Origin of the sequence: Streptomyces sp. NPDC051662 (genome assembly GCF_040681655.1) — a bacterium.
Taxonomy (GTDB): Bacteria; Actinomycetota; Actinomycetes; order Streptomycetales; family Streptomycetaceae; genus Streptomyces.
This window is the reverse complement of sequence record NZ_JBFAZD010000027.1, coordinates 1-57,331: the sequence shown is the minus strand read 5'-3', so window position 1 is coordinate 57,331 and position 57,331 is coordinate 1. Positions and strand designations below refer to the sequence as shown.

Genomic DNA, 57,331 nt, shown 5'->3' with positions numbered 1-57,331 from the left:
CCGCAACGCGAGCGCGCGCTGTCCGGCTGTCTGAGCAGCCACGGCCCCGTTCGTCACTCCCGAAGAAGGACAACTCCATGACGGCCACGCCCGATCTGTCCACTCCCCAACTGGCCTCTCCCGATCTGCTCCGCTCCGTGTTCCGGCAGCACGCGGCGGGTGTCGCGGTCATCACGGCACAGGGGGAGGGGCCGGTCGGATTCACCGCCACCTCCCTCAACTCGGCTGCCGCCGAGCCCCCGTTGATCTCCTTCGGCGTGGGCACCTCCTCCTCCAGCTGGCCGGTCCTCGCCGAGACCGCCCATATCGGTGTGCACATACTCGGCGAGCACCAGAAGGAGCTGGCGGCGACGTTCGCGCGCAGCGGAGCCGACCGGTTCGGGCCGCCCACGTCCTGGCGGACCGGGCCCGAGGGGGTGCCCGTCCTCGACGGCGTACTGGCCTGGCTGGTCTGCCGCGTGATCGCCCGGGTACCCGCCGGGGACCACCGGCTGGTGATCGCCCAGGCCGTCGTCGGCGACCCCGCGGGCGGCGGCCGGCCGCTCCTCTACCACCAGGGGCGGTTCAACGCGCTGCGCGACTGAGGGTTCCCCGCTCCGGCTCTCCCGCCGCGTTGGAAAGGTCACAGTTCCAAGCGCTTGCTCAGTGGGAATACTCTGGGTGTACTGACGAGTAATATTTACTCCGGTGCGCCGGTCTCCCCGACCGGAAACCGCCCGATAAGGCGCCTATGCTGCGTGCAACAAGGCAGCCCAGAAATGACGATGCAGTAGGAGAGCCGGCGTGAGCTTGAGGATCGTTGTCTGTGTGAAGTACGTGCCCGACGCCACCGGCGACCGGCACTTCGCCGATGACCTGACCGTCGACCGGGACGACGTGGACGGTCTGCTGTCGGAGCTCGACGAGTACGCGGTCGAGCAGGCACTGCAGATCGCCGGGGACTTCGACGGAGACGGCGACGCCGAGATCACCGTGCTGACCGTCGGCCCCGAGGACGCCAAGGACGCGCTGCGCAAGGCGCTCTCCATGGGCGCGGACAAGGCCGTCCATGTCGAGGACGACGACCTGCACGGCACGGACGTTCTCGGCACCTCCCTGGTCCTCGCCAAGGCCATCGAGAAGACCGGTTACGACCTGGTCATCTGCGGTATGGCCTCCACCGACGGCACGATGGGCGTGCTGCCCGCGATCCTCGCCGAGCGGCTGGGCGTCCCGCAGGTCACGCTGCTCTCCGAGGTCGCGGTCGAGGACGGACTCGTCAAGGGCCGCCGGGACGGCGACACCGCGTCCGAGCAGCTGGAGGCGTCGCTTCCGGCGGTCGTGTCGGTGACGGACCAGTCGGGCGAGGCGCGTTACCCGTCCTTCAAGGGCATCATGGCCGCGAAGAAGAAGCCGGTGCAGTCCTGGGACCTGGAGGACCTGGAGATCGACGCGGACGAGGTCGGTCTCGAAGGCGCCTGGACCGCGGTCGACTCGGCGGCGGAGCGTCCGGCCCGTACGGCGGGCACGATCGTCAAGGACGAGGGCGAGGGCGGCAAGCAGCTGGCCGCCTTCCTCGCGGGCCAGAAGTTCATCTGAGCCCCACCCGCAGACCGCCCCCTCATCTTTCGCGAGCAGGAGAGAAGAAGTCCCATGGCTGAAGTTCTCGTCTATGTCGACCACGTGGACGGTGCCGTCCGCAAGCCCACCCTGGAGCTGCTGACGCTGGCCCGCCGGCTCGGCGAGCCCGTCGCCGTCGCGCTCGGCCCCGGTGCCGGGAGCACCGCCCCCGCGCTCGCCGAGCACGGCGCCGTGAAGGTGCTCACCGCCGACGCCGCCGAGTTCGCCGACTACCTCGTCGTACCGAAGGTCGACGCGCTCCAGGCCGCCTACGACGCCGTCTCGCCGGCCGCGGTGCTGCTCCCGTCCTCCGCCGAGGCAAAGGAGATCGCCGCCAGGCTCGCGGTCCGTATCGGCTCCGGGATCATCACCGACGCCATCGACCTGGAGGCCGGTGACCAGGGGCCGGTGGCGTCGCAGTCGGTGTTCGCCGCCGCGTTCACCACCAGGACCCGTGTCTCCAAGGGCACCCCGGTCATCACCGTGAAGCCCAACTCGGCCCCGGTCGAGGCCGCTCCGGCCGCGGGCGCCGTCGAGGCCCTGGCCGTGTCCTTCTCCGAGAAGGCCACCGGCACGAAGGTCGTCTCCCGTACCCCGCGCGAGTCGACGGGGCGCCCGGAGCTGACCGAGGCCGCGATCGTGGTCTCCGGCGGTCGTGGTGTCAACGGAGCCGAGAACTTCGCGATCATCGAGGCGCTCGCCGACTCCCTCGGCGCTGCCGTCGGCGCCTCCCGCGCCGCCGTCGACGCCGGCTGGTACCCGCACTCCAGCCAGGTCGGCCAGACCGGCAAGTCCGTCTCGCCGCAGCTGTACATCGCCTCCGGCATCTCGGGCGCCATCCAGCACCGCGCCGGTATGCAGACGTCCAAGACGATCGTGGCGATCAACAAGGACGCCGAGGCGCCGATCTTCGACCTCGTCGACTACGGCGTCGTCGGCGACCTCTTCGAGGTCGTCCCCCAGCTCACCGACGAGGTCAAGATCCGCAAGGGCTGACCCGCCGATGCCCTATGGACCCGGGGCCGCGTGGTGATCCTCACCGCGTGGCCCCGCGTCGTTGACGTGGCACGAGCCTGCCGATTAACTTCTTTCAACGAATTGTTGATTCCGCAGAGCGGAAAATTGGAGGGCCGGCAATGGGGCAGCAGGAGAAGGTGGCCACGAGTCTCCCGGACGCGGTCGGCGCGGCCGTCGGTGCCTCCCTCGCGCCGGTCGACGCGGAGCTGGCCCGCCGCTACCCCGGCGACCCCGGCACCCGCCGGCCCGTCCACACCGTCTACGTACCCGGTGACGCCTTCGCCGCCGGCACCGTCCGCTCCTGGGGCGACCAGGCGCTCGCCGCCCTCGACGAACACGCCCCGGACGCCGCCTCGCTGGCGCGCGTACTCGGTCTCTCCGATGAGCTGGCCGGACCGGTGTACGAGCGCGTACGGGACAAGCTGAGCCGCGAGCCCGTCGAAGACCTGCGCATCGACTTCGAGGACGGCTACGGCCCCCGCCCGGGCCACGAGGAGGACGAGGACGCCGCCCGCGCCGCCCGGCTGGTCCACGAGGCGTACCGGAACGGCACCGCCGCCCCGTACATGGGCATCCGGATGAAGTGCCTCGAAGCCGCCGTACGCGACCGGGCGATCAGGACCCTCGACATCTTCCTGAGCGGACTGATGGAGGCGGGCGGCCTCCCGGAGGGGCTGGTCCTGACGCTTCCCAAGGTCACCTACGCCGAGCAGGTCGCCGCGATGGCGCGGCTGGCCGGGGAGTTCGAGAAGGCGCGCGGCCTGGAGCCGGGCCGGATCGGGTTCGAGATCCAGATCGAGACCAGCCAGTCGATCCTCGCCGCGGACGGCACCGCCACCGTGGCCCGGATGATCGACGCGGCCGGTGGCCGGGCCACCGGGCTGCACTACGGCACCTTCGACTACAGCGCCTGCGTCGGGGTCAGCGCCGCGTACCAGTCCAGCGACCACCCGGCCGCCGACTACGCCAAGGCCGTGATGCAGGTCGCCGCCGCGGGCACCGGCGTACGGGTCTGCGACGGCTCCACCAATGTCCTGCCGGTCGGGCCCACCGCACAGGTCCACGAGGCGTGGCGGCTGCACTACGGCCTCACGAGGCGTGCGCTCGCCCGCGCCTACTACCAGGGCTGGGACATGCACCCGGGCCAGCTGCCGACCCGCTACGCCGCCGTGTACGCCTTCTACCGCGAGGGCCTGGAGCCGGCCGCGGCCCGGCTCGCCGCCTATGCCGCCAGGGCGGGCGGCGATGTGATGGACGAGCCCGCCACCGCCAAGGCGCTCAGCGGTTATCTGCTGGGTGGACTCGACTGCGGCGCCCTCGACAGCGACGAGGTCACCGGGCTCACCGGCCTGACCCGCGCGGATCTGGAGAGCTTCGCGATCCCGCGTCGCGCGGACCTGACGGTGACGGCTCCGTAGCGGAGCCGCCGTCGCCCCCGCGCCGCTACCCCTGGGGCGGCGGTGGGATCTCTCCCGACCCGCGGGCGATCAGCCGGGTCGGCAGCACCACCTGGGACGGGGCGTCGACCGCCCCGTCGAGCCGGTGGAAGAGCCGTTCGGCCGCCGTACGGCCCAGGGTCGCCGCGTCCTGCGCGATGACCGTGACGCCCGGGTCCAGCAGATCGGCCAGTTCGATGTCGTCGAAACCGACCAGGGCGACCGGCCGGTCGTGCGCGGCCAGTACCCGTACCACCGTCACCGTCACGCGGTTGTTGCCCGTGAAGATCGCGGTGACCGGCTCCGGCCCCGCGAGCATCGCGACGACGGCGTCACGCACCCGGTTCGGCGCGGTCGTGCCGAGCGAGACCCAGTCGTCGTGCGGGGCGAGCCCCGCGTCCGCCATCGCCGTGCGATAGCCGCGCAGCCGTTCGCTCGCCGTGTGGATCCGGGGCTGGTCGCCGATGAAGCCGATCCTGCGATGACCGTGCGCGATCAGATGGGCGACCCCGGAGCGGGCGCCGCCGAAGCTGTCGGACAGTACGGCGTCCGCGTCGATCCGGCCGGCCGGGCGGTCCACGAAGACCGTCGCCACCCCGGCCTTGATCTCCGGCTCCAGATAGCGGTGGTCGTGCCCGGCGGGGATCACGATCAGCCCGTCCACCCGGCGTGCGCAGAGGGCGAGCACCAACTCCTGCTCGCGGTCCGGGTCCTCCGCGCTCGATCCATTGATCAGCAGCGCGCCGTGGGCGCGGGCGACCTCCTCCACGGCGCGGTTCAGCGGCCCGTAGAAGGGATCGGCGAGATCCTCCAGCACCAGCCCGATGCTCGCGGTCCTGCCCTTGCGCAGCACGCGCGCCGAGTCGTTGCGGCGGAAGCCGAGCGCGTCGATGGACTCCTGGACCCGGCGCTCGGTGTCGGGTGTGACACCCGGCTCCCCATTGACCACCCGGGAGACCGTCTTGAGCCCTACTCCGGCACGTGCGGCCACATCCTTCATCGTGGGCCTGTTGCCGTAACGGGGCTCGGGGCGGCGGGTGTTGTCGGCCACAGTGCGCTGTCCTGTCGTCGTTGCGTCGTTGCGTCGGTGTTTCGGTGTTCATTCGCCGGTCGCTTTGCCGTGGGTTTGCCTGCCACGGTTGTGGCGTCGAGCATAGGCCCTGGACAACGTTGTCAGGGGAATGGAGACTGTTCATCGAAGCCACTGTTCCGTCCATCCCCGGTATACGCGGGGACACCTCATCGCCGGGAGATCCCACACCGATGCATACCGACCCCGTTGCCTCACTCGACATCGGCGGCACCAAGATCGCCGGCGCGTTGGTGGACGGCAACGGCAGGATCCTCGTACGGGCACAACGTCCCACACCCGCGCGGGAGGACGGCGAGACGGTGATGCGCGCTGTCGAGGCGGTCCTCGCCGAGGTGTCCGCGTCCCCGCTCTGGGGGTCGGCCACGGCGATAGGTATCGGCAGCGCGGGCCCCGTGGACGCCTCGGCCGGCACGGTCAGCCCGGTCAACGTCGCGGGCTGGCGCGGGTTTCCGCTGGTGGAGCGGGTACGGGCCGCCACGGGCGGGCTGCCGGTGACGCTCGTCGGCGACGGTGTCGCCATCACCGCCGCGGAACACTGGCAGGGCGCCGCGCGCGGCTATGACAACGCGCTGTGCATGGTGGTCTCCACGGGGGTCGGCGGTGGGCTCGTGCTGAACGGGAAGCTCCACCCGGGGCCCTCCGGCAACGCCGGTCACATCGGCCACATCTGTGTGGACCTGGACGGTGATCTCTGCCCGTGCGGCGCCCGCGGCTGTGTGGAACGTATCGCCAGCGGCCCCAATATCGCCCGCAGAGCGCTGGAGGGCGGCTGGCGGCCGGGACCCGACGGTGACACCTCCGCGGCTGCCGTGGCCGCAGCGGCGCGGGCCGGGCATCCGGTCGCCATCGCCTCGTTCGAGCGGGCCGCCCAAGCGCTGGCCGCCGGGATCGCCGCGACCGCCACACTGGTCGAGATCCGTATCGCGGTCATCGGCGGCGGAGTGGCGAACGCGGGCGAGGTGCTCTTCGCACCGCTGCGCCGCTCGCTCCAGGACTACGCCTCGCTCTCCTTCGTCCAGGGCATCAAGATCGCCCCGGCGTTGACCGGGCGGGACGCGGGCCTCGTCGGCGCGGCGGCGGCCGCGGCGGCGCTCGGCGGACGGGACGGCACGACGGCGGCGGCGGTCGGCGGCTGAGCGCCGGGCCCGCACCGGGGGGCGGTACGGGAAGCGTCTCAGCGGGTCGTCTGGCAGGCCATGCGTTTGCTGCCCCGGAACCTCACACACAACTCGGTGTCCCTGCCCGACTCCTCGGTCGGCCACCTGTATGTCAGCGCCTTGCCGGAACGGGTGGCCGTCGCCGTATCGATGAGCTCTCCGTTCCGGAACAGCGACACGGCGCGGGAGGTCACCTCCCGCGGCGGGTTGGTCCAGATCCCGGTGACCGCGTTCCGACCGCCCTGCCCCTCCAGCCTGATACAGATCTGCGGTCCCGAGAAGTGGTGCGTACAGGCGCTGCTGTCGGCCGCCGCGGGGGTGGCGGTCAGTGAGACGGCCAGGCCCGCGAGCGCGAGTATCAGCGCGGACCGCCGGGTGGTCGGGCGCGGGGCGGGCGGGCGCGGGGCGGGCGCGGTCGGTGCCGCGGTCATGTCGGCTCTCCGGGGCGTACGGCTCACTTGGCGCCGCAGGAGCCCGAGTCGGTCGCCTGGTGGGGCACGACGACGAGGAAGACGTCCGAGTCGAGATCCATCACGACCTCGGCCGGTGTGCCCTCGTCCCGCCGCGCCCGCGCGAATTCCTCCGCGGGCCAACTGCCCCGCGGCCCTCCCGCGGGAAATTGTTCCAGCACCGTCCGACGCATTGGTTACCCCCTAGCCTATGAAGCTTTCAACGATGTTCCCCGGGGTTGTGTTACGGCCCGGCGGGGACATCGGTTCGTACAGAAGACGCCCGAGTGGCATCAGGACGACCTCGATCCGGACACAGCTCGGACACGACCGGTCGGCCCGTGCGGGCTCCCCGGTCTGCCCGGGGGTTTCCGGGGCAGGGTGTTGCGGGCAGTCCACTGAGGGCTACGGAAGAGGGGGAACCGTGATCGTCTGGATCAACGGTGCGTTCGGAGCGGGCAAGTCCAGCACCGCACGCGAACTGATCGACCTGATCCCGAACTGCACTCTGTACGAACCCGAGCTGATCGGCGGGCGGCTCGGGGAGCTGCTGCCGCAGAAGAGGCTCGCCGAGGTGACCGATTTCCAGGACCTGCCGATCTGGCGGCGTCTGGTGGTCGACACCGCGGCGGCCCTGCTGGCGGAGGTGGGCGGGGCGCTCGTGGTGCCGATGACCCTGCTGCGCCAGGAGTACAGGGATGAGATCTTCGGCGGGCTCGCCTCGCGCCGTATCCCCGTACGGCATGTGTTGTTGACAACAGATGAAACGATCCTGCGGGGACGGATCGCGGCACGTGAGGCGCGTGAGAACGACCCGGGCGGGACGGGCGGGACCGGCGTGGCCGAGCGTGGGCGGCGCCGGGGCGACGCGTACATCGAGCCGTACCGCGCGGCGTTGGGCTGGCTCACCGGCGACGCCCTCGTGATCGACAACACCGGCCTCACGGCGCGCGAGACCGCCGTCTGTCTCGCGGAGGCCGTAAGGAACGGCACGGCGGGCGTCCGCGAGATCGTGCAGACACCCGAGCCGACCGCCGAGACCGTCGCGGCGGGCGTCCTGCTCTTCGACGAGCAGGACCGCGTCCTCCTCGTCGATCCCACGTACAAGCCCGGCTGGGAGTTCCCCGGCGGGGTGGTGGAGGCCGGTGAGGCACCCGCCCGCGCCGGGATACGTGAGGTCGCGGAGGAGATAGGCATAGAACTCACCGATGTGCCCGGTCTGCTGGTCGTCGACTGGGAACCGCCGAGGCCGCCGGGGTACGGCGGACTGCGGCTGCTCTTCGACGGCGGCCGGCTCCCCGCCCATCTCGTCGGCCAACTGCTTCTGCCGGGGCCCGAGCTGAGGGGCTGGCGCTTCGTCGGCGAGGAGGAGGCGGAGCGGCTGCTGCCGCCCGCCCGCTACGCGCGGCTGCGCTGGGCCCTGCGGGCCAGGGAGCGCCGGACGGTACTCAACCTGGAGGACGGGATCCCCGTGGGCTGATGGGCCCGGCGGGATCCCCGTGGGCCGACCGCACTCCCACGGGCCTCAGGTCCGTGGGAGTGCGGGGCGCTCAGGTCCGGCAAGCCCGCCCCAGCTCCGCACGGCCCCTGCCGACCCGCTCACGCCCCGTCAGGCCCCCTTGGAACGGGCGTAGTTGACCAGGAACAGGGCCTCGGAGACCGACAGGCGCTCCAACTCCTCCGGGGAGACGCTCTCGTTCACCGCGTGGATCTGCGCCTCCGGCTCGCTCAGCCCGATCAGCAGGATCTCCGCCCGCGGATACAGCTCGGCCAGGGTGTTGCAGAGCGGGATGGAGCCGCCCATTCCCGCCGCCTGCATCTCCTGGCCCGGATACGCCACACGCATCGCGTCGGCCATCGCCGTGTACGCGGGGCTGGAGGTGTCCGCGCGGAACGGCTGGCCCTGGCCGATCTGTTCCACCGTGACGCGCGCGCCCCACGGAGTGTGCTTCTCGATGTGCGAGACGAGCAGTTCGGTCGCCTCGGCGGCGTCCTGGCCCGGCGGCACCCGCAGACTGACCGTCGCCCGCGCGCTCGCCTGGATCGACGGGGTGGCGCCCACCACGGGTGGGCAGTCGATGCCCAGTACGGTCACGGCCGGGCGGGCCCAGATCCGGTCGGAGACCGTGCCCTCGCCGATCAGTCCGACGCCGTCGAGCACCTTGGCGTCCTTGCGGAAGTCGGCCTCGTCGTAGGCCAGTCCGTCCCAGACGGCGTCCGAGGCCAGCCCGTCCACGGTGGTGGAGCCGTCCTCGGCGCGCAGCGAGTCGAGCACCTTGATGAGGGCGGCGAGCGCGTCGGGCGCCGCTCCGCCGAACTGGCCCGAGTGCAGGTTGCCTTCGAGCGTGGCGACCGAGACCCGGACCATGGTCATGCCGCGCAGCGTGGCGGTGACCGTCGGCAGGCCCAGCCGGAAGTTCCCGGTGTCGCCGACGACGACGGCGTCCGCGGTCAGCAGCTCCGGGTGGGCTTCCGCGTACCGTTCGAGACCGCCGGTGCCCTGCTCCTCCGAACCCTCCACGATCACCTTGACGTTCACCGGCACCCCGCCGTTCGCCTTGAGGGCGCGCAGGGCGAGCAGATGCATCAGGAAGCCGCCCTTGCAGTCGGCCGCCCCGCGTCCGTACCAGCGCCCATCGCGCTCGGTCAGCTCGAAGGGCGGCGTCACCCAGGCGTCCTCGTCCAGCGGCGGCTGCACGTCGTAGTGGGCGTAGAGCAGCACCGTGGGCGCGCCCTCGGGGCCCGCCAGCAGGCCGTAGACGGACTGGGTTCCGTCGGGGGTGTCGAGGACCGCGACCTCCTGGAACCCCTCGGCGCGCAGCGCGTCGGCGACCCAGCCCGCGGCGGCCTCGCACTCGCTCCTGGGGGACACCGCGGGATCCGCCACCGACCGGAAGGACACCAGCTCCGCGAGCTCCGTACGGGCACGGGGCATCAGCGACGCTACGGTCTCGGCGATCGGATTCGCGGTCATGGGCACGCTCCTGGTGGGTACGACGTTGTCTCTGTCGGGTGTACGTCGAAAGTCACTGCCGATCCTCCCACAGCGGGTTCACCGAGCCAGCGCCGTAGGATGCCGTTCGACAGCAGGGGCCACCGGTCGGATCAGGAGCAGAAGCACATCGTGAGCAGCGAGAACGCAGACGCCGGAAGCGAGCACGACGAGCCGGTGTGGGATGTCGTCGTGGTCGGCGCAGGGCCGGCGGGAGCCTCCGCGGCATACGCGGCGGCGGTCGCGGGCCGTCAGGTGCTGCTGGTGGAGAAAGCCGAGTTGCCCCGCTACAAGACCTGCGGGGGCGGGATCATCGGGCCCTCGCGCGACTCACTGCCCCCGGGCTTCGAGTTGCCGTTCCGGGACCGGGTGCACGCGGTGACCTTCTCCCTGAACGGCAAGCTCGCCCGTACCCGCCGCTCCAAGCGCATGCTCTTCGGGCTCATCAACCGCCCGGAGTTCGACGCGAGTCTGGTGGAGCACGCGCAGAAGGCCGGTGCGGTACTCCGTACCGGCGTGACCGTCTCGCGCGTCGAGCAGCACGGCCCCGCCGTGCCCGACCGCCGTACGGTCGCGGTCGTCCTGGCGGACGGTGAGACGGTGCTGGCGAGGGCCGTGGTGGGCGCGGACGGCAGCGCCAGCCGGATAGGCGCGCATGTCGGAGTGAAGCTGGACCAGGTGGACCTGGGCCTTGAGGCCGAGATTCCGGTTCCGCCGACCGTCGCGGAGGACTGGGCGGGCCGGGTGCTCATCGACTGGGGCCCGCTGCCCGGGAGTTACGGGTGGGTGTTCCCGAAGGGGGACACGCTCACCGTGGGGGTGATCTCGGCACGCGGCGAGGGCGCCGCCACCAAACGCTATCTGGAGGACTTCATCGCCCGGCTCGGGCTCGCCGGCTTCGAGCCCTCCCTCTCGTCCGGGCATCTGACCCGGTGCCGCAGCGAGGACTCACCGCTGTCGCGCGGGCGGGTGCTGGTGTGCGGGGACGCGGCGGGCCTCCTCGAACCGTGGACCAGGGAAGGAATCTCCTTCGCCCTGCGCTCCGGGCGGCTCGCGGGGGAGTGGGCGGTACGGATCTCCGAGTCGCACGACGCCGTGGACGCTCGCCGGCAGGCGCTGAACTACGCGTTCGCCATCAAGGCCGGGCTCGGTGTGGAGATGGGCGTAGGCCGGCGGATGCTGGCCATCTTCGAGCGCAGGCCGGGACTGCTGCACGCGGCGATCACGGGGCTGCGCCCCGCGTGGAACATGTTCGCGGACATCACCCGCGGCTCGACCACGCTGGCCGGTGCCGTACGGACCCATCCGCTGGCCCGCCGCGCGCTGGATCTGCTGGACCGCAGGCAGCCGAGCGAAACCGGGACGTCGGACGGTGGGACGCCGGAGCCCGGTGTGGCCGGGGTGACGGGTGTCCCGGAGGCGGGTGCCCGGGAGTGAGCGACGGGCGCTGATCGGGCCCGCCGGGGTTCCCGTACTCCCCAGGGAGTACATGTGGTCACCTCGCCCGGCTGACGCCCGTACGCGCCCGCCGGTCTAGCGTGACCGGTATGGAAGAGCAGTACAGCCGCCCGCGCCGGGGACGTGACCGGTGGCGGGAAGGGGGCCGGGCCGGGGGGTGGGGCGGCGGTCGGACCGGCCGCCCCCACTGTCGGCGCGGCGGTCCTCCCTGGGCGCGCGGCGGTGACCGTTGGTCCTACGCCGGTGCGTCCTGGGCACAGGACGGTCCACCGGTCCGGTTCCGCGGGGCCCGCCGCCCGCGCCGGTTGCCCTGGCGGTCCTCCCTGTTGCTGGCCGTCTTCGTACTGGCGGGTACCGCCTTCGCCGCGAACGGCCAGCCTGATCGACAGCCCCTGGACGGCTACGCGCGGCTGCTGCTGCTCGCCGGTCCCGCGCTGCTGCTGTTCCGTCGCGAACACCCCGTCATCACCGTCTTCGGGGTCTCGGCGACCGCGCTCGTGTACTTCGCCGCCGGCTATCCGTACGGACCCGTCTTCCTCACGGTTGCCCTCGCCTGCTCCGCCGCGATCGTCGCGGGCCACCGGCGGGCGGCCTGGTGGGCGGTCGGCACGCTCTGGGTGGGGCATCTGCTGATCGCGCACTGGCTCTACCGCTGGCTGCCCCCGGCACACGACCGGCCCGCGCCCTGGGAGCAGGAACTCGTCATCGCGGCCTTCGTGGTCGCCCTCTGCGCCGCCTCCGAACTCGTCCGGGTACGCCATGAGCAGTGGGCCAGGGAGGGCGCCGAGCGCGCGGCGGCCAAGAAGCGCCGGGAGAACGAGGAGCGGCTGCGGATAGCCCGTGAGCTGCACGACGTACTCGCCCACTCCATCTCGGTCATCAACGTCCAGGCGGGTGTGGGGCTCGCCCTGCTCGACTCCGATCCCGAGCAGGCACGCACCGCCCTGACCACCATCAAGGCGGCGAGCAAGGAGGCACTCGGCGAGGTACGACAGGTCCTCGACACCCTCAGAACGCCCGGTGACGCCCGGTGACGCCCCGCGCGCCCCCGCCCCGGGTCTCGACCGGCTGCCCGAGCTGGTCGACCAGGCCGCGAGCGCCGGACTGACCGTCGATGTCCGGCACGACGGGGAGCGGGCGGCGCTGCCACCGGGCACGGATCTGGCCGCCTTCCGGATCGTCCAGGAGGCGCTGACGAATGTGGTGCGCCACTCCGGGTCCCGTACGGCGGAGATCGGCCTCGGCTACGCGCCGGGGCTGCTGGAGCTGCGTATCGACGACGCGGGTCCGGCCACCGGCGGCGACGCGGGGGGCGGCGGCAACGGTCTTGTCGGCATGCGCGAGCGGGCCGCCGCGCTCGGTGGCACGATCGAGGCCGGCCCGCGTCCGGACGGCGGGTTCCGCGTACGGGCCACGCTCCCGCTGAACCCCGAGAACTGAACACCCAGGGCTCGCCCGGGGCCCGAACGCCAAGGAGACACCGTGATCCGTGTACTGCTCGCCGATGACCAGTCGCTGGTACGGGCGGGCTTTCGCGCGCTGCTCGCCGCCCAGCCGGACATCGAGGTAGCGGGCGAGGCCGCGGACGGCGAGGAGGCGCTGCTCCGGGTGCGTGAACTGAGCCCCGATGTCGTGCTGATGGACATCAGGATGCCGCTGCTCGACGGTCTCGCCGCCACCCGGCGGATCACCGAGGACCCACGGCTCGACCAGGTGAGGGTGGTCATGCTCACCACCTTCGAACTCGACGAGTACGTCTTCGAGGCGATCCGCTCGGGCGCCTCGGGATTTCTTGTCAAGGACACAGAACCGGAGGAGCTGCTGCGCGCGGTCAGGGCGGTGGTGGGCGGCGACGCGCTGCTGTCCCCGGGGGTCACCCGCCGGCTCATCGCGGAGTTCGCGTCCCGCTCCAAGACGCCGACGGGCCTCGCGGAACTGGGCGCGCTCACCGAGCGTGAGCGGGAGGTGATGGCGCTGGTCGGGATCGGTCTCTCCAACGAGGAGATCGCCCGCCGGCTGGTCGTCAGCCCGCTCACGGCCAAGACGCATGTCAGCAGGACGATGGTGAAGCTGGGCGCCCGCGACCGGGCCCAACTGGTCGTCCTCGCCTATGAGTCGGGGCTGGTACGGCCGGGCTGGCTCGGCTGATCGGTCCGCTTCTCCGGCTGCTGTCCCGGGAGTTGTGCCGGTGCGCCCTGTCCGGACCGCGGGAAGCGCCACAGGACCTGAACGACACGTCCCACGAACGCGAGACCCGCGGCCACGGCGGCGACCTGCCCGAACGCGTCGGGCAGGTCGAAGTACCACGCGGGTGCCGCGATGACGCCGTACACGAGCGCCGCCGCCAACGCGCCCGTCAGCACGGCGAAGCCGATCTCGACCGTGATGGCGTCCCGTTCGGCGTTGCCCCGCGTGGTTCCCGCGATCCGTGTCCCCATGGCCCGAGTCTGACCTCGCCCGGGGCCCGGGGCAAGACGCCACCCCATGGCCGGCCGGTGTCAGGCGCGGTGGGGGTGCGCCGGACCCGCCGTGTGCCGCAGCAGCCGTACGAACGCCCCGATGGCCGCCGCCTGGATCAGCACCGAGAGCACCAGCGCGGGATAGAGGAATCCGGCGGACTCCGCGACCGCGTCGCCCACCAGCCCGCCGCCGATGAAGAACGCGAAGATGGTCGGCGCGGCGAGGAAGAACAGCCACACGCCGGCGAACGAGGCGTCCTCGTGGTGTACGAAGAGGGTGTCGACGGCGACGAACACCGTCGCCGCGGCGACCAGGCCCAGATAGACCTGCGACGCGCGATTGCCGAAGGTCAGCCGCGCGAGTCCGGTGAGCCGTCCTGAGTTCATTGCTCTTTCTCCCCTGAAGTGGTTGCTCCCTCCAGGGTGATTCAGTCCGAACGGATGTGCCTGAGTACGGCTACTCATCCGCCGGACGCGCCAACTCGGGCCGGTGCGCGGAGTCCGCGGGGCGCAGGGAGTCCGCCGGTCGTGCGGAGCCCGGTTCCGCCGACGCGTTCCGCGCCGAGTAGCCGATGAGCGCGGCGGCGCCCGCCAGCAGGGCCACCGTGGTCAGGGCGAGCGGCAGCGTGAACCAGTCGGCGAGGAAGCCGATCGCGGGCGGGCCGAGCAGCATTCCGCCGTATCCGAGAGTGGAGGCGGCGGCGACCCCGCCGGGTCCCGCCAGCGCCCCCGCGCGGCCGATGGCCACGGGGAAGATATTGGCGAGGCCGAGCCCGGCCACGGCGAAGCCGGCCAGGGCCAGCCAGGCGGTGGGCGCGAGCGCGCCGACCAGCATGCCGAGCGCGGCCGTGACGCCTCCCGTGACCAGGGCGCGGGTCTGGCCGAGCCGCTCCAGCAGGGCCGTACCGGAGAGCCGTCCCACCGTCATGGCGAGGGCGAAGAGCGAGTAACCGGCCGCCGCCAGACCGGGGGCCGCGTCCAGGTCCTGGGTCAGATGGAGCGCGCTCCAGTCGGCCATCGCGCCCTCGCCGTACGCCGTGCACAGGGCGATCACGCCGAAGAGAAGGACCAGGCGTCGGGTGCGGCTGTCGAGCCGCCGCGGCGGGGACGCCGTCCCCGCCGGCTCCGGGCGCTCCCGCTCCCCGCGCTCCGGGACGGGTGCCGGGTGCCGCAGCAGCGAGGGGCCGGTGACGGCGGTGACGAGCAGACCGACCCCGGTCAGGAGGGACAGATGGACGGCGGGGGAGAGGCCACCCGCGACCAGCCCGCCCAGCCCCGCCCCGATCATGCCGCCGAGACTGAACGCGGCGTGGAAGCTGGAGATGACCGGGCGCCGCAGGGCGGCCACGAGATCGACGGCCGCGCTGTTCATCGCGACGTTCAGTCCGCCGTACGCGGCGCCGAACACCAGCAGCACCAGACCGAGGGTCAGGGCCGAGTGCGTCTGTGGTGGCAGCACGATGCTGAACGAGAGCAGTACGGCGCACACCACCGTCACCGGATGGCTGCCGAAGCGCCGGCAGAGCCGGCCGGTGAACACCATCGTCACCACGGCGCCCGCGGAGACACCGAGCAGCGCGAGCCCGAGAGCGCTCGCCGAGGCTCCCGTCTGCTGCTTGATGGCGGGGATACGGACCACCCAGCCGGCGAACATGAAACCGTCGAGGGCGAAGAACACGGTCAGCGCGATACGGAGGCGGGACAGCGAGGACCGGGAGCCGGGTTCTCCGGCGCGTCCTCCCAGAAGGGCCGTCGCTACTTTGTTTAGGTGCGGCACAAAGTGAGCATAGGGGCCGTGGCACGTCCTCACAAGCCGTCGGCATCGCACGACGGGCCGTCGGCATCGGTCGCGGATCATGGGAGACTCGCCCCCATGAACGGCAAGGGGACGACCGCCCGGACAAGGCTGGAGAGAGGCCGCGGCGCACTCGGTCCTGCACTGGAACTGGTGCACACCGGTCGTGCGCCCACCCGCGCGGTGCTGACCGCGGAGCTGGGGGTCACCCGGGCCACCGCGGGCGCGGTCGCCGCGGAGCTGGAGGCCCTCGGTCTGATCCGGGTCGACTCACGTCCCGGCGCCGGCGCCGGTTCCCAGGGCAGGCCCTCGCACCGGCTGTCCGTCGACGACACGGGGCCCGTCGCGCTCGCCGCGCAGGTCCACGCGGACGGCTTCCGGGCCGCGTTGGTCGGGCTCGGCGGCCGGATCGTCGCCACCGCTCCCGTGCGCGGTACGGTCACCGCGGATCCGGCGCAGATCCTCGGGGAGGTCGTCGAGGCCGGGGCGGGGCTGCTGCGCACCACCGGGCTGCGCTGTGTCGGCGCGGGACTCGCCGTACCGTCGGCCGTCGCCGAGCCGGAGGGCACGGCGCTCAACCCGCTGCACCTCGCCTGGCCCGCCGGGGCGCCGGTACGGGAGATCTTCGCCGAGCGGGTACGCGCGGCGGGCATCGAGGGCCCCGCGTTCACCGGCAATGACGTCAACCTCGCGGCGCTCGCCGAACACCGGCACGGCGCGGGACGCGGCGCCCAGCATCTGCTCTGTGTCGCGACCGGACACCGGGGGGTCGGTGGTGCGCTGGTGCTCGACGGCCGGCTGCACACCGGCAGCGCGGGTCTCGCCCTGGAGGTCGGCCATCTCACGGTCAACCCCGAGGGCCGGCCCTGCTACTGCGGCAGCAAAGGATGTCTCGACGTCGAGGCCGACCCGCTTGCCTTCCTCACCGCGGCCGGCCGCGCCCCCGGCCCCGAGGTCTCGCTGCTCCAGCAGGCCCGTGATCTGCTCCGTACGGACAGCGCGGACCCCGCCGTACGCGGAGCCACCGAGGAGCTGATCGACCGGCTGGGCCTCGGGCTCGCCGGGCTGGTCAATATCCTCAACCCCGACCGCATCATCCTCGGCGGACTCCACCGGGAACTGCTCGACGCGGACCCGGAACGGCTGCGCGCCGTCGTCGCGGACCGGAGCCTGTGGGGCCGCAGTGGCGGCGTACCCATCCTGCCCTGCACCCTCGACCACAACAGCCTGGTGGGCGCGGCCGAGGTGGCGTGGCAGCCGGTACTGGACGATCCGCTCGGCGCGCTGGCCCCGTGAGGGCCCGACGGCACACGGCCCGGCCCCCGGCGACTCGCGCCCCGGCGCCCGGCGTCACACGGGCCTTGTCCTGGTGCTGGGACCAGGCGCGCCGAAGCTCAGCGCGCGCGCCGGATTCGCGACGAGGATCCGCTCCACCATCCGTTCGCCCAGGGTGACTTCGAGCCTCGGACGCAGTCGGCGCAGCAGATACGGCATCCCCGGGGTCTCCGGCACCGTGGTGTCCCCGCCCAGCAACAGCCGGTCGCCGAATCCGGCGACAGCGAGTGCGGCCAACTGCTCGGGCAGCCGCCAGTCCGTGGCGTGATGCGCGCGTGACGGTCCGTCAAAAGCGAGATAGGCGCCGGACTCGGCGGCCATGCGCTGGGTGACCTGATCCGGCGATCTGCCCAGATGGCCCAGGATCACCCGCTCGGGCCGTACCTCCAACTCCCCGCACAGCAGGTCGAGTACGTCCAGCGCGCCGGTCCCCAACTCCAGATGGACCGCGATCGGCGCGCCCGTACGGTGATGGGCCCGCGCTGCGGCCGTCATCGTGCGACGGGCGTGCGGATCGACCCCGTGGAACGTCCCGGCCACCTTGATCAACCCGGCCCTGACCTCTGTCCCCCCGATCCCCTCCGTCAGTTCGGTGACAAAGAGTTCGGCCGGATCCTCGCCCGCCGACCGCAGGGTCTCCCGGTCGTAGTGCACGGCCTGATGGAGCCCGGTGGCGGCGACCACATGCACGCCCGTCGCGCGGGACAGCACGGCCAGCTCCGCCGGCCCGCGGCCCATTCCGTACGGCGTCCACTGCACCACGGCCCGGCCGCCGAGCGCCCGGAACTCACGCAGCCGGCCGGCCGCCGCGTCCGGATCGGCCAGCTCCTGGCCGGGCAACAGGGGGCTGCGCAGGAAGAGATGGTCGTGCGCGTCACAGATCCCCAGCTCGGCGGGGTCGACCTCCCCGAGGACCGTACGGACGGTGCGGACGGCATGGACGGGCCGGACCCCGGGGAGCGTCCGGGCCGGGCTCACCGCTGGTCCCCGCCGCTCAACTCGGCGCGGTGCGGCTGGGACAGACGCAGCACCCGATAGTGGTCCCCGACCGCCCGCGGGGTGTCATGCGCCCAGAGCGTGAACTGCGACAGCTCCCAGTGGCGCGGATCGAGGGCCAGCGTCGCACACACCACCCCGTCGAGCCCCGCGAGCCGTTCGGTCTCCCGTACCGCCTCCTCGGCGAGGGCGGGCAGCGCCGTCCCCTCCGGGACCGGCTGCCGACGACGTACCGCGGTCCGTGGAACGCTCGCGCGGGCCGGGCCCTCCGCGTGGACGAGCCCTGACCAGTGCTGGACCTCGGGCCGGCCGAAGTCACGGACGATGCCCGCGAACCCCGGCCCGAGGAGGAAGGAGTTCATGCCCGCGTGCGTGGTCCAGACATAGAACGGCGCGTACTGGTTCACGGGTGAGTCCTCACCGCGCACCCGGATCAGATACGCCTTCAGCCCGAGCCCGGGAAACTCGTCCAGGAGCGGCCCCTTCTCCGCCACGCGCTCGCGGATGATGTCCATGTCGTAGTCGGCGGGAAGGGTGATCTCGTACTGCATGACATGCATCGGGTGCTCCCGATCCTGGCGGTGTCCACGGGAAGAGGCGCCCTGTACGGTCGCGGCGATCGCCGACGCGATTTCCCCGGGGTCGAGCCCAGCGGCGAACTCGCCGCGTTCCAGGCCCTCCTGAACGATTCCGGCCGGCCGGCCGCGCATGCGCCCCGCACGACGACCACCTGACGGGTCCGGGCCGCTCGCCGGGGCCGGGGTCGCGGCCGGGCCGCGGGGAGAGCGCCGTAGGCCGTTCGGGTGGTCCAGGGATCCGCGCCGGTCAGCTGATCACGGCCGACCTGGCACAGGCGTGCCCGTACTCCCTGGTCGTGGCGCCGAACTCGGCCCCGGGAAAGGGGCCGTCCGTCGTCGCGCCGTACACCGGGCGCAGGGGTAGGTCGCGTGCGGCCGGCGGTGCGGGGAGGGTGAACCAGATGCTCTTCCCCGTGTCCCCCCGGGCACGTACGCCCCAGCTCTCGCTCACCGCCGCTATCAGGGCGAGACCGCGACCGCCGGTGTCGAACAGACTCGCGTCGCGGACCGTGGGGAGCCGTGGATCGTGATCGCTGACCGAGACCATGAGCCGTTCGAGCAGCAGCTCGACATCGACAGTGCACCGTTTGTCCGGCTGTGCGTGCCGGTGGACATTGGTCAGCAGCTCGGTGACACCGAGCGCCGCGTAGTCGATCAAGGGATCGAGATGCCAATAGCGCAATTGCGCCGAAATTATTCTGCGGACCTGTCCGATCCGCGACGGCAGGGCTTGGAGCTCCACCGTGCAGTGCCTGCTGGGCTGGCTGATCACGGCCACGACTCCCCGAAATGAGGTCCCGAAGAAGACGAAGATCGGATCCAGCAACTGGCGCGCTGCTGATCCCGCCCGGCGGGGGCTGGATCGTAGCGTCACCGCCGGTTAACCCTGAGTGATGTGAGATCAGAGTGAACCCAGGGGCTGAGCTTCGCAACTCGGGCAGACCGGACCTCCGTTCGCGGCGGGTTTCCGGTGGATACCGGAATAATTCCGGACAGATTTCAAGCCGGTCGGGACAGCTTCGGCGCGGACTCAGGTTTTGCCGTGGCTCGCCCTGCTGACGGTGTCCATGAAGCGCCCGGCGAGCGCTGTCGCGTCGGGCCTGCGACCGCGCTGGCCCATGGTCAGCCGGTAGCGGATCCCGTTCACGGTGGCGACCGCGCTGCCGCTGCCCGCGAACCACGGCTTGGCCGTGCTCACGGCCCGCAGGGGCGCACTGTCGATCACCCGGCCGTAGCTGGTCAGCAAGGCCAGTCTGCCGTCCTGGATCAGGACCTGACCGGCCCTGGTGAGTGAGCGGGGCCATCGCTCGATCCGTACCCCGCGCGCGCTGAACTCCGGCTCAGCCATGGCTCTTCAGCCCCCTCCGTACCCGTTCCCCGTGCCAGGTCCCCTCAAGTCCCCTCAAGGCAGTGTGCACAAGTATGCGGGCGGGCACCAGAGCGCGTTTCCGGCGGGGGCCAGAAGTGATCGCTATGGCTGCCCAAAGTCAATGTTTGCGCAGGTGGTGGCGGTACCTTTAAGAGGGCGGGGGCCGGTTCGACGGATGAGGAACGGTGCGTATGGCTGGACGGGACGGAACCGGCACGGACGGGACGACGGCGCCCACGGACGGCCGGGCGACGGCGACCGTCGACGTGGACCGTAGCGATCCCGCCTACCGGGCATGGCTCAAAGAAGCCGTACGGAAAGTCCAGGCCGACGCCAATCGCTCCGCCGATACGCATCTGTTGCTCTTCCCGCTGCCCGAGCGGTGGGGAATCGATCTGTATCTGAAGGACGAGTCGACCCATCCGACCGGCAGCCTCAAGCACCGGCTCGCCCGCTCGCTCTTCCTCTACGGGCTGTGCAACGGGTGGATCAGGCCGGGCGCACCGGTGATCGAGGCGTCCAGCGGCTCGACGGCCGTGTCCGAGGCGTACTTCGCGAAGCTGATCGGGGTGCCGTTCATCGCCGTGATGCCGCGTACCACCAGTGCGGAGAAGTGCCGGCTCATCGAATTCCACGGCGGGCGCTGTCACTTTGTCGACGACTCCCGGAAGCTGTACGAGGAGTCGGCCGAGCTGGCGGCCAGGACCGGTGGCCACTACATGGATCAGTTCACCTACGCGGAGCGCGCCACCGACTGGCGTGGCAACAACAACATCGCCGAATCGATCTACCAGCAGCTGAGGCTGGAGCGCTATCCGGTGCCCACGTGGATCGTCGCCACGGCCGGCACCGGCGGCACCTCGGCGACCATCGCGCGCTACGTCCGCTATATGCAGTTCGACACCCTCATCTGTGTCCCCGACCCGGAGAACTCCTGCTTCTTCGACGGCTGGACCCGGCACGACGCCCAGGCGTGCAGCGAGCGCGGCTCCCGGATCGAGGGCATCGGTCGGCCCCGGATGGAACCGAGCTTCGTGCCCGGCGCCATCGACCGGATGATGAAGGTGCCCGACGCGGCGAGCGTCGCCGCCGTGCGCGCCCTGGAGCGGGCCATCGGACGCAAGGCGGGCGGCTCCACCGGCACCGGGCTGTGGAGCGCGCTGAAGATCGTGGCCGAGATGGTCGCGGAGGGGCGCCAGGGCAGTGTGGTCACCCTGCTCTGCGATCCGGGCGACCGTTATCTCGACAAGTACTACTCGGACGCCTGGCTGGCCGGACAGGGCCTGGACATCGGGCCGTACACGGAGACGCTCGACCGCTTCCTGGAGAGCGGCGTCTGGCCGGACTGACGCGCCGATGGACTCGACGGGCCGATGGACCGATGGACTGACGGGCCGATGGCCGATGGGCCGCCTGCGAGCTCCGGCCCCCGCCGTCCCGCATCCGGTTCTCTCAGCCGACCGCCCGGAGACTGCCCCCGCCGGTGAGCCGCGCCGACAGCCGCACGGAACCCTCCCGGGGCGCCGGTACCGCCAGCGTCGTCGCCGCCGTGTTCGCCCGTACGCTGCCGGTGGCCTCGATCCGCGCGATGTCGCGGCTGCCCGCCGCGAGCAGGAACCACTTCCCGGAGGGCGACTGCCAGCGCGTCCCCGCCAGGATGTGCGGTCCGAACCTGCCGCAGGACGCGGTGTTCTCGGCCTCGGCCACCACCGTTCCCGGTGTCGAGGGCACGGCCGCGGGCCGCTGGAACTGCACCAGGATCCGGCCCGGGCCGCGCCAGGTGTCCGCCCGGGTGCAGACCCAGGTGGACCGGCCGCCGGACTCCGGGAGCGACTGCTCGGCGAACGCCCAGTTGTTGACGTCCCGTACACCGGAACCGCGCAGGGTCCGCAGCGAGCACGCGGTACGTGCCCAGCTGAGCAGCGCCGGTTCGCCGGTCGCCTCCCTCGGACCGCGGGCGGGCGCGCCGCCGCCGGGCGGCGGGGTGTAGGTGAGATGCGCCGGGGCGGGTTCGCCCAGGTCCGTGACGAGGAACGAGTGCCGCTCCACGATCCTCTCCGACGAGCGCAGCTCCATCACCGGCCAGGCCACGCAGTCACCGCCGGACGCCGGAGCCGGTACGGCGGCGGTCACGCCGTCGGCGGCGACACCGAGGCGCCGGGCGGGGGCGTCGGGTGCCAGCAGATCCCGGGTGGCCGACCCGGCGATCCATGGGGCGAGCAGATAGCGGACCCCGTCCGGGGTACGGCTGACCGTGAGCGCGGCGGCGGTCGTCATATCCGCCTGGTCGGCGCGGGCGAAGTCCAGGGACGGCGCGTTCCCGCCCGGCGCGGGCACCTCTCGCCTCTCCGAGTCCGCCAGAGGTACTGACCCCGGCAGCGGCATCCGCTCCGGCAACGGCACCCGCTTCGACACCGGCTCCGCGTACCGCACGATCCGCTGTCCGTCATGGAGCAGGACCACCGCCGCCCCGTCCAGCTCGCCCGCGTACAGCAGACGCGGCGGCTGCGTGGGCGGCGCCGTACCGGTGCCCGGAGTGGCCGAAACCCGTACGACGGGCCCCGGGCCGCCCCAAACGCGCAGCGCGCGCCTCAGCAGCGCGCTGTCGTCCGTACGGCCGCCCCTGGCGGGCCAGACGGAGAAGTCGATCCGGGAGGTGTCGGTCCACGCCGCCTCCGGCGCGCGTTCCAGCAGCGCCGGATCGAGAGCGCGGGCGAGCGCCGCCGTACCGGTCGGACCGTAGAGGGCTTCGTCCTCGCGGGCTCCGGCGACAGGCTGCTCCGGGGAGCCGTCCTCGGGCAGGGACACCGCGAGCACCGTCCCGGCCAGCGCGATCGCCACGGCCGCCGCGGCGATCCTGGACCGCTGCCTGCGCCGCAGCAGATCGGTCGGCCGGGTCTGCACCGTACAGGGGTCGAACTCCGCGGTGCCGAGCAGCTTTCCGGCGCGGCCGTCCCGATGGGCGGCGAGCCGTTCCGCCGTACGCAGGGCCCCGGCCGGGTCCGCCACCCCCGCGTCCTCCAGCAGCGCGCGGACCGCCTGTTCGGACAGGCCCTCCAGTACACGCAGGGCGAGCGCGGCGCGCGCGGGCGCGTTCACCGTGGCCAGGGCCTGGTCCAGGGCGAGTTCGTCGGTGCCCCCGGCCCGGGGGAAGAGCCGCAGCCCCACGACGAGCGGCAGGCCGGTCCGCGGCCGGCCGGCCCGCACCCGCCACCAGGGGGACGGCTGCTCATGGGTGAGCGCGGCACGCAGCACCTGACCCCGTAGCCACGCGAAGGCGGAGCCGCTCGGCATACGCTGACCGGGCACCCGCGCCCGCGAGTCGCTCTTGCGCGCGCCCGGCAGCACATGCTGGACGGTGGCGTGCGCGGTGAGAACGCGTCGATGACGGCCCAGTGCGGGAGGGAGGGTGAGATAGGCCAGCCGGACCAGCCGCGGGTAGTGCTCGACGAGGGCGGCCTCGGCGTCATCGACGCCTGGACGCGGGCCCGTTGTGGCGTGGTCGGTCCGCTGTCGGTGGGTCGGCATGGGGACGGTGCCCTTCCGCATGTGCTGACGCGTCGTCGCTCGGCGCTGCTCAACAGGCCAAACGAGCGAGGGAGGCGAAGGATGCGAAGGTCATCGCAGGAGTGATCATGTCCGGCCCGCACAGCGGCAGTTGACGCCCCTTCGGACGCCACCGCGTGGACAACGTGGACAAACCCCTCAGCCCCGCAGCAGCCGGTCGACGACGCGGCCGAACACCGCCCGTCCGGCCCGCGCGGTCAACGGGGTGAGCGCCCCGGGCAGCAGACCGATCCGCAGCTCCTCCTCCCAACGCACCCGCGTCGCGCCGCCCGCCTCCCGTACATGGATCTCCGCCCAGCCCGTGACGGTTAGGGCGTGTTGCGAAAGTCCCGCCTGCCCGGCGACGCCCGGCACGCACGCTCGCCGCGTTGTCGGATCACCCCAGTACGTCCAGTACTGGGGAGACCCTCCGCCTTGCGATCGCACGCACCGGACGCCGCCGGGCCCGCCCTCCGGGCGGACGGCGCTACTTTCGCAACACGCCCTAGGCCGCGCTTCTCCAGCCGGCAGTGGCCGGGGACGCCCGGGGCGGGCGGCTGCCAGCGGACGACCTCCATCGGGTCGTCGAAGCCGGCGCGACCGAGTCCGGTGCGGGCGACGAAGACGGTTCCGACGTGGGTGGGCTCCGGGGTCAGCACGGCGATCCTCGTCAGCGGCACCTGGCCCGCGTGGGCCGGCCAGTCGGTGAGCCGCCGCCAGACCTCGTCGGCGGACAGCGGTGAGGTGCGGTCGATACGGAAGGCGCTCACCCGGCGATCGTAGGCCGCCCGCCACAGACCGCACGCCCCGCCCGCACGGGCCGCCCCGACCCGCCGGAACCGGGCGCGTGCGCGTTCAGTCGTCCCGCGCCACGGACCGTTCCGCGGACTCGTCCTCCGGCGGCTCTCCCGGCGCCTCCGACTCGCCCGCCACCACCAGCCCGGGCAGATACTCGGCGATCTCCTCACGGGCCTCGGCCGACAGCCCCGAGTCCGTCACCAGCGTGTCGACCTGCTCCAGCGACGCGAAGGAACTCAGCCCCACGGTGCCCCACTTGGTGTGGTCGGCGACCACCACCACCCGGCGCGCGGACCGTACGAAATGCCGGTTGGTCTCCGCCTCCCCGAGGTTCGGGGTGGACAGCCCGGCCTCGGCGGAGATGCCGTGCACGCCGAGGAAGAGCACATCGAAGTGGAGCGAGCGGATCGCCTGGTCCGCCACCGGACCGACCAGCGAGTCCGACGGCGTACGGACCCCTCCGGTGAGCACCACCATGGCCGCCCCGGGCCGCTGGCCGCCCGCGCCCCCGGCGGCCCGCTGGCCCGTGTGGAACACATCGGCGACCCGCGTCGAGTTGGTCACCACGGTCAGCTCCGGAACGTCCAGCAGATGGTGGGCCAGGGCGTATGTGGTCGTACCGCCGGACAGCGCGATGGCGCTGCCGGGCACCGCCATGGCCGCCGCCGCACGCGCGATGTCCTCCTTGGCGGTCAGCTCCAGCGCCGACTTCGCCTCGAAGCCCGGTTCGTGCGTACTGGCCTCGACCACCGGCACCGCGCCGCCGTGCACCTTCTCGATGACCCCCAGGCGCGACAGCGCGTCCAGATCCCGGCGCACGGTCATGTCGGAGACGCTGAGCCTGCGTGTCAGCTCATTGACCCGGACCCCGCCGCGCCTGCGCACCTCGTCCAGGATCAGGGCACGGCGCTGCTCCGCGAGAAGATTCTGGTTGTCGCTCACCGCAGTGCCGGTCCCTCCGCGTCGTGTTCGATCGTCAGAAGCCTCATACTCCCACGCGGTTCCGGCGCCCGCCGCAGTGGTTGACGGGGTTGGTGGGAGGGGAGGTTCAGGGAGGGCCGGGGACGGCCCCGCCGTCGAGCCGAGACTTTCCGAGAGCGAGCCATCGAAGTGTCCCCAGAATCAGCGAATCCGGAGCCGCGGAGTGGCGGAGCCGCGCTCGAACTTCTGGTCCACGGCGTCGGCGGCGCCACCCCGCAGAAGATGCTCGACGATCCGCGTACGGTCAGGATCACCGGAGACGAGACGGCCGCCGTGTACCGGCGCGCGGACGACGTGGACGCCGAGCTTCACCCCGAGCGCTATGAAGGCCGGCCGGTCCCCGAGGCGTACTGCTGGTCCAATCTCACCTCGGGCAACGGCTCACGGGCCCTGTGGCTGCTGCTGCTCCCGTTCATGGTGATCAACCTCGCGCACTGGATGCGGCCGGCCACGAAGGGCCTGGGCAGGTCGCAGCGGCTGTACGGCGTGCTCGTACGGCTGGTCGCCCTCACCCTCACCGTGCTGCTGACCGCCGCTGCCTGCGAGGTCGCGCTCGATCTGACGGCGTGGCAGTGCGCCGGATCGGCGCGGTGTGTCGCGGACCGCTCCTGGCTCGGCTTCCTGTCGCCTGAGCGGCAGGGCTGGTGGTCGCAGCCGGGGCGCCGGCTGGCCCTCGCCGCCGTGGTGCCCACGGCGCTGGTGGTGCTGTTGTGGTACCTCTCCAACCGTACGTGGAGCGCGTACGAGGCCCAGCGCCCGCCCATCCACGAACCCACCGGCGAACGCGCCGAGGAGCCCTCCGCCGCCCCGCACAAGGCTCCGGGCACCGAAGGGGCCCCGACGGCCGACGAAGGCGGGGCAGCGAGCGACGACCCGGTGACGGTACGGCCCGCCCTCGGCCGCCCCGGCTTCTGGTACGGACGCCGGCTCGTCGCCCGCCTCCGCGCCGCCCACACCGCCGCCGGCTTCCTCACCGTCGCCGCCGCGCTCACGGCCGCCGCCACCGACCACGACCGAGGCGCCGACAGCGGTCCGCTCGGTCCGCTCGGGCTTGTGCTCCAGGTAACGCTGGCCGGGTGCGCGGCCGTTGTGCTCTGGGTGGTGTGCAGCCGGGGCCGCAGCGAACGCAAGCGCGACGGCTCCCTCGACCGGCTGCTGATCAGCGCCCTGCCCGCCACCGCGCTCGGCGTGCTCGCCCTGGCCGTCGTCCACGCCGCCTGGTCCAGGCCCGGCTGGGTCTCCACCGGCGGACTCCCCGGCAATCTGTCCTTCCTGGTGCTCGCCCTGGCACAGATCGCCCTGATCGTCGTGCTCGTCGTCACGGCTCATGTCCTGCACCGCCGCGCGCCGCATCGACGGATCGCGATGCGCGGCCTCGGCGGACCCGCCGTCGCGATACTCGCCTGCTCCCTGGGCGGGGTGATGACCGGCGGTGTCGCCCAGCGCGTCGCCGACTGGTTCGACGGGGACGCCACCCCTGGCACGGGCGAAGGCGCGATCGTGGGCCCGCCGGTGCTGCTGAGCTGGCAGGCCTCGGTCATTCCCGTACTGCTCGTACTGCTGCTGATCCCTGTCGCCGTCCTCGGTATCCGTACGGTACGGGCCGCCCGCCGGCTGGCCCCGCTGGTGGAACGGGAGTACGCGAAGGAGACGGCGGACCCTCTCCGTACCCACCAGGTGGCGGGCACCCGCGCCAGGGCCGAGCTCACCGACTACGCTCCCCGGCTCATCGCGACCATCTCCGGGGCCTCCCTGCTGCTCGGCGCGGGCGCCGTCGCCGGGTCCTGGCTGAGCGGACAGGTGCCGGGGGAGGCCGCGAAGGGCACCGACTCCTTCGTCGAGTCCGTGGCCGACACCGCGCAGTCGATCGGCTCCTGGCTGGTCGGCCTGGGCTTCCTGCTCTTCGTCACCTGGGGCCGCCGCGCCTACCGGGACGCCTCCGCCCGGCGCACCATCGGCATCCTCTGGGACGTCGGCACGTTCTGGCCGCGCGCGGCCCACCCCTTCGCGCCGCCCTGCTACGCCGAACGCGCGGTCCCCGACCTCACCTGGCGGATCCTCTCCTGGACCGGTCGCACCGGCGGCCGGCTCGTCCTCTCCGGCCACTCCCAGGGCAGTGTGCTGGCCGCCTCGGCGGTCTGGCAGCTGCGCTCCGCCACCCGCCACCGGGTCGCGCTGCTGACGTACGGCTCACCGCTGGAGCGGCTGTACGGCCGCTGGTTCCCCGCGTACTTCGGCGCGGAGCAGCTGGCGCAGCTGAGCACGGAGGTGCACTGCTGGCGCAATCTGTGGCGGTCCACCGACCCGATCGGCGGCCCGGTCCGCGTCCCCGAGGACGGCGACCGCCCGGAAGTGGACCGGGGGCCGCTGATGGACCCGCTCGCCTACGGCCGCACGATGCTCCACCCGCTGCCCGAGCCGATCCTCGGCCACTCCGACTATCAGGCGGACCCGGTCTTCGCGGCGGAACGCGCCGCGCTGCTCGACCGATTGCCGCCGGCCGCGGTGCCCGCGCAGCGGACCGAGAAGGAGGCCGAGGGGCAGCGGGCTCAGGGCAGTTCCGGCAGATCGTCCGCGTAGAGCAGGGTCAGGTCGTCCGTGCTGGTCTCCGGCAGCTGGGCGACCCGGCCCGCGTGCCGCTCCACCATCGACTCGAACGTCTGGCGCGCGGTACGGCCGTTGCCGAAGGCGGGCCCCTTGGGCAGCGCCGTGAAGTACTTCAGCAGCGCCTCGGCCGTGCCCTCGCCCAGCCGGTACTCCTGCTCCTCGGACTGCTGCTCCACGATCCGCAGCAGTTCCTCCGGCACATAGTCGCTGAAGGTGATGGTCCGTGAGAACCGGGACGCCACACCGGGGTTGACCGTCAGGAACCGTTCCATCTCGACGGTGTATCCGGCGACGATCACCACCACGGCGTCCCGGTGGTCCTCCATCAGCTTCACCAGCGTGTCGATGGCCTCCTTGCCGAAGTCCCGGCCCGAGTCCTCGGGCGAGAGGGCATAGGCCTCGTCGATGAACAGCACACCGCCGCGCGCCCGGTCGAACGCCTCCTGTGTACGGATGGCGGTCGAGCCGATGTGCTCGCCGACCAGGTCGACCCGGGAGACCTCGACGAGATGGCCGCGTTCCAGCACTCCGAGGGAGTGCAGGATCTCGCCGTACAGCCGGGCCACCGTCGTCTTGCCGGTGCCGGGGGAGCCGGTGAAGACCAGATGGCGGCGGACGGACGCCGCCTTGAGGCCCGCTTCCTTGCGGCGGCGGCCGACCTCGATCATGTCGGTGAGCGCGCGGACCTCGCGCTTGACGCTGTCGAGGCCGACGAGGGAGTCGAGTTCGCCGAGGACGGCCTCGGAGGCACGGGCGGGAGCGGTCTCCTCGGGGGCGGCGTCCGAGGGCCGCGCGGTGGCGCTCCGGGACGGGGCCGAGCCGAGGAGCCCGGGGGACTGGGTCGCGGTCAGCACGGCCGACGGCTCCAGGGACGGCGTCGGCGGAGTCAGCACACCGCTCTCGTCGCTGGTGCAGTCCTCGACGGTCGGCCCGTCCTCCGCGAAGTCGTACCCGCCGCGCGCGCACCGTTCCGTACGGCACCGGGTGAGCGTCGTACGGCAGCCGTCCATCACATGGAAGCCGTACCCGCCGCTGCCCGTCACCCGGCAGCTGTGGAAGGTGCCCCGGCCCTCGGCCGAGACATAGAAACCGGCCTCGGCGGGGGAGGTGACCGTACAGCGCTCGATGGTGGGATCGGCGCCCTTGGTGACGATGACCCCGGTCTGGACGCCGTCGATGGTGCAGGAGTTGAGCGTGCCGCCGCTGCCGTGGTCACGGAACCAGGCCCCGGTGGACGCCTCCCTGATCCGGCAGTCGTCGAGCTGCGCGGTCGCCCCGTCGCTCACGGACACCGCCGTGTTGCGCACCTGCGAGATATCGGTGTCCACGACGTCGGCGCGCGAGCCGCGGTCGAGGACGAAGAGCGCGTCGGGCACGTCATGCACCCGGCAGGAGTCGAGCACGACGGTCGCGCCGTCGCTGACCCAGACCGCCGGGTAGTCGCCCGTACTGTCATGGATCTCGCACTGGTTGGCGTCGACGCGCGTGCCCGGGTCCCAGACGGAGAGACCGTTGCGGCCGAAGCGGCGCACCGTCGAGCGGGTCAGCGTCAGCACCGAGCGGGAGCGCAGATCGACGGCGTTCTCCGGGATGTCGTGGATATCGCAGTCGGAGAGGGTCAGTACCGCGTCGGTGTCCAGGGTTATCCCGTCCGACGAGGTGCGGTGCACGGAGGAGTCGGTGAGATGGGCCGCCGCCCGGGACGCGATCTGTACGCCGGTGCCCTTGATCTCGTACACCTCGCAGCCGACCGCCTCCAGACCGCTGCCCTCGCCGGTGACGGACAGCCCCGAACCCGAGGCGTGATGGATCCGGCAGCGCTCCAGCCGCGGATGCGCGCCGCCGCGCACGGAGACACCGGCCTGTCCCGCGGCGACGATCTCGCAGTCCTCGAACACCCCGCCCGCTCCGTCGAGTACGCCGATGCCGACCCCGGCCGGATTGTCGACGGTGCAGCGGCGGACGGTGGGGCGGGCCGCGCCGCGCACCTCAAGACCGGCCGCGGAACGCGTCACGATCCGCAGGTCCGACAGCTCGGGCGTGCCGTCCTCGACGAGCAGCGCGGGGGCCGCCGAGTCCTGTCCCTCCACATGGAGGTCCTGGACGGTGGCGGAGGCGCGCACGGTCAGCGGCACCCCGTCGGCGGGCGCGATGCGTACGGAGCCGAGTGAGCCCTCCGGGCCGCGCAGCGTGACCGCTCGCGTGACGATGAGATTCTCCCGGTAGGTGCCCGGGGCGATCGTGAGGACGTCGCCGTCACCGGCGGCCTCCAGGGCCGCGGCGAGGGAGGCGTATTCGCCCGTGCGGCGCCGCCAACGCGATGTTCCGGTGTGCGTCACCTGGACCGTGCCCTGTGCCATGGCGCTGCTGTGCCCCCACCTCGTGCGTGTGCGCGTGCTCTGCCGTCCCGGGTACCGGCCCCGGACCCCGGCCGCAACGGCGACCGGGCGGCACCACCGTAGCGCGCGTGGCGGCGCCGAGTTGACGCGAACGACTGGTCTCAGCTGCCGGAAGGCATCGGCTCAGCTGCCCGCGTCGGTACGTCCCCAGTCGGGCCCGGTCGCGGCCCAGGCCCGGTCGAGCCGTTGGTAGCGCCGTTGTACGAGCCGCCATACGATCAGCCGGCGGGCGCACTCGACGAGTCCGACGGCCAGCGCCGTCGCGCCGAATCCGGCCAGAACCGCGTGAACGCGCGCGCTGGTCGCGTCCATCGGGCCCCGGACCTGCTTGTTGGTCCGCCGGTCGGTCCACATGCCGAACGTGTCGCCGGCGCGTGGTTTCCGCAGCGGGGCGGAGACCGTGCCGGTGCGCGCGCTGCCGTCCGCCGCGTACCACGTGGCCGTCACTCGGGTGCCCGAGGAGTGATCCGAGACCGACTCGGCGTCGTAGGCGAGAGGGCGGTGGTCCGCCGCGCGCTCGATGACCACGGCGGTCGTGCGATGCCGCTGCTCATGCTGGACGCGCACGGTGTTCCGCAGTGATGTGTCAAGGGTGTTGGCGAAGATCCAGCCAACCGCGGGAGTGGCGAGGGCGAACAGCAGCACCGCCGTCAGCGCGACCCACGCCTCCACGAGATCGGTGCCCCGGCGCAGGGGATTGTGCCGCCAGCGCCAGAGTCCCACGATGATGCGCACAGTCCCGCACCTCCTTCCCGTGTCCGTTTTAGCCGCGGGGAGCAGGGTTTACCCGTGCGGGACGGCAAGAGAGAGCAAGCTCACCTCGATGCCCCGTGCACGCAAAACGCCGGATGCCGGGTGGTGTTCCTGTGACGGGCGGGTTTCGAGCGGGTGTTCACGCCGCGACGAACGGGTGTCCGGGTCGAGTGTGGGTCCGGGTCCGGGGCCGGGTCCCGGGAAGACGTCATTCGAGAACGGTCACCGGATCGCCCACCCGGAGCGTGCCGGTCGACTCGGGAACGAGATTCTGTCCGAAGACCAACTTGCCGTCGAACCGCCGGTAGTGGCCGAGGGTGCGCAGCGGTTCCTTGCCGCGCTCGCCGGTGCGCTGGTCCGTGGTGGTGATGACACACCGGCCGCACGGTTTGGCGACTCGGAAGGTGACCTCACCGACGGCGATGCGCCGCCAGTCGTCCTCCTCCCAGGGGCTCGTCCCCGCCACCACGAGATTCGGCCGGAACCGCTCCATGGGAAGCGGACCCTCGTCCGGATGATCCCCTTGCGCGATCAGGGAGTTGAGGGCGTCGAGCGACGCGGTCGTGGTCACCAGCAGCGGAAACCCGTCCGCGAAACTCACCGTCTCCCCGGGCCGCGCGTAGGCCGGGTCGACGGGCCGGCGTACGGCGGGTTCATCGAGATGTACGAGCCGGACCTCCACCCCGAGGTATCCGCTCAGTGTCCGGTGCACGTCCCGCCGCGTACCGTCCGCGCCGCGTGCGTCAGGACCCGCGAGCACCGACTCGACCTTGGTCCCGAAGATGTCCGCCACGACGGTGTCGTCCGCCCGCGGCACACCGATGACCAGCGGATCGATTCCCGGCACGGTCAGCCGGATCCCGCCGTCCGGCCGTGGCTCCGCGCGGGCCAGCGCCATACGTGGCCGCTGGCGCTGTGTGACCGCCTTCCCCGTCGCGTCGATCAGCGTCCAACGGCGGTCCCCGGCAAGCCCCCAGGGCTCCACCTCCGCGCTCTCCGGCGTGCAACCGGCCATCGACTTGACCGGGTGGACCCGCAGGGCGTGCAGAACAGGGCGGGCAGGCTTGGGCATGAAGCCATCCTGCCAGCCGTCCGGGACGCACAGCAGGTCAGTACCCCCCGTCGGTACTCCCACTGCCCGTCGATCCGCCCGCGCGGTCGATACGGCCGAGCTGTCGACGCCCCCGCGCTGTCAGTACCCCCGCGGCTGGTAGGGCCGGTTGTACGGGTCCTCGTAGTGCGGAGGCTGCGCGGCGGGCACCGGACGCGGCGCCGCCGGACGCATCGCCTCGTACCCCGTACCGGGCATGGGCCGCTGCGGCTGCGCCTGCTGCTGGGGCTGCTGGCCCGGGTAGCCGCGGGGCGGAGCCTGCTGCGGGATGTACGGCGCGGGCGCGTGCTGGAGCGGCATGGGCTGCGGGGTCGGCTGCGGCTGGTAGCCGCCCCCGTACGAGGAGTACGAGGAAGCCGACGGGGAAGGACCCGCCGGAAGGGCGGGCAGCGCGGCGGGCAGCGCCGGCAGATAGCTGTTGCCCGTGTCGTAGGCGGAAGGCACTCGGATCGGGGCGATCTGAGGCGTGCCCCGCTCCGCGACCAGGGAGTCGTAGATAGGGGTGTCCGGGAACGACGGCGCGGTGTAGTAACCGCCGCCGTAGGTGGCGCGGGGGGAGGTCATAGGACATAAGTTAAGCCCACCATGTGCCGGTTGGGGAGTCCGATAAGGGGGTTGTTTCGGGAGCTCTAGGTGACTTCGGATCCCCAATGCGAGCGAACATGGGAAAAACGGTCGTCGGATGGTGTTCGGATCGTGTAAAGGGCAGGCTGACGGGGGGTTACGGCGGATCCCAGGGGTCCGTCCGGCGTTCCAGCGATTAGGTTGGCCGCACGTAATCTTGGGACACCGCGACTCGCGATGGGGGCGAGCATGTCCATGCTTAAGGGAGCCAATCTTCCGGTACAGGCGCAGGCCGTCCGGATCGAATTGGGGTGGCGTTCAGGACCGGGGGTGCCGGACGTCGACGCCTCGGCGCTCCTGCTCGTGTCGGGAAAGGTCCGCTCGGACGCGGACTTCGTCTTCTACAACCAGCCGGCCCACGCGTCGGGGGCGGTACGCCACGAGGGCAAGAAGACCGGCGCGGACGGTGTCACGGACACGCTCGCTGTCGATCTCGCCCGGGTCGAGCCCGCCGTCGAGCGGATCGTGCTGGCGGCCTCGGCGGACGGCGGCAGTTTCGGCCGGGTGCCGGGCCTGCGGGTGCGAGTCCTGGACGCGACGTCCGGCGCCGAGATCGCGCGGTACGAGAGCCAGGACGCGACCGTCGAGACGGCGTTCCTTCTCGGTGAGCTGTACCGGCGCCAGGGGAACTGGAAGTTCCGGGCGGTGGGGCAGGGATACGGCAGCGGACTGGCGGGCCTGGCAACGGACTTCGGTATCTCCGTCGATGACGAACCGGCGCCGCGGACCGCACCGGCGGCCCCGGCGTCCGTGCGCCCGGCGCCCGTACGTGCCGAGCCCGTACGCCCCACGAGGCCCGCCACGGCTCCGGCTCCGGCCGCTCCGGCCCCGTCACCCGCGCCCGCGCCCGTACGGCTGAGCAAGGTGACACTGACGAAGGACGCCCCGTCCGTCTCCCTGACCAAGCAGGGCGGCACCTCGGGCGCGATGCGCGTCAACCTCAACTGGCAGACGCGCAAACAGTTCAGGGGCTGGGGCGCCAAACTCGGCCGGGCCGTCGCCAACCACAGCGATCTCGATCTCGACCTGTGCGCCCTCTATGAACTGACCGACGGACGCAAAGGCGTGGTCCAGGCGCTCGGCAATGCTTTCGGGGCGCTCAACCAGCCGCCGTACATCCATCTCGACGGCGACGACAGGACCGGCGCGGTCTCCAGCGGTGAGAACCTCACCATCAACCTCGACCACAAGGACCGGCTGCGGCGCATCGTCATCTTCGTGACCATCTACGAAGGCGCGCGCAGTTTCGCGGATCTCGACGCGACCGTCACTCTCCAGCCGCAGCACGGCGCCGCGATCGACTTCGCGCTCGGGGAATGCACGGTGCCCTCGACGGTCTGCTCGCTGGCCCTGATCACCAATACCGGCTCCGACCTCGTCGTCCAGCGTGAAGCGCGCTTTCTCGTACCGGACCGCGGAGTCAGCCCGCAGCGCACCATCGATTACGCCTATGGCTGGGGCATGAACTGGACACCCGGCAGAAAGTGACCGAGGAGCAAGGCCGATCGAACCCTCCACGACGACCGCGGGTGAGACGACCGCGGGTGATACGGCGGCGGGAGAGACGGTCGTGGGTCAGGGGTCAGGGGCGGTCTCGGGACGGGTGTAGGTACGTCCCTTCCAGGCCGCGCCCCGGCCCCGGTAGTGCCGCACCGCCGAGTCGACCGTCATCAGCAGATAGAGCAGCGCGGTGAACGGCAGCAGCGGAGCCAGCCACGGCGACAGCCGGTAGTAACGCAGTATCGGCAGATATGTCCCGGCCATCACCGCCCACGCGGCGAACCCCAGCCACCCCGCGGCCGTGTCCCCGCCGAACACCCCGGCACAGAGCGCGAGGGGCGGCGCCAGATAGACCACCCCGAGGCCCGCCACCGTGAGCACGAGCAGCAGCGGGTTGTGCCGGAGCTGCGCGTAGGCGCTGCGCGAGACCATCCGCCAGAGATCGGCCAGCCGCGGATAGGGGCGCACGCTGTCCACCCGCTCGGCCAGCCCCAGCCAGATCCGTCCCCCGCTGTGCCTGACCGCCCGCGCCAGTGACACATCGTCGATCACCGCCTGGCGGATCGACTCGGGCACCCGCGCGCGCTCGGCGGCCTCCGTGCGCAGCAGCACGCAGCCACCGGCCGCCGCCGCGGTGCGCGCGCCCGGGCTGTTGATCCAGCGGAACGGATAGAGCTGCGAGAAGAAGTACACGAACGCGGGCACGATCAGCTTCTCCCAGGCGCTCGCCACCCGGAGCCGCGCCATCTGAGAGACCAGATCCAGTCCGTGCGTCCTGGCCGCGACGACCAGTTCCCGCAGACTGTCGGGCTCATGCGCGATATCGGCGTCCGTCAGCAGCAGATACTCGGGATCGCGGGCGCGGGCCAGCGCGATGCCGTGCCGCAGGGCCCACAGCTTTCCGGTCCAGCCTGGCTCCGGTTCACCGGGCGTGGCCACCGTCAGCGGCAGGCCGCCGTATCGCGCGGACAACTCGCGGGCCAGCCTGCCCGTACCGTCCTCGCTGCCGTCGTCGATGAGGAATATCTCCGCCCGGCCCGGATAGACCTGCGCCAGCAGGGACGGCAGGGACTCGGGCAGTACGGCCGCCTCGTCCCGCGCGGGTACGACGAGAGCGACGGACGGCCACCGCTTCGGGTCGTCGTGGTCGTTGTCCTCCGGGCGGCCTCTGCGGTCTCGGCCCCCGCCCGCGTAGCCCGGGCCCTCACCGGCGATACCGTCCTCTCGCGCGGGCAGCCGTTGGTCGGTTCGCCAGAAGAACCCCTGACCCAGCAACAGCCAGCCCCAAGCGGCCAGTGAACCCACGGCGATCCAGGCAACGGTGCTCATTCGCCGCAGTCTGCACCACATCGACCGGACCGCACACGCTGTCGACTATGGTGACTGGGTGAAGATCGCACTCATGGACTCCGGCATCGGTCTGCTGGCGGCGGCCGGTGCGGTACGCCGACTGTGCCCCGAGGCCGATCTGGTCCTCTCCTCGGACCCCGACGGAATGCCCTGGGGCCCACGCGCCCCACAAGATGTCACCGAGCGCGCGCTGGTCGTCGCGCGGGCCGCGGCCCAACACCGCCCCGACGCGCTGATCGTCGCCTGCAACACCGCGTCCGTACACGCCCTGCCCACGCTCCGCGCCGAGCTGGAACCGCGACTGCCGGTCATCGGTACGGTCCCGGCGATCAAGCCCGCGGCGGCGGGCGGCGGGCCCTTCGCGATCTGGGCCACCCCGGCCACCACGGGCAGCCCGTATCAGCGCGGTCTGATCCGTGACTTCGCCGCGTCCGCCCAGGTCACCGAAGTGCCCTGCCCCGGACTCGCGGACGCGGTGGAGAACGCCGACGAGGCCGCCATCGACCGCGCGGTGGCCGCGGCTGCCGCGCTGACCCCCCGTGACGTAAGGGCCGTCGTCCTGGGCTGCACCCATTACGAACTGGTCGCCGAGCGTATCCGTACCGCCCTTGGGCGGCGCGGGCTGCCGGCCGTCGTCCTGCACGGCTCGGCGGGCGCGGTCGCCGCACAGGCGCTGCGCCGTATCGGTGGCGTTCGGGCCGTTGAGGCGGGGGTGGAGGAAGGGGAGGAAGGTTTGGGCGCCGCTTCGGTGGCTCAAGGGGCCGCCGGGGTGAACGTTCCGGTGGACGGGCGCCTCACCGGGCGCCTCACCGTACTGCTCGGCGGGCGCGAGTCGGCACTGCCGGAACCCGCGTTGGCGTATGCGGAGGGGCGGCTGCTCGCCGCCGTCAGTCAGGTGCACTGACGTACTTCCGGCGCACGGACCCTGTGACGTAGCCCTCCATTCGGCGGTCATAAAGCTCCCCCTTGGGTGGAATCTGAGTACGCTGCTTGCCATGAGGGAGTACCCCCGGCAGGAGGGCCAAGGCGCCGAGCCCCTGCCCGAGACCTGGACCGGACGCGCCACCAACCGCGTGCAGTGGCTGCTCGCCGCCGCGGGCGCCGGGTGCATCGCGCTCGGTGTGGAGCTGGCCGTGGACTCCAACTGGACGTCCGGGGTCACCGCCCTGCTGATGTCCGTCATCGGCTGTGTGGCGGCGGGACTGCTGATCCTCTTCGGCACCCTGGCCTTCGTCCATGTGGCGGTCAGGGTCGACGGCGACTACCTGGAAGTGCGCTGCGGCCACATGGGACTGCCGCGTCGGCGTATCGAACTGGCGCATGTCGTGGACGCGGACTTCGTGCCCCGGGTCACCCCGCGTCAGTGGGGCGGCTGGGGATACCGCTGGCGTCCGGAGATGGGCACCGCCGTGGTGGTGCGCCGAGGAGAGGCACTCGTCCTGAAGCTGGGCGACGGCAGGACCTTCACGGTGACGGTGGACGACGCCGAGTCGGCGGTGCGGATCATCCGTAGCCGGCTGCTGCTGCTTCCCAAGCCCAACGCGGCGGGCGTCTGAGCCGCCCTGTCGCTTCGACGCTTGGTTCGACGTATCGGTTCGGCTCCTTGGTTCGACGTCTTGGTTCGGCTTCGGCGCCTCAGGGCGGGCCGGCCGCCCTTCTCGCCGTCGCCAGACCCGCCAGCAGGCTCGCGCCCGCCGTCACCGGTGTGAAGCTCAGCGCGTTGCCCACGCTCGCCATCGCGGCCAGTGCCGTCAGGGTGGCGCCGGCCGTCAGTACCACCGGAGTGGAGCAGGGCGAGCGCCCCAGCCCGTACAGCAGCCAGCAGAACACCGCCCCGAGCAGCAGTACGCCCACCACGCCCTGCTCCGCGGCCTGCTGGAGCGGCGCCGAGTGCGGCTTGCCGTCGGTGTCCAGCGACTGCGAGACGGTGGGACTGAGGTCGCCGAAGCGGTCCGGGCCCGCGCCCAGCACCGGATTCTCCTTCGCCAGCTCGGCCGCGTCATGCCACAGCCCCACCCGGTACTGGGTGAGCTGCCCCTCCAGCGAGACCGAGAGCCCCTCGGGCAGTGCCCGCTCCGCCACGGCCCAGGACGTACCGACGACCAACGCCGTCACCAGCCCGAAACCGGCGAGGGCGAGCAGCCGGCGCCGCATCCTGGCCGCCGCCAGCGAGCACAGGAGCACCCCGAGGGCCGCGACGAACCCCACGAAGGAACCGAGCAGTGACGCGGTGCCCGCGACGGCCAGCGCCAGCAGCCGCAGCGCCGTGCGTACGGCCGGCCGCCGGGCCGCCGTGCCCGCGCAGCAGGCCGCGCCCGCCGCCAGGACGAGCAGCGCGGCGACCGCGCCCGTGTCGCCGGACGGTGTGACGACGGCCACGGCCGCGCCGAACGTCTCATGGCTCGTGACGAGCGCCGCCACGAGCGCGCCGACCGATACGACGGACGCGGTGGCGACCGGCACCAGCGACCCGCTGATCCGGCCGAACACATACCCCGCGGTGACGGCGAGCACCGCGAGGAGGGCGCCCTCCGGCCTGCTGTCCCGCCCCGCAGCGCTGATCAACGGCCACACGGCGCAGCCGCCGAGGACCAGCGCGCCCAGCACGTCGGGTCCCCGGCCTCGTTCCCCCACGGGGTCGTGGACCTGTTCGCGCACGGCTTCCCGTGCCGCGGAGTACTCCGCCCGCGCAGCCATCCCGTCGACCCCCTGAGCCGTGACGGACCCCGTCCGATGACGGCCGGATCCGGCCGGCGGGTCGTCAGGGCTGGCGCACACGGTAACCGCAATCGGGGGGATGTGTGGAGACATTGCGGAGGAACGTTACTGCGTACAGCTGACCACCCGGTCGACGGGGTCACCCGACGGATCTCACCGCCCCGCATCACTCGATCGGACTACTCGACGCAGACGGTTCGGCGGGCAGGGGACGGAACGCTCGGTGAACCCCTCGGCGGACGGGTCGACGTGGCGCTCGGCGGACCGCCCCCTGGAGCACCGCGCTCCCCGGCGCACAGCGGATCACCGTAGACTCCGCCGGGTGAGCGCCACCATGACCACCGTAGAGCCCCCGTCGCCCGCCCCCGCGTCCAGCGGCGCGCAGCGCCTGCTGCGAAGGCTCGCCAGGCCCGGCGCCGCGGTGGTGTCCGGCGTACTGCTCTATGTGAGCTTCCCTCCCCGCACCTTGTGGTGGCTGGTGCTGCCCGGCTTCGCCCTGCTCGCCTGGAGCCTGCACGGGCGGCGGGCGCGCGCGGGGTTCGGCCTCGGCTACCTCGCGGGCCTGGGGTTCCTGCTGCCGCTGCTGTTCTGGACGGGCGCCGAGGTCGGACCGGGGCCCTGGCTCGCGCTCGTCGCGATCGAGGCCCTGTTCATCGGCTTCACCGGACTCGGGATCGCGGTCGTCAGCCGACTGCCCGTATGGCCGGTCTGGGCGGCGGCCGTCTGGATCCTCGGTGAGGCGGTCCGCGCCCGGGTTCCGTTCGGTGGATTCCCCTGGGGCAAGATCGCCTTCGGTCAGGCCGACAGTGTCTTTCTTCCTCTCGCCGCGCTCGGCGGCACGCCGGTGCTCGGCTTCGCCGTCGTGCTGTGCGGCTTCGGACTGTACGAGACGCTGCGCCACGCCCTCGCGTACCGCCGGACCGGAACACTCCCGCGCCGGGCCATGGCCGCCGCCGCGGCCACCGTGTTCGCCCCGCTCGCCGTGGCGCTCGCCGCCCTGCCGCTGGTCGACGACTCCGCCGAGGACGGCACCGCGACCGTCGCCGCCGTACAGGGCAATGTGCCCCGAGCCGGCCTGGAGTTCAACGCCCAGCGCCGCGCGGTCCTCGACAACCACGTACGCAGGACTCTCCAGCTCGCCGCCGATGTGAAGGCCGGCAAGGTGCCCCAGCCCGACTTCGTGCTGTGGCCGGAGAACTCCTCCGACATCGACCCGTACCGCAACGCCGACGCGCGCGAGGTGATCGACCAGGCCGCCACGGCGATCGGGGTTCCCATCTCCGTCGGCGCCGTCGTCACCCCGGACACCGGACCGCTGCGCAACACCCAGATCCTCTGGGACCCGGAGCGCGGCCCGACCGACACCTATGACAAGCGGCAGATCCAGCCCTTCGGCGAGTTCCTGCCGATGCGCTCACTGGTGAAGACGATCAGCCCCGGCTACGCCGAGATGGTGCGCCGGGACTTCGGCCGGGGCACGAAGCCCGGAGTCTTCGACCTCGCGGGCACCGAGGTGGGGCTCGCGACCTGTTACGAGGCGGCCTTCGACGGGGCCGTACGGGACACCGTCACCCATGGCGCCCAGCTGATCTCCGTACCCAGCAACAACGCCACCTTCGACCGCAGTGAGATGACGTACCAGCAGCTGGCGATGTCACGGGTGCGGGCGGTCGAGCACAGCAGGACCGTGATCGTCCCGGTCACCAGCGGTGTCAGCGCGATCATCCAGCCGGACGGGACGATCACCCAGCAGACCGGGATGTTCACTCCGGACGCGCTCGTCGCCGATGTGCCGCTGCGCTCCTCGCTCACCCCCGCCACCCGGCTGGGCGCCCTGCCCGAAGGCGTGCTGGTGGCGGTCGCGGTGGCCGGACTCGGCTGGGTGGCCTGCTATTCCGTACGCAACCGGCGCCGGACGGCGGGCGGTTAGGGTCGGAGCATGGGAACCCCTGACTTCATCCGAGAGATCCGGGCCACCGCCGGACACCAGCTTCTTCTGCTGCCGGGCGTCAGCGCGATCGTCTTCGACGACGAGGGGCGTGTACTGCTCGGGCGGCGCGCCGACACCGGGGGCTGGTCGATCATCGGCGGCATCCCGGAGCCGGGGGAGCAGCCCGCGGACACGGCGGTGCGCGAGGTGTACGAGGAGACCGCCGTGCGGTGTGTGGCGGAGCGGGTCGTGCTCGTCCAGGCGCTGAAGCCGGTCACGTACCCCAATGGTGACGAGTGCCAGTACATGGACATCACCTTCCGCTGCCGCGCGGTCGGCGGTGAGGCGCGGGTCAATGACGACGAGTCGCTGGACGTGGGGTGGTTCGCCGTCGACGCGCTGCCGGCGCTGCAGGAGTTCGCGCTCTTCCGGATCAAGCAGGCGCTCACCGATGAACCCACATGGTTCGAACCCACCACTTCAGGGTGAAGTGTGGGCGCTGACCATATCGGTCGGGGCCGACACCGCTCCTTAAGGTGCGGAACATGACCGTGCCCACCACACCCGAATCCGTGCCGGGTCCGGGCCCCCGTACGCCGGGGTCCCGCACCGCCGACCGTCCCGTGCCCGCCTCCGACGGTGTTGTCACCGCTTCGCTCCTCCTCGATCTGGCGGGCCGCACCGCGCTGGTCACCGGCGCCGCGAGCGGCATCGGCCGGGCCTGCGCGCTGCGTCTCGCGGCGGCGGGGGCCCGGGTCAGAGCCGTGGACCGGGACGGTGAGGGGCTCGACTCGCTGGCCGGGGAGGCGGCCGGGCTGCCGGGGGCCGTCGAACCGCAGGTCCTCGATCTCACCGAGCTCGACGCGGCGGAGCGCGCGGCGCGGGGGACGGACATCCTGGTCAACAACGCGGGACTGCAATTGGTCCGCCCCATCGAGGACTTTCCGCCGGACGTGTTCCACACCGTCCTGACAGTCATGCTGGAGGCGCCCTTCCGGCTGATCAGGGGCGCGCTCCCGCATATGTATGGCCAGGGCTGGGGCCGGATCGTCAATATCTCCTCCGTGCATGGGCTGCGCGCCTCCCCCTACAAGGCGGCCTATGTGGCGGCCAAACACGGCCTCGAAGGACTCTCCAAGACCGCAGCCCTGGAAGGTGCCCCGCACGGGGTCACCTCCAACTGCGTCAATCCCGCGTATGTGCGCACACCACTGGTCGAGAAGCAGATCGCCGACCAGGCGGAGAGCCATGGCATTCCCCGGGAGCGGGTCGTGACCGATGTCCTGCTCCAGGACTCCGCGCTCAAGCGGCTGCTGGAACCGGACGAGGTGGCCGAGGCGGTCGCCTATCTGTGCACCCCCCAGGCGTCCTTCGTCACGGGCACCTCGCTCGCGCTCGACGGCGGCTGGACCGCGCACTGACCTCGGGCGGGCCCGGTCGGCGGCCCGGCGGGGGGCCGGCCGGTGGCCCGGAGGGGGGTCGGCCGGTGGCCCGGACGGGGGGGCCGGGTTGTCCACATCGCATCCGTTGTCCACAGGGCTGGCGCGGCCGGCAGTTGGGCGGGTAATCCTGTGTCCATGTCCCATGACATGACCCACGATCAGGCTTCCTACCTGGAGCTCCTCGCACGCGGCGCGGCGGCGGAGGCGTACGACCGACCCGCGCTGCTGGCCCGTGCCGAGGGCGCGGGGCCGGAGGCGCTCGCCGCGCTGGAGCACGCCAAGCGGCTCGCTCTGCGGGTGCGGGCCGAGCTGGCGGAGCGACGGCGCCGCGAGGCCGAGCTGTCGGCACTCTTCGAGACCGCGCACGACCTGGCGGGGCTGCGCGATCTGGACGCCGTGCTCCGCGCGATCGTCCAACGCGCGCGTTCACTGCTCGGTACGGAGGTCGCCTATCTGTGCCTCAACGACCCCGAGGCGGGCGACACGTATATGCGGGTCACCGAGGGCTCGGTGTCGGCCCGCTTCCAGCAGCTCCGCCTCGGCATGGGGGAGGGGCTCGGCGGGCTCGTCGCCCAGACAGCGCGCCCCTATGTCACCGACAGCTACTTCGACGACCCGCGCTTCCAGCACACCAGAACCATCGACTCCGGAGTCAGTGACGAGGGGCTGGTCGCCATCCTCGGTGTCCCGCTGATGCTCGGCAGCCAGGTCATCGGCGTGCTCTTCGCCGCGGACCGCCATGCCCGGGTCTTCGAGCGTGAACAGATCGCCCTGCTCGGCTCGTTCGCCGCGCACGCCGCCGTCGCCATCGACACCGCGAATCTGCTGGGGGAGACACGGACGGCGCTCGCGGAGCTGGAGAAGGCCAACGAGATCATCAAGGAGCACAGCGCGGTCATCGAACGCGCCTCGGACGTGCACGACCGGCTGACCGAACTGGTACTGCGCGGCGGAGGCGTCCATGACGTCGCGAGCGCGCTCTCCGAAGTGCTCGACGGCACGGTGGAGTTCGCACACGCCGATTCCCGATCCGTGACCGCGCTGGAGCTGACCGGCACCGAAGGCCACGCCAAGCGCCACGGCGAGGTCTGGGGCGCGGCCGTGTCGGCGGGCGGCGAACTGCTCGGCGCCCTCGTCCTGCGCGGCCACCCCGGGCTCGACCCCGTCGACCAACGCACCCTGGAGCGGGCCGCGATGGTCACCTCCCTGCTCCTGCTGGCGCGCCGCTCCGCCGGGGAAGCCGAACAGCGAGTGCGGGGCGAGCTGCTTGACGACCTCCTCGACGCCCCCGACCGCGATCCACGTCTGCTGCGTGAACGGGGCACCCGGCTGCGCGCCGACCTCGACGCCCCGCATGTGGTGCTGGCAGCCCGGATCGACGGCCCCGTCCCCGGCGCGGCCGGCGCCCCGGGAGCCACCGAACGGGAGACGGCCGACCGGCGTCGCCTGTGGTCGGCCGCGTCCCATCTCGCCGCGACCGGACAGGGCCTGGCGGCCACCCGCGACGGGGGCACGGTCCTGTTGCTGCCGCTCGCCCCCGGCGACACCGCGGCCGATCTGGCCAGACGTACGGCCGGACAGCTGGGCGGCGCTCTGCGTGAGCCCGTCACCATAGGCGCGTCCACGGTCGTCGAGGCGCCCGCCGCGCGCCCTGGCGCGATAGCCGAGGCATACGCGGAGGCCCGGCGCTGCCTCGACGCCCTGCGGCTGCTCGGCCGCTCGGGCGACGGCGCCGCCGCCCAGGACCTCGGCTTCCTCGGTCTGCTGCTGGCCGACACCCGCGACATCGAGGGCTTCGTGGACCGCACCATCGGTGAGGTCGTCGCGTACGACCAGCGCCGGGGCACGGACCTCGTCCGCACCCTGGGCGCCTACTTCGCCTCCGGGATGAGCCCGGCCCGTACGAAGGACGAACTGCACGTCCATGTCAACACCGTCGCCCAGCGCCTGGAACGCGTCGCCCGACTGCTCGGCCCCGACTGGCAGTCACCGGCACGGGCCCTGGAGATCCAGTTGGCGCTACGGCTGCACGCCATGTCGGAGGCCGTCGTACGGTGAACGGGGAGATTCACCGTACGACGCCACCTCGGGCGGGTCCGACTTACTCGAACGAGAGGACCTAGACCCCGCTCGTACGGGAACCGGCTTCATCGGCCCGCCGGGGCGCGGGCACCCCGGTCCGGGCCGGCTCCGCCTCGACATCGGCCAGATCGCGGTGGCGGGTCTCTCGGGCGCAGGCGATGGCGACGACGGTGATCAGCGCGGCGGCGATCACATACAGGGCGATCGGCGTCGAGCTGTCGTAGTCGGCGAGCAGTGCCGTGGCGATGAGCGGCGCCGGAGCACCGGCCGCGACCGAGGAGAACTGCGCGCCGATCGAGGCGCCGGAGTAGCGCATCCGGGTCGCGAACATCTCCGAGAAGAAGGCCGCCTGCGGCGCGTACATCGCGCCGTGCAGCACCAGACCGACGGTGACGGCCATGAGCAGATTGCCGAAGCTCCCGCTGTCGATCAGCGTGAAGAACGGGAACATCCAGGCACCGACGCCGATGGCGCCGATCAGATAGACGGGCCGGCGCCCGATCCGGTCCGAGAGCGCACCCCAGGCGGGGATCACCGCGAAGTGCACGGCGGAGGCGATGAGTACGGCGTTGAGAGCCGTCTGCTTGCTCAGCCCCGCCGAGGTCGTGGCGTACACCAGGATGAAGGCGGTGATCACGTAGTAGCTGATGTTCTCGGCCATCCGCGCGCCCATCGCCACCAGCACATCGCGCCAGTGGTGCCGCAGGACGGCGACGAGCGGCATCTTCTCCGCAGCGGCGTCGGCGGCCGACGCGGCCTTCCGCTCCTCGGCCCTGGCCAACGCCTCCTTGAAGACCGGTGATTCATCGACGGAGAGCCGAATCCACAGGCCGACGATCACCAGCACTCCGGAGAGCAGGAACGGAATGCGCCACCCCCACGAGGTGAAGGCCGCGTCGGAGAGCAGCGCGGTGAGCGCCGACAGCACCCCGGTGGCGAGCAACTGCCCGGCCGGCGCGCCGGTCTGCGGCCACGAGGCCCAGAACCCCCGCCGCTCGGCGTCCCCGTGCTCGGACACCAGCAGCACGGCCCCGCCCCACTCACCACCGAGCGCGAACCCCTGAATCAGCCGCAACACGGTCAACAGCACCGGGGCCGCCGTACCGATGGTGGCGTGCGTGGGCATCAGCCCAATGGCGAATGTCGCCCCGCCCATCATCAGCAGACTCAGCACCAGCAGCTTCTTGCGCCCGATCCGGTCACCGTAATGCCCGAACACCAACGCGCCGAGCGGCCGTGCGGCGAAGCCCACGGCGTAGGTGAGAAAGGACAGCAGCGTTCCGACGAGCGGATCGGACTCGGGAAAGAACAGCTTGTTGAAGACCAGCGCGGCGGCGGATCCGTAGAGGAAGAAGTCGTACCACTCGATGGTCGTGCCGATGAGGCTGGCGGCGACTATGCGCTTGAGGGAGCTGGGCGTTGGGGGAGCGGTTGCCGAGGCAGCCATGGTCACCACTTCCGGACGGTTGGCGGGGACGATTGCGTGTCGCCACACCGTAGAAACGCGCAGGTCAGCGGCACATATGGCGGGACCACATAGTTCCGGGTGCGGCTGTGCGTGCGACCACTATGAGCTCGTGGTTCGGGGGAGTGGGGCGCCATGATGGCCGGTGCTCCGGGCGCTGCCTCATGGGGCGTGTCTTCAGAGTCCCGGCGGCCCGGGGTGAACGGTGCGGAACACCGTGTGGGCGTGGACAACCGGGCCACGCTCCTGGACACGCTGAGGGAGAAACTGCGTGTCACCGGTCCCAGAAGGGGTGCGACCGCGGTCAGTGCGGGGCCCGCACGGTGCATGTCGACGGCAGGACCGCGCTGTCCTGTCTGACGCTCGCCGTCGCGGCCGACGGGCGCGAGGTCACGACGGTGGAAGGGCTCGCGGACGGCGACGTGCCGCACCCGGTGCAGCGGGCGTTCATCGAGACCGACGCCTTCCAGTGCGGCTTCTGCACCCCCGGCCAGATCATGTCCGCGACGGCGCTCGTCGAGCGTGGTCAGGTGGGGTCGGACGATGACATCCGCGAGTTCATGTCCGGCAATCTCTGCCGCTGTGCGGCCTATCCCCACATCGTGCGAGCCGTCCGGCAGGCCGGCGCGACCGGAGGGAAGCGCTGATGCGCGGCTTCGAATGGGCCGAGCCCGAAACCATCGACGACGCCCTCGACGCGGCCGGTGAACAGGCCGCCTTCCTGGCCGGTGGTACGACCCTCGTCGACCTGATGAAACTCCAGGTCATGCGGCCCTCGCGGGTCGTCGGCATCAACCGGCTCCCGCTGACCGGAATCCGTATCGACGGCGAGGGCCTGCATATCGGGGCGCTGACCCGGATGAGTGATGTCGCGGAGCATCCGGAGGTCGCGTACAACTACCCGGTCATCAGCCGGGCACTGCTGCTGAGCGCGTCCCAGCAGCTCAGGAACATGGCGAGCATGGGCGGAAACCTGCTCCAGCGCACCCGCTGCACCTACTTCCGGGACGTCGCCGAACCCTGCAACAAGCGTGATCCCGGCAGTGGATGCGCCGCCATCGGCGGGTTCAACCGTACCCACGCCGTGCTCGGTACCAGCTCCGACTGCGCGGCGACGCACGCCAGTGACGTGGCGGTGGCCCTGGTGGCCCTCGACGCCACGGTGCACCTGCGCGGCGCGGAGGGAACCCGCGTGGTGGACCTCGGTTCCTTCTACCGGCTGCCCGGCGGCACCCCGCACATCGAGAACGTGCTGCGGCCCGGCGAACTGATCACTCAGATCAGCGTCCCGCACCTGGCCTGGGCCCGGAACTCCACCTACTTGAAGATCCGCGACCGGCAGTCGTACGAATTCGCCCTGACCTCCGCCGCCGTGGCCCTGCGTGTCCGTGGCCGGCGTATCGAGGACGCCCGCGTGGCCGTCGGCGGCGTCGGCACCAGGCCGTGGCGGCTGCCCGAGGTGGAGGCCGCGCTCAAGGACGGCACCGTGGGACATCGGCCGGTCGAGACGCCAGAGCAGCCGGACCGCCCGCGCGTCGCCGACGACCGTCCCGTCGGACAGGGGCGCCTGGCCGTGCTCGACGACGGCGACCTGGAAGAGGCCGTATCGGGGGAGCCCCAGGGTCTGGGCCGCCGTCGCCTGCCGGCCCACGTCCGGCAGGCCGAGCAGCGTGTCGAGGAGTTCGTTGCGTTCCTCCTGCGAGCCGCGGACGCGGGCGGCCAGGGAGTCGACGTATCCGGCGCGCAGTTCGTCGGAGACGGTGCTGAGCGCGGACCAGAAGCGGGTCGTCTCCGCCGGCAGGGCGCTGGTGCCCGCGGTGTCCTCCGGGGAGATCCGGGTGGTGACCTCCTCCCATACGTACTGGACGCCGATGCGGACCGCGTTCAGCAGGGTGGTCAGCGGCACTCCCTGGTCGGCCCTGCGCCGCCCCAGCGCGCGCATGGCGTCGAGGTCGAGCGGTACCCGACCGGCCAGCTGGAGCAGGAAGTTCTCCAGCCGGGTGGTCACGGCTTCCCGTCGGTCGTCCGCGCCCACGGCTGACGCCCCCGACAGTTCGCTCTCGGCGGCGGTGACCCGTCTGGCCAGCTCGGCCGCCATGACGTCCAGATCGGCGAGGGCCGAGCGGGCCGTCGCGGCGACCGCGTCGGACGGTGCTTCGGCAGACAGGTGCGGGACCATGCGATACCTCCGGCGTCCACTCCGCATTAACAGACCGGTGGGCCGATAATGCTTCGCGAGCCGGAGCGGACTCACGGACACCGAGGGTGAGTACGCCCGAACCTGGGGAACAGCCTGAGCGCGTTGCCGCGTTCCACGCCGTGGCGCTGCTCCTCGGTGAAGCCGTCGAAGCCGGTGAGGTTCTCGATGTTCCGTACGACCGTCGATTCCGGGGCGGCGGGCCAGTCCGTCCCGAAGAGGATGTGGTCCGCGGTGGTCACCTCCAGCGTCGGCAGCAGGGAGTTGCGGCTGCCGGCGAGGGCCGTCTCGTAGTAGAGCCCCCGGAGCACCTCGGCGACATGTGCGGGATCGATGTCCGCGTCGCGCGGCCCCCGCCCCATGACGGTGTGTTCGCCGATGCGCCACCCGAGGGTGGGCAGCGCTCCTCCGCAGTGCGCCAGGATCAGCACCAGCCCGGGATACCGCCGGAAGACACCGGTGTACAGCGCGTTGGTGATCGTCCGCGCCGTGTCGAAGGGGAACTCGACGATCGAACTCGGCCGCCCGAAGCCGAGGACATCGATGTGCGGGCAGTCCTCGGGGTGGACGAAGACCGGTACGCGGCGCCGCGCCAGCTCCGCGAGTACGGGTTCGAGCGATGGATCGCCGAAGTAGCGACCCAGCACGTTCGAGGTGAGCAGCACGCCGTCGAGTCCCAACTCGTCGAGGGCGTAGGCGATTTCCGTGAGTGCTTCGTCGGGCCCGTCCGCCGGCAGTGTCGCGAAGGCCCCGAAGCGGCCGGGGTGCTTGGCGATCAGCTCGGCATGGCCTTCGTTGATCAGCCGGGCCAGGCGCGTCCCGAAGTCCGGGTCGTCGTCCGTCCCCGCGAACGAGATCGGCATGGACAGGAGCTGGCCGGCGATCCGCTGCCGGTCCATATAGGCCAGGGCGGTCTGCGGCGTCCACCGCACCGAGATGCGGTACCCGCCGGTCGGCCGGAAGCCCCGGCTCGCGATGACCTTCATCGCTTCGTCCGACACGCCATGGGTGTGGACATCGATCCGCTGACCAGGCACGACGGTCTCCTTTGCGCTGTCGTCCGTTCTACGGCACCGAGCCTAGGGACTTAAGTGTCGCCCGTCAATTTAATGGCCCACGATGTCTGGCGGCGCATGAGGTGACCTTGCGTGCCTCGACACATTAAATTGACGCATGACATTTTAATGGTTACGTTCGAAGGCATGCAGATAGGTGATGTGACAGTCGAACCCCTCACCGACGGCGTCATGCCGATGCCGCCGAACCTGCTCTATCCGGACGTGCCGCTGTCCGTGTGGCGGACCGTGCCCGGGGCGCTCGACCCGGACGGGATGCTTCAGGTCCCGTTCGGCGGATTCCTCGCCACCGACCGGCACGGACATCGCGTCCTCTTCGATCTGGGCGGCGGGCTCGCTCCGCGGCTGCTGCCCGGCGGCGAGCCTCCACCGGTCCGCGAACGCCTCCCGGAGCGCCTGGCGGAGCTGGACTGCCCGCCCGGCTCCGTGACCGATGTGGTCCTCAGCCATCTGCACATCGATCACGTGGGCTGGGCCTCCACCGCGGGGGTGGCTACGTTTCCCCGGGCCAGGCATCACATTCACGCCGCGGACTGGGAGCACTTCGTGGCCGGGGACGCCGATGACGCCGTACGCGCCAAGGTCGCTCCGTTGAAGGACGCCGCCGCGCTGTGGGACGGCGATTCCCTCGTGCCGTACGACTGGCTGCGTCTCGTACACGCGCCGGGCCACACCCCGGGCGCCTCTGTCGCCCTGATCGAGTCGCGGGGACAGCGACTCGCCCTGGTCGGTGATCTCTTCCACCATCCGGCGGCGCTGGACCACCCGCACTGGCGCTGCGGCTTCGACTGGGACGGTCCGGCCGCCGCGGCCACCCGCGCGCTCTGGCTGGAGACACTGCGCGCCACGGACACACCCCTGGTCGGCCCGCATTTCCCCGGACTCCGTCCGGTCACGCTCCGATGAACCCGGCACCCCTTTCGAAGGACCTGCCATGAACAGTACGAGAGCGGCCGTGTGCCGGGCGGACACCGACGACCCCTTCGACCTGGAAGAGCTGGGCATCGACGACCCACGCCCGGACGAGGTACTGGTGCGCTTCACAGCCGCCGGCCTGTGCCATACGGACCTGGAGGTGGCGGCGGGACGGATGCCCACCCCCCTCCCGGTCGTCGCCGGTCACGAAGGGGCCGGTGTCATCGAGGCGGTCGGCACCGCCGTCACCGGATTCGGGCCCGGCGACCGCGTGGTCGCAAGCTTCAGCTTCTGCGGCACCTGCCGGAACTGTCTGAACGGACAACCCGCCTACTGTCCCCTCCACTTCCCGCTGAACTTCGGTGCCCGCCGCGCCGACGGCTCGGTCGGCCTGCGTGACGCCTCGGGCAGGCCGGTACACGACCACTTCTTCGGACAGTCGTCCTTCGCCGGGTACGGGCTGTGCCGTCCCAGCAGTCTGATCAAGGTCGGCGACACCGACCTGCCCGATCACCTGCTGGCCCCCCTCGGCTGCGGCGTCGCCACCGGTGCCGGCGCGGTCTGGAACCTGCTGAAGGTCTCGCCGGGCAGCACCGTGGCGGTCTTCGGTGCGGGAGCCGTCGGCCTGAGCGCGGTCATGGCGGCAGCCGCAGCCGGTGCCGCACGCATCATCGTGACCGACCCGCACTCCGCCCGGCTCGACCTCGCCGCCCACCTCGGCGCGACCGATGTGGTCGACGCGACCGGGGGGCTCGCCGTCGAGCGGGTGCGGGAACTGACCGGCGGACCCGGCGCCGACTTCAGCGTGGAGTCCTCGGGCGTACCCGCGGTGATGGCACAGGCCGTGGCCGCGCTCGCCCCGCTGGGAAGTGCCGCCATCCTCGGCGTCGCCCCGGACGCGGACCTGCGGACCAGCGCGTTCGCGCTCCTCGAAGGACGGACCGTGGCCGGCTCCATCGTCGGCCACCAGGCCCCGGCAGCCCTCGTGCCCCGCATCCTCGACCTCCACCGCAAGGGCCGCTTCCCCCTGGAGGCGATGATCCGCACCTACGCACTGGACGACATCGGCAAGGCCGTCACCGAGGTGCGCTCCGGAACGGCCGTCAAGGCCGTCCTCCTCCACTGACCCCCCTCCGGCCCTCACCCGGTCTCACCCTCACCAGCCAAGGACGAAAGACATGTCAGGGATTCGTCTCTCCGAGGTCGTACTGCGGACAACCCGTTACGACCGCCTCTGTGACTTCTACTCCCTCCTCCTGGAGCAGCCGCGCACCGTCGAGATGACACCTCCGCCGTCGGACGACCCGGACGAGCCGTCTCGTATCTGCTTCTTCGACTTCCACTTCGAGCCGCCCTACACCCAGCGCATCGCCGTCTTCGAATGCGCGGACATCGGCTCGGGCCCGACCTCCCGCGGACTGCACCACTTCCAGCTGCGCACCCCGACCATCGAAGCCCTGCTGGCCCTCTACCAGACCCTGAAGGACGGTGGCCGGCTCCCCGTCGAGGCGTCCAATCACGGACCGGGGACGAGCCTCTACTACCGGGATCCGGACGGCAACAAAGTCGAGCTGTCCTCCCTGAACTTCTCCTCGCGGGAAGAGATGCGGGCATTCATGGCGACCGACGAGTTCAAGAAGAACCCCAACGGCTTCCCGCTCGACCCGGAACGGCTGGCAGCGGGCCGGCGGGCAGGCCGGGACCTGAACGAAATGATCTGGGAACGATGAGCCTGACCTCGGCTCCGGGCCCCACCGGCGACCTTCCGGACGGCGCCGGTTACGACGTCGTGATCGTGGGCGGCGGGCCCGTGGGCCTGGCGAGCGCCATCGAGCTGGGCACCCGCCGGCTGTCCGTGCTCCTCGTCGAACGCGGGGACGGCGTGGTCCGCTATCCGACCGCGGAATCCGTCGACACCGCGTCGATGGAACTGCTGCGCCGATGGGGTGTCGCCGACGCCGTACGGCGCAGCGGCTTCCCCGCCGACCAGCGGCGGGACATCTCGTTCGTCTCCCGCATGAGCACATACGAACTGGCGCGCTTTCCCCGCCCGTGCAACGCCGACCGGCACAGCACCACACACGGGCTGAGCCCCGAAGGGGGCGTGTGGTGGCCCAAGTTCTGGTTCGACCTCGCGCTACGGGAACGCGCCGGCACCGAGGACACCGTGGCGCTGCGCCACCGCTGGACCTGCCAGGGGTTCGAGGACGGGGACGGGCCGGAGGGCGTCGTCGTACGGCTCTCCTCGCGCGAGCACGGCGACAGGACCGTACGGGCACGCTATCTGGTGGCCTGCGACGGGGCGGCCTCCCCTCTGCGCAAGACCCTCCGCATCAAGACCCTCGGCATCGGCTCGCTGCGGGACTCCGCGGACGCGCGGGCGCGTTGGCAGGGCGCCTTCGTCCGCCTTCCCGGGCTGCGGACCCGTACCCCGCACGCCCCGGCCGTGCAGTACTACCTGATCAACCCTCGCCGCGTGATCCTCGGATCGCTCGACGGCGGCGATCTGTGGCGCGTCACCTACCCGCTGCGGAACGCGGAGTCCCCCTCACCGGACGAAGTCCGGCACACCGTCGCCGACGCACTCGACTGCCCGGCAGGCGATGTCGAGGTACTCGACGCGCGGGAATGGAGCGGTGACGCGGTCGTGGCCGAGTCCTTCCGATCCGGCCGCGTCCTGCTCGCGGGTGATGCCGCACACCGGATGTGGCCTTCGGGCGGCCATGGAATGAACACCGGTCTCGGGGACGTGGCGAACCTCGGCTGGAAGCTGGAGGCGGTGCTGCGCGGCTGGGCCCCGGACACACTGCTCGACACATACACGGCCGAACGCCGTCCGCACGCCGAGCGAATGGTCCGCCGTGCCTGGCGCAACTATCGCGCGGACAACGCGATCCTGCCCGACCCGGCACTCGACGACCCCGCGGCCAAGGAGGCACGCGTCCGTGCCGGCGAGCGCATCGCCGCCACCCGCCGCGGCGAGTGGCGCTCTCTCGGCGTCCAGCTCGGAGTGCGCTACACCGACTCCCCGCTGATCGTCTCCGACGGCACGCCCGAGCCCCCCGACACCGCCGAGGAGTACGTGCCCACGGCCCGCCCCGGGCACCGCGCCCCGCACGTCACGCTGGCCGGGGGAGGTTCCGTACTCGATCTGTTCCGCGGGCGCTTCACACTCCTGACCATCGCGCCGGCCGTGGACAGCGAGGCCCTGGCCCGGGCGTTCCGGACCCGCGGAATCCCCCTCGACCGGGAGTGGATCGGCGCGAAGGGCGCCCGGCGGTCGTACGGACGCGCCATCGCCCTGGTACGCCCCGACGGCATCGTCGCCTGGCGCGGCGACACCTGTCCCGAGGACCCCGACGCGCTCGTGGCGCGGGTGACCGGCCGGACGGCCGGGGACTGAGGAAAGGAGACCACCATGCTGCTCGCACAGACCGGCGACGGTATCGCGCGGGTCGGGCCCGATGGCCTGCACCTCCTCGACGGCCCCGGCCGGCCGCTGGAGGACTACATCGTCGAGGGCCGGCTGGCCGACCTGGCGGGGCTGCGGGCCCGCGAGGAGATCGGCTGGGAGCAGGCCGTCCTGGCGCCCCCGGTCAGGCGTCCGGGCAAGATCGTCGTCATCGGCCTGAACTACCGTGACCACGCGGCCGAGACGGGCAGTGCGCTGCCCGCCCACCCCCGCTTCCATCTGATCCCGGGTTCCGCCGTCACGTCCCCGGGCGCCGTGGTCGCCCTGCCGAGATCGGCCCCCGGGCGGGTCGACTACGAAGGTGAACTCGCGATCGTGCTGGGGCGCACGGGCCGCGACATCCCCGAGTCGGCGGCCTGGGACTTCGTGGCCGGCGCGACCGCGGCCAACGACATCTCGGCACGCGATGTCCAGGCGGGCGAGCACCCGGCACTCCCCATGGCCGGCCCCGCCCTCGCCAAAGGGTTCGACGGCTTCAAACCGCTGGGTCCCGCGCTGCTCACCACCGACGAACTGCGCCGGTACGGCGCGCTGGGCATCCGCACCGAGGTCAACGGCGAGGTCCGTCAGCGCTCCACGACAGCCGAACTCATCTTCTCCGTTCCCGAACTCCTCGCCCGCGTCAGCTCGTTCCTGACCCTGGAGGCCGGGGATGTGATCCTCACCGGCACCCCGGCCGGGACAGGTGTCGCTGACGAGCGGTTCCTCGCGCCGGGCGACCGGGTCTCCGTCACCCTCGACGCCATCGGCACGCTGACCAACACGATCGGCCCTCCGCACCGCATCGACGGATACGAGGACGGGGGACCGGTATGACGAGCGACGACCGCGTCCCGCGTGATCGCGCACGGCCGCCGACGGGCCGCGAACCGGCGGACGACGACCTCGCCACCACTCTCACCCCCCACTACCTGAAGGGCCCGACGATGACGCAGCCGACCTCCCTCCCCCTGCCCGAGTGCTTCTCCTACTACCGCACGGTCGACACCCCCGCGGCGGCCTCGCTCCGCCGGAAGCTCGAACGCGTCGCCAAGAGCCCGCTCGACGTTCCCGAGGACCTCGCCCTCGCCTTCGGCAGGGCCATGAATACCGGGGACAGGCTCGGCGACGCCTACATCTCCGCCGCGTTCGCCTCCCCCAAGGGAAAGGCACGCGCCAGGAAGGACGTGGAGCAGGCCCTTGACGGCGGCATCCGGAGCGTCGACGAGCCCACACCCGAGCTGGTGGCCATGTTCGAGCAGATCGACACCGACCCCGAGTGGGTGGACTGGAAGAAGGTCGAACACGGCGCCGAGGTGTTCCGGCGCTACAAAGAGCTGTATCCGTACTTCGGCATGGTCTCGTTCCCCGGCTACGCGCTGGAGAGCATCGCCAAACCGCTCGCGCTGACCGGCGCCTACACCGGCGGCTCCGCTTTCGGGCGGTTCCTGGAGACCTGCCGTCTGTGGACGGACACCACCGAGCCCGGGGCCATGCGCCCCGGCGGTGTGGGACGCCGCTCCGCGGTGTTCGTCCGCACCCTGCACTCGATGATCCGGCACACACTGCTGCCGCACCCCGAATGGGACCGGGCCGAACTGGGCGTGCCCATCAGCCAGTTCGGGATGTTCGGCACCCTCCTCCTCAGCTCGTTCGCGCCCGGGCAGCAACTGAAGCTGCTCGGATACCGGCCCACCGACGCCGACGTGGAGGCGATGATGCACCACTGGCGCTATGTCGGGTATCTCATGGGCGCCGACGCACCCTGGTTTCCCGAGACCGTGACCGACGGCTTCCGGGCACAGCTGCTGATCTCGCTCGTCCAGGAGCCCACCCCGAGCGAGGACTCACGAGAGCTCTGCCGGTCCTTCATGAATACGTTCCTCCCGCCGGAAGACGCACGGGGACCGCGCCAGATCTACGGAAATCTGCGGTACAAGGCACAGCTCGGTCACGCACGCTTTTACCTGGGCGAGGAAAGCTACACCGGTACGGGCCTGCCCGACCCCGGGCTGTGGCGCCTCGCGCCTCTCGCCCGGGTCATTCCGAACCTGACACGAGAGACCCTGCGCAGGAACGTCCCCGGGGTGGCGGGCCGGATCGACCGGACCAATAGGCGGGCTCGTCATGAATTCCTCAACAAGAACCTTGAGGGCGGCGAAGCGAAGTTCAAGCCCGTTGACAAGCTGGCGCGTTAATGGAATACCCGGCGGTGCCACGATGGTGTTTCCCACTCTCCTCCGGCCCGCGTCAAAGGCCGGCCGGCGGCGGCCGGGTCCCGGACAGGACCTAAACTGACTCCCATGTCAGACACTCCGCCGCGTGGCACCCGCCCGAGAGGGCGTCCGCGCAAAGACGCCCAATTCGCCCCGGTCGACGAGGTGATGACCGCGGCCATCGAGGCATTCTCCGTCCATGGATACAACGGGGTCTCCCTGCGGACGGTGAACGACGAATTGGGCGTCAGCCGCAATCTGCTCTACCAGCGATTCGGTTCGAAGGCCGATCTGTGGCGCGCCGCGGTCGACTGGGCCTTTCGCCCCCTTGTCGAACACCTGGAGGCCATGGACGACGAATCGGCCGACCCCATGGTACGGCTGCGGGTATTGATCCGGAGTTTCATCGAGTATTCGGCGACCCGCCCCTATCTGGCCCGTCTCGTCACCGTAGAGGGGGCAGCCGTCACGGATCGAATGGAATACCTCTACCAGCACTACATTGGACACGTCCGGGCCCGCTTCAGTCCGGTCTTCGAAACGCTTCGCGAGCAGGGGCGAATCAAGAACGTGCCGTACGAGGTCTTCTACTTCCTTCTCACCTCGGGCGGCTCCGCACCCTATGGCCAGACCGGGCTCGCCTCCCTCATGAACCCGGACCTGGCCTCCCAGGACGAGACACGCGTACGGATCTACGCCGAGAACGTCGCCGAAGTACTGCTGAACGGCCTTTCGCTGCCGAGTTGAAGGGCGCACAGCTGGATCGGTGCTCAACTGGACGATGCGGGCGCGACCGTGCGGCGCGGCGGAAGCGCTATCCGCGGACCGCGGAGGCCGTCAGGAGTTGAGGTCAGCCGGCCCGGCTCGTCACCAAGGTCGCGAGGGTGGGGCCGTCGGGGCGGACGGTGATGCCGTACCGCGCCTTCGTGGGTGCGGAGTGGAAGGCCAGGGTGTGGACCGGCAGCAGGTGTTCGAGGAGGACGGTCGATTCGCGGAGCGCGAATTGCAGGCCCAGGCAGGCTCGGGGACCGATGCCGAAGGGGAGGTAGGAGCCCGGGTGGGCGGGGCGGCCGTCCGGAGCGATGAAGCGCATGGGGTCGAAGTGCCCTGGTTCCGGCCACAGTTCGGGGTCGCGGTGGGTGAGGTACGGGCAGACCAGAACGTCGGTGCCCGCCTCGATGGTGTAGCCGGCGATGGTGTCGCCCTCGGTGGCGTGGCGGGGGAGGATCCAGACGGACGGGTAGAGACGGAGCGACTCATGGACCAGAGCCTGGATGGCGTGGCGGCGTTGTGCTGAGCCCTCGCCGCCCGCGGCGAGCGCTTGTTCGCGAGCGGTGGGGTACTGGTCGAGGAGCAGGTAGAGCCAGGTCAGGGTGGTCGCGGTGGTCTCGTGTCCGGCCGCCAGCAGCGTGACCAGCTCGTCGCGGATCAGCCGGTCGGTGTACTCGGGGCGCTCGGCGGCGGCGTCGATCAGGACGCGCAGCAGTCCGGGGCCATGAGGGCCGGCCTGCCCGCCGCGGGCTGCCTCGATGGCGTGCCGGGCGACCGCGTCGATCCGGGCGAGATCGACGGCGACGGCGTCCCGGGCATCGGTGACATCGGCGGGCAGGGTCGGAAGGGTCGCGGCCACGGCGGCTACGGCGTCCAGTTCGCGCTCGGTTGCGTCATCGAGGGGGTTCCCGGTGAGCGAGCGCCAGATGGCGTCCAGGGCGAAACGGCGCATCTCCCGCGCGACATCGAGGCTCTGGCCGGTACGGGCGTACCGGGCCCAGCGCGCGGCGGTGGTCCGGGCGGCCTCGGTGATCCGCTCTTCGTAGCGGCGCATGCCGGGGCCGGTGAACTGGGACTGTAACAAGCGGCGTTGGCCCTTCCAGGCCGCACCGGTGGCGGCGAGGACTCCGTCGCCGATCAGCAGACGGGCGCGGTGGGAGCGCTTGACGTACCGCTCCGGATGCCGGGCGAGTACGTGCTGCACGGCCCCCGGGTCGGTGATGAGAACGGTGGGGGTCGGCCCGAGGCGGAACGCGGCGACGCCGCCGAACCGCTCACGCACCTGGGACAGCAGCTCGACCAGTTGGCCTCCCCCCGACCGCCACCGCTCCACGAGTTCGGGCTCGGCTTCGGGGACCGGCCGTCCCGTCGTGGGGACGTGTGAAAGGGGGCCGGGAGTGGCTTCGGTGTCCATACTCTTCTCCTGGTCAGCCGCTGTGCTTGCCCGTGAATGGAGCAGTGGCACCACGGACTGTACGAGAGCGGGCGCACTCGGTGATAGCCCGCCTCGTCCTGGCGCTTTCCCGGTATGACCCGGGTCCCGCGACCCGAACACGCCCCGGGGACACGCCCTAGGGCGTGTCCGCAATGTCGGTTGGTCGTTAGCCCGTTCGTGGTGCGTCGTCATGAAGTGACTGATCAAGCCTGGGCAGTGATCGGGCCGTTG

The 57,331-nt window shown here is 71.7% G+C and carries 48 protein-coding genes and 3 pseudogenes; 28 read left to right on the top strand and 23 right to left on the bottom strand.

Going from position 1 to position 57,331, the window contains the following annotated elements; genetic code table 11:
• Positions 1-77: 77 nt before the first annotated feature.
• The 4 genes from AB0M67_RS32960 to AB0M67_RS32945 all read left to right on the top strand — a co-directional run bounded on the left by AB0M67_RS32960 (position 78) and on the right by AB0M67_RS32945 (position 4,034).
• Positions 78-584 (top strand): flavin reductase family protein, encoded by a 507-nt coding sequence (locus AB0M67_RS32960; protein ID WP_365751232.1) that lies wholly within the window; start codon positions 78-80, stop codon positions 582-584.
• Positions 585-783: 199 nt separating this feature from the next.
• Entirely contained in the window at positions 784-1,578 is a 795-nt protein-coding gene (locus tag AB0M67_RS32955) for an electron transfer flavoprotein subunit beta/FixA family protein (protein WP_365751231.1), read from the top strand.
• A 54-nt stretch (positions 1,579-1,632) separates the two neighbouring features.
• Positions 1,633-2,595: an electron transfer flavoprotein subunit alpha/FixB family protein gene (locus AB0M67_RS32950; protein WP_365751230.1), complete on the top strand. Its 963-nt coding sequence runs from the start codon at positions 1,633-1,635 to the stop codon at positions 2,593-2,595.
• 140 nt (positions 2,596-2,735) lie between these two features.
• On the top strand, positions 2,736-4,034 hold the full coding sequence (locus tag AB0M67_RS32945; RefSeq protein WP_365751229.1) for an aldolase/citrate lyase family protein: 1,299 nt from the start codon (positions 2,736-2,738) through the stop codon (positions 4,032-4,034).
• A 25-nt stretch (positions 4,035-4,059) separates the two neighbouring features.
• On the opposite strand, the gene AB0M67_RS32940 is transcribed toward AB0M67_RS32945, so the two are convergent.
• Entirely contained in the window at positions 4,060-5,103 is a 1,044-nt protein-coding gene (locus tag AB0M67_RS32940) for a LacI family DNA-binding transcriptional regulator (protein WP_365751228.1), read from the bottom strand.
• Positions 5,104-5,315: 212 nt separating this feature from the next.
• Here AB0M67_RS32940 and AB0M67_RS32935 point away from each other — a divergent pair, with 212 nt between their 5' ends.
• The gene (locus AB0M67_RS32935; RefSeq protein WP_365751227.1) at positions 5,316-6,281 is read left to right on the top strand and encodes an ROK family protein; all 966 of its coding nucleotides are present in this window, start codon (positions 5,316-5,318) and stop codon (positions 6,279-6,281) included.
• A gap of 38 nt (positions 6,282-6,319) precedes the next feature.
• Here AB0M67_RS32935 and AB0M67_RS32930 read toward each other — a convergent pair whose 3' ends face one another.
• Together AB0M67_RS32930 and AB0M67_RS32925 are read right to left on the bottom strand one after the other, a co-directional pair.
• On the bottom strand, positions 6,320-6,733 hold the full coding sequence (locus tag AB0M67_RS32930) for a hypothetical protein (protein WP_365751226.1): 414 nt from the start codon (positions 6,731-6,733) through the stop codon (positions 6,320-6,322).
• Between the two features lie 23 nt (positions 6,734-6,756).
• The gene (locus AB0M67_RS32925; RefSeq protein ID WP_249948878.1) at positions 6,757-6,945 is read right to left on the bottom strand and encodes a hypothetical protein; all 189 of its coding nucleotides are present in this window, start codon (positions 6,943-6,945) and stop codon (positions 6,757-6,759) included.
• 230 nt (positions 6,946-7,175) lie between these two features.
• On the opposite strand from AB0M67_RS32925, the gene AB0M67_RS32920 reads away from it, so the two are divergent.
• Entirely contained in the window at positions 7,176-8,231 is a 1,056-nt protein-coding gene (locus AB0M67_RS32920; RefSeq protein WP_365751225.1) for an NUDIX domain-containing protein, read from the top strand.
• Between the two features lie 129 nt (positions 8,232-8,360).
• On the opposite strand, the gene AB0M67_RS32915 is transcribed toward AB0M67_RS32920, so the two are convergent.
• Positions 8,361-9,725 carry a dipeptidase gene (locus AB0M67_RS32915; protein WP_365751224.1) on the bottom strand — a complete coding sequence of 455 codons (1,365 nt, stop codon included), beginning with the start codon at positions 9,723-9,725 and terminating at the stop codon, positions 8,361-8,363.
• Positions 9,726-9,875: 150 nt separating this feature from the next.
• Here AB0M67_RS32915 and AB0M67_RS32910 point away from each other — a divergent pair, with 150 nt between their 5' ends.
• The 3 genes and pseudogenes from AB0M67_RS32910 to AB0M67_RS32900 all read left to right on the top strand — a co-directional run bounded on the left by AB0M67_RS32910 (position 9,876) and on the right by AB0M67_RS32900 (position 13,349).
• Positions 9,876-11,180: a geranylgeranyl reductase family protein gene (locus tag AB0M67_RS32910; RefSeq protein WP_365751223.1), complete on the top strand. Its 1,305-nt coding sequence runs from the start codon at positions 9,876-9,878 to the stop codon at positions 11,178-11,180.
• Positions 11,181-11,506: 326 nt separating this feature from the next.
• A pseudogene (locus AB0M67_RS32905) lies at positions 11,507-12,641 on the top strand (sensor histidine kinase).
• A 42-nt stretch (positions 12,642-12,683) separates the two neighbouring features.
• Positions 12,684-13,349: a response regulator transcription factor gene (locus tag AB0M67_RS32900; RefSeq protein ID WP_365751222.1), complete on the top strand. Its 666-nt coding sequence runs from the start codon at positions 12,684-12,686 to the stop codon at positions 13,347-13,349.
• On the opposite strand, the gene AB0M67_RS32895 is transcribed toward AB0M67_RS32900, so the two are convergent.
• The 3 genes from AB0M67_RS32895 to AB0M67_RS32885 all read right to left on the bottom strand — a co-directional run bounded on the left by AB0M67_RS32895 (position 13,310) and on the right by AB0M67_RS32885 (position 15,437).
• A complete protein-coding gene (locus tag AB0M67_RS32895; protein WP_365751221.1) occupies positions 13,310-13,639 on the bottom strand; it encodes a DUF6332 family protein in 330 nt (109 codons plus the stop codon). The genes AB0M67_RS32900 and AB0M67_RS32895 overlap by 40 nt on opposite strands.
• A gap of 60 nt (positions 13,640-13,699) precedes the next feature.
• A complete protein-coding gene (locus tag AB0M67_RS32890; protein ID WP_365751220.1) occupies positions 13,700-14,047 on the bottom strand; it encodes a hypothetical protein in 348 nt (115 codons plus the stop codon).
• A gap of 70 nt (positions 14,048-14,117) precedes the next feature.
• On the bottom strand, positions 14,118-15,437 hold the full coding sequence (locus AB0M67_RS32885) for an MFS transporter (RefSeq protein WP_365751219.1): 1,320 nt from the start codon (positions 15,435-15,437) through the stop codon (positions 14,118-14,120).
• 96 nt (positions 15,438-15,533) lie between these two features.
• On the opposite strand from AB0M67_RS32885, the gene AB0M67_RS32880 reads away from it, so the two are divergent.
• Entirely contained in the window at positions 15,534-16,751 is a 1,218-nt protein-coding gene (locus AB0M67_RS32880; RefSeq protein WP_365751218.1) for an ROK family protein, read from the top strand.
• Between the two features lie 54 nt (positions 16,752-16,805).
• Here AB0M67_RS32880 and AB0M67_RS32875 read toward each other — a convergent pair whose 3' ends face one another.
• The 4 genes from AB0M67_RS32875 to AB0M67_RS32860 form a co-directional block, all read right to left on the bottom strand.
• A complete protein-coding gene (locus AB0M67_RS32875) occupies positions 16,806-17,768 on the bottom strand; it encodes a phosphotriesterase (protein WP_365751216.1) in 963 nt (320 codons plus the stop codon).
• Positions 17,765-18,346: a DUF4865 family protein gene (locus AB0M67_RS32870; RefSeq protein WP_365751279.1), complete on the bottom strand. Its 582-nt coding sequence runs from the start codon at positions 18,344-18,346 to the stop codon at positions 17,765-17,767. The genes AB0M67_RS32875 and AB0M67_RS32870 overlap by 4 nt, the downstream gene beginning before the upstream one ends.
• Positions 18,347-18,611: 265 nt before the next feature.
• Positions 18,612-19,136, bottom strand: coding sequence for an ATP-binding protein (locus tag AB0M67_RS32865; protein ID WP_365751215.1), 525 nt, complete (start codon positions 19,134-19,136; stop codon positions 18,612-18,614).
• Positions 19,137-19,394: 258 nt separating this feature from the next.
• The gene (locus AB0M67_RS32860; RefSeq protein ID WP_365751214.1) at positions 19,395-19,712 is read right to left on the bottom strand and encodes a hypothetical protein; all 318 of its coding nucleotides are present in this window, start codon (positions 19,710-19,712) and stop codon (positions 19,395-19,397) included.
• Positions 19,713-19,924: 212 nt separating this feature from the next.
• On the opposite strand from AB0M67_RS32860, the gene AB0M67_RS32855 reads away from it, so the two are divergent.
• A complete protein-coding gene (locus tag AB0M67_RS32855) occupies positions 19,925-21,082 on the top strand; it encodes a PLP-dependent cysteine synthase family protein (RefSeq protein ID WP_365751213.1) in 1,158 nt (385 codons plus the stop codon).
• A 103-nt stretch (positions 21,083-21,185) separates the two neighbouring features.
• Here the strand turns inward: AB0M67_RS32855 and AB0M67_RS32850 are convergent, their stop codons facing one another.
• The 3 genes from AB0M67_RS32850 to AB0M67_RS32840 form a co-directional block, all read right to left on the bottom strand.
• Entirely contained in the window at positions 21,186-23,261 is a 2,076-nt protein-coding gene (locus AB0M67_RS32850) for a hypothetical protein (RefSeq protein ID WP_365751212.1), read from the bottom strand.
• 347 nt (positions 23,262-23,608) lie between these two features.
• A complete protein-coding gene (locus AB0M67_RS32845; RefSeq protein WP_365751211.1) occupies positions 23,609-24,049 on the bottom strand; it encodes an SRPBCC family protein in 441 nt (146 codons plus the stop codon).
• Positions 24,050-24,134: 85 nt separating this feature from the next.
• Positions 24,135-25,019, bottom strand: coding sequence for a DeoR/GlpR family DNA-binding transcription regulator (locus AB0M67_RS32840; RefSeq protein WP_365751210.1), 885 nt, complete (start codon positions 25,017-25,019; stop codon positions 24,135-24,137).
• Between the two features lie 168 nt (positions 25,020-25,187).
• Between AB0M67_RS32840 and AB0M67_RS32835 the strand changes: the two genes are divergently transcribed.
• On the top strand, positions 25,188-27,638 hold the full coding sequence (locus AB0M67_RS32835) for a hypothetical protein (protein ID WP_365751209.1): 2,451 nt from the start codon (positions 25,188-25,190) through the stop codon (positions 27,636-27,638).
• Here the strand turns inward: AB0M67_RS32835 and AB0M67_RS32830 are convergent.
• From AB0M67_RS32830 to AB0M67_RS32815, 4 genes are all read right to left on the bottom strand, one after another.
• The gene (locus AB0M67_RS32830) at positions 27,608-30,025 is read right to left on the bottom strand and encodes a right-handed parallel beta-helix repeat-containing protein (protein WP_365751208.1); all 2,418 of its coding nucleotides are present in this window, start codon (positions 30,023-30,025) and stop codon (positions 27,608-27,610) included. The two genes, AB0M67_RS32835 and AB0M67_RS32830, sit on opposite strands and share 31 nt — an antisense overlap.
• Before the next feature lie 162 nt (positions 30,026-30,187).
• Positions 30,188-30,799: a hypothetical protein gene (locus tag AB0M67_RS32825; RefSeq protein WP_365751207.1), complete on the bottom strand. Its 612-nt coding sequence runs from the start codon at positions 30,797-30,799 to the stop codon at positions 30,188-30,190.
• A gap of 226 nt (positions 30,800-31,025) precedes the next feature.
• Entirely contained in the window at positions 31,026-31,889 is an 864-nt protein-coding gene (locus tag AB0M67_RS32820; protein ID WP_365751206.1) for an MOSC N-terminal beta barrel domain-containing protein, read from the bottom strand.
• 120 nt (positions 31,890-32,009) lie between these two features.
• Positions 32,010-32,492: a DUF6643 family protein gene (locus tag AB0M67_RS32815; RefSeq protein WP_365751205.1), complete on the bottom strand. Its 483-nt coding sequence runs from the start codon at positions 32,490-32,492 to the stop codon at positions 32,010-32,012.
• Positions 32,493-32,741: 249 nt separating this feature from the next.
• Between AB0M67_RS32815 and AB0M67_RS32810 the strand changes: the two genes are divergently transcribed.
• Positions 32,742-34,040 carry a TerD family protein gene (locus AB0M67_RS32810; protein ID WP_365751204.1) on the top strand — a complete coding sequence of 433 codons (1,299 nt, stop codon included), beginning with the start codon at positions 32,742-32,744 and terminating at the stop codon, positions 34,038-34,040.
• 87 nt (positions 34,041-34,127) lie between these two features.
• Here the strand turns inward: AB0M67_RS32810 and AB0M67_RS32805 are convergent, their stop codons facing one another.
• Complete coding sequence (locus AB0M67_RS32805; protein ID WP_365751203.1) at positions 34,128-35,381, bottom strand: glycosyltransferase; 1,254 nt, start codon at positions 35,379-35,381, stop codon at positions 34,128-34,130.
• 58 nt (positions 35,382-35,439) lie between these two features.
• On the opposite strand from AB0M67_RS32805, the gene AB0M67_RS32800 reads away from it, so the two are divergent.
• Together AB0M67_RS32800 and AB0M67_RS32795 are read left to right on the top strand one after the other, a co-directional pair.
• A complete protein-coding gene (locus tag AB0M67_RS32800) occupies positions 35,440-36,306 on the top strand; it encodes an aspartate/glutamate racemase family protein (protein WP_365751202.1) in 867 nt (288 codons plus the stop codon).
• Between the two features lie 91 nt (positions 36,307-36,397).
• The gene (locus AB0M67_RS32795) at positions 36,398-36,958 is read left to right on the top strand and encodes a hypothetical protein (protein ID WP_365751201.1); all 561 of its coding nucleotides are present in this window, start codon (positions 36,398-36,400) and stop codon (positions 36,956-36,958) included.
• A gap of 79 nt (positions 36,959-37,037) precedes the next feature.
• Here AB0M67_RS32795 and AB0M67_RS32790 read toward each other — a convergent pair whose 3' ends face one another.
• Positions 37,038-38,099 carry an O-antigen ligase family protein gene (locus AB0M67_RS32790; RefSeq protein WP_365751200.1) on the bottom strand — a complete coding sequence of 354 codons (1,062 nt, stop codon included), beginning with the start codon at positions 38,097-38,099 and terminating at the stop codon, positions 37,038-37,040.
• 343 nt (positions 38,100-38,442) lie between these two features.
• Here AB0M67_RS32790 and lnt point away from each other — a divergent pair, with 343 nt between their 5' ends.
• The 4 genes from lnt (at position 38,443) to AB0M67_RS32770 (ending at position 43,550) form a co-directional block, all read left to right on the top strand.
• Entirely contained in the window at positions 38,443-40,050 is a 1,608-nt protein-coding gene (lnt, locus tag AB0M67_RS32785) for an apolipoprotein N-acyltransferase (protein ID WP_365751199.1), read from the top strand.
• Positions 40,051-40,059: 9 nt separating this feature from the next.
• Positions 40,060-40,539 carry an NUDIX domain-containing protein gene (locus AB0M67_RS32780; RefSeq protein ID WP_365751198.1) on the top strand — a complete coding sequence of 160 codons (480 nt, stop codon included), beginning with the start codon at positions 40,060-40,062 and terminating at the stop codon, positions 40,537-40,539.
• 56 nt (positions 40,540-40,595) lie between these two features.
• Positions 40,596-41,471 carry a 3-hydroxybutyrate dehydrogenase gene (locus AB0M67_RS32775; RefSeq protein ID WP_365751197.1) on the top strand — a complete coding sequence of 292 codons (876 nt, stop codon included), beginning with the start codon at positions 40,596-40,598 and terminating at the stop codon, positions 41,469-41,471.
• 156 nt (positions 41,472-41,627) lie between these two features.
• A complete protein-coding gene (locus AB0M67_RS32770) occupies positions 41,628-43,550 on the top strand; it encodes a GAF domain-containing protein (protein WP_365751196.1) in 1,923 nt (640 codons plus the stop codon).
• Between the two features lie 61 nt (positions 43,551-43,611).
• Here the strand turns inward: AB0M67_RS32770 and AB0M67_RS32765 are convergent, their stop codons facing one another.
• A complete protein-coding gene (locus AB0M67_RS32765) occupies positions 43,612-45,021 on the bottom strand; it encodes an MFS transporter (RefSeq protein ID WP_365751195.1) in 1,410 nt (469 codons plus the stop codon).
• Positions 45,022-45,177: 156 nt separating this feature from the next.
• On the opposite strand from AB0M67_RS32765, the pseudogene AB0M67_RS32760 reads away from it, so the two are divergent.
• Positions 45,178-45,686: pseudogene (locus AB0M67_RS32760) on the top strand ((2Fe-2S)-binding protein).
• A pseudogene (locus AB0M67_RS32755) lies at positions 45,686-46,513 on the top strand (xanthine dehydrogenase family protein subunit M); the annotation flags it as partial. The pseudogenes AB0M67_RS32760 and AB0M67_RS32755, both read left to right, overlap by 1 nt.
• A gap of 776 nt (positions 46,514-47,289) precedes the next feature.
• Here the strand turns inward: AB0M67_RS32755 and AB0M67_RS32750 are convergent.
• Complete coding sequence (locus AB0M67_RS32750) at positions 47,290-48,273, bottom strand: amidohydrolase family protein (protein ID WP_365751194.1); 984 nt, start codon at positions 48,271-48,273, stop codon at positions 47,290-47,292.
• Between the two features lie 165 nt (positions 48,274-48,438).
• On the opposite strand from AB0M67_RS32750, the gene AB0M67_RS32745 reads away from it, so the two are divergent.
• The 7 genes from AB0M67_RS32745 to AB0M67_RS32715 all read left to right on the top strand — a co-directional run bounded on the left by AB0M67_RS32745 (position 48,439) and on the right by AB0M67_RS32715 (position 55,641).
• Positions 48,439-49,218, top strand: coding sequence for an MBL fold metallo-hydrolase (locus AB0M67_RS32745; protein ID WP_365751193.1), 780 nt, complete (start codon positions 48,439-48,441; stop codon positions 49,216-49,218).
• Positions 49,219-49,246: 28 nt separating this feature from the next.
• Positions 49,247-50,353, top strand: coding sequence for an NAD(P)-dependent alcohol dehydrogenase (locus AB0M67_RS32740; protein ID WP_365751192.1), 1,107 nt, complete (start codon positions 49,247-49,249; stop codon positions 50,351-50,353).
• A 52-nt stretch (positions 50,354-50,405) separates the two neighbouring features.
• Positions 50,406-50,957, top strand: coding sequence for a VOC family protein (locus AB0M67_RS32735; protein WP_365751191.1), 552 nt, complete (start codon positions 50,406-50,408; stop codon positions 50,955-50,957).
• Positions 50,954-52,630 carry an FAD-dependent monooxygenase gene (locus AB0M67_RS32730; RefSeq protein ID WP_365751189.1) on the top strand — a complete coding sequence of 559 codons (1,677 nt, stop codon included), beginning with the start codon at positions 50,954-50,956 and terminating at the stop codon, positions 52,628-52,630. The genes AB0M67_RS32735 and AB0M67_RS32730 overlap by 4 nt, the downstream gene beginning before the upstream one ends.
• Positions 52,631-52,645: 15 nt before the next feature.
• Complete coding sequence (locus AB0M67_RS32725; RefSeq protein WP_365751188.1) at positions 52,646-53,515, top strand: fumarylacetoacetate hydrolase family protein; 870 nt, start codon at positions 52,646-52,648, stop codon at positions 53,513-53,515.
• On the top strand, positions 53,512-54,876 hold the full coding sequence (locus AB0M67_RS32720) for an oxygenase MpaB family protein (protein ID WP_365751187.1): 1,365 nt from the start codon (positions 53,512-53,514) through the stop codon (positions 54,874-54,876). Before AB0M67_RS32725 ends, AB0M67_RS32720 begins: the two co-directional genes overlap by 4 nt.
• Positions 54,877-54,981: 105 nt before the next feature.
• On the top strand, positions 54,982-55,641 hold the full coding sequence (locus AB0M67_RS32715; RefSeq protein WP_365751186.1) for a TetR/AcrR family transcriptional regulator: 660 nt from the start codon (positions 54,982-54,984) through the stop codon (positions 55,639-55,641).
• A 103-nt stretch (positions 55,642-55,744) separates the two neighbouring features.
• On the opposite strand, the gene AB0M67_RS32710 is transcribed toward AB0M67_RS32715, so the two are convergent.
• Positions 55,745-57,079 carry a cytochrome P450 gene (locus tag AB0M67_RS32710; RefSeq protein ID WP_365751185.1) on the bottom strand — a complete coding sequence of 445 codons (1,335 nt, stop codon included), beginning with the start codon at positions 57,077-57,079 and terminating at the stop codon, positions 55,745-55,747.
• Positions 57,080-57,331: the final 252 nt, after the last annotated feature.

Coding starts and splice junctions, on each gene's coding strand:
- AB0M67_RS32830 (WP_365751208.1), bottom strand. CDS start 30,025: ATGGCACAGGGCACGGTCCAGGTGACGCACACCGGAACATCGCGTTGG.
- AB0M67_RS32820 (WP_365751206.1), bottom strand. CDS start 31,889: ATGCCCAAGCCTGCCCGCCCTGTTCTGCACGCCCTGCGGGTCCACCCG.
- AB0M67_RS32860 (WP_365751214.1), bottom strand. CDS start 19,712: ATGGCTGAGCCGGAGTTCAGCGCGCGCGGGGTACGGATCGAGCGATGG.
- AB0M67_RS32710 (WP_365751185.1), bottom strand. CDS start 57,079: ATGGACACCGAAGCCACTCCCGGCCCCCTTTCACACGTCCCCACGACG.
- AB0M67_RS32930 (WP_365751226.1), bottom strand. CDS start 6,733: ATGACCGCGGCACCGACCGCGCCCGCCCCGCGCCCGCCCGCCCCGCGC.
- AB0M67_RS32935 (WP_365751227.1), top strand. CDS start 5,316: ATGCATACCGACCCCGTTGCCTCACTCGACATCGGCGGCACCAAGATC.
- AB0M67_RS32740 (WP_365751192.1), top strand. CDS start 49,247: ATGAACAGTACGAGAGCGGCCGTGTGCCGGGCGGACACCGACGACCCC.
- AB0M67_RS32810 (WP_365751204.1), top strand. CDS start 32,742: ATGTCCATGCTTAAGGGAGCCAATCTTCCGGTACAGGCGCAGGCCGTC.
- AB0M67_RS32775 (WP_365751197.1), top strand. CDS start 40,596: ATGACCGTGCCCACCACACCCGAATCCGTGCCGGGTCCGGGCCCCCGT.
- AB0M67_RS32735 (WP_365751191.1), top strand. CDS start 50,406: ATGTCAGGGATTCGTCTCTCCGAGGTCGTACTGCGGACAACCCGTTAC.
- AB0M67_RS32855 (WP_365751213.1), top strand. CDS start 19,925: ATGGCTGGACGGGACGGAACCGGCACGGACGGGACGACGGCGCCCACG.
- AB0M67_RS32870 (WP_365751279.1), bottom strand. CDS start 18,346: ATGCATGTCATGCAGTACGAGATCACCCTTCCCGCCGACTACGACATG.
- AB0M67_RS32950 (WP_365751230.1), top strand. CDS start 1,633: ATGGCTGAAGTTCTCGTCTATGTCGACCACGTGGACGGTGCCGTCCGC.
- AB0M67_RS32915 (WP_365751224.1), bottom strand. CDS start 9,725: ATGACCGCGAATCCGATCGCCGAGACCGTAGCGTCGCTGATGCCCCGT.
- AB0M67_RS32790 (WP_365751200.1), bottom strand. CDS start 38,099: ATGGCTGCGCGGGCGGAGTACTCCGCGGCACGGGAAGCCGTGCGCGAA.
- AB0M67_RS32895 (WP_365751221.1), bottom strand. CDS start 13,639: ATGGGGACACGGATCGCGGGAACCACGCGGGGCAACGCCGAACGGGAC.
- AB0M67_RS32960 (WP_365751232.1), top strand. CDS start 78: ATGACGGCCACGCCCGATCTGTCCACTCCCCAACTGGCCTCTCCCGAT.
- AB0M67_RS32725 (WP_365751188.1), top strand. CDS start 52,646: ATGCTGCTCGCACAGACCGGCGACGGTATCGCGCGGGTCGGGCCCGAT.
- AB0M67_RS32795 (WP_365751201.1), top strand. CDS start 36,398: ATGAGGGAGTACCCCCGGCAGGAGGGCCAAGGCGCCGAGCCCCTGCCC.
- AB0M67_RS32850 (WP_365751212.1), bottom strand. CDS start 23,261: ATGCCGACCCACCGACAGCGGACCGACCACGCCACAACGGGCCCGCGT.
- AB0M67_RS32780 (WP_365751198.1), top strand. CDS start 40,060: ATGGGAACCCCTGACTTCATCCGAGAGATCCGGGCCACCGCCGGACAC.
- AB0M67_RS32805 (WP_365751203.1), bottom strand. CDS start 35,381: ATGAGCACCGTTGCCTGGATCGCCGTGGGTTCACTGGCCGCTTGGGGC.
- AB0M67_RS32945 (WP_365751229.1), top strand. CDS start 2,736: ATGGGGCAGCAGGAGAAGGTGGCCACGAGTCTCCCGGACGCGGTCGGC.
- AB0M67_RS32770 (WP_365751196.1), top strand. CDS start 41,628: ATGTCCCATGACATGACCCACGATCAGGCTTCCTACCTGGAGCTCCTC.
- AB0M67_RS32715 (WP_365751186.1), top strand. CDS start 54,982: ATGTCAGACACTCCGCCGCGTGGCACCCGCCCGAGAGGGCGTCCGCGC.
- AB0M67_RS32880 (WP_365751218.1), top strand. CDS start 15,534: ATGAACGGCAAGGGGACGACCGCCCGGACAAGGCTGGAGAGAGGCCGC.
- AB0M67_RS32925 (WP_249948878.1), bottom strand. CDS start 6,945: ATGCGTCGGACGGTGCTGGAACAATTTCCCGCGGGAGGGCCGCGGGGC.
- AB0M67_RS32720 (WP_365751187.1), top strand. CDS start 53,512: ATGACGAGCGACGACCGCGTCCCGCGTGATCGCGCACGGCCGCCGACG.
- AB0M67_RS32765 (WP_365751195.1), bottom strand. CDS start 45,021: ATGGCTGCCTCGGCAACCGCTCCCCCAACGCCCAGCTCCCTCAAGCGC.
- AB0M67_RS32730 (WP_365751189.1), top strand. CDS start 50,954: ATGAGCCTGACCTCGGCTCCGGGCCCCACCGGCGACCTTCCGGACGGC.
- AB0M67_RS32745 (WP_365751193.1), top strand. CDS start 48,439: ATGCAGATAGGTGATGTGACAGTCGAACCCCTCACCGACGGCGTCATG.
- AB0M67_RS32890 (WP_365751220.1), bottom strand. CDS start 14,047: ATGAACTCAGGACGGCTCACCGGACTCGCGCGGCTGACCTTCGGCAAT.
- AB0M67_RS32815 (WP_365751205.1), bottom strand. CDS start 32,492: ATGACCTCCCCCCGCGCCACCTACGGCGGCGGTTACTACACCGCGCCG.